51 protein-coding genes (2 of these 51 running past the window's edge) are annotated in these 57,006 nt (G+C 67.7%); 23 read left to right on the top strand and 28 right to left on the bottom strand.

Annotated features, from left to right (window positions below):
• Together VGK20_19540 and VGK20_19535 are read right to left on the bottom strand one after the other, a co-directional pair.
• On the bottom strand, positions 1 to 445 hold the start of the coding sequence (locus tag VGK20_19540; protein HEY2776244.1) for a PD-(D/E)XK nuclease family protein. The gene continues 2,273 nt to the left of window position 1, outside the view; the window shows 445 of its 2,718 coding nt (coding positions 1-445); the start codon lies at positions 443 to 445; its stop codon lies off the left edge, out of view.
• A 26-nt stretch (positions 446 to 471) separates the two neighbouring features.
• Positions 472 to 1,236, bottom strand: coding sequence for a DUF1499 domain-containing protein (locus VGK20_19535; GenBank protein HEY2776243.1), 765 nt, complete (start codon positions 1,234 to 1,236; stop codon positions 472 to 474).
• 65 nt (positions 1,237 to 1,301) lie between these two features.
• On the opposite strand from VGK20_19535, the gene VGK20_19530 reads away from it, so the two are divergent.
• Positions 1,302 to 2,111, top strand: a complete 810-nt coding sequence (locus VGK20_19530; protein HEY2776242.1) for an enoyl-CoA hydratase-related protein — start codon at positions 1,302 to 1,304, stop codon at positions 2,109 to 2,111.
• Positions 2,112 to 2,184: 73 nt separating this feature from the next.
• On the opposite strand, the gene VGK20_19525 is transcribed toward VGK20_19530, so the two are convergent.
• The gene (locus tag VGK20_19525; GenBank protein ID HEY2776241.1) at positions 2,185 to 2,571 is read right to left on the bottom strand and encodes a DoxX family protein; all 387 of its coding nucleotides are present in this window, start codon (positions 2,569 to 2,571) and stop codon (positions 2,185 to 2,187) included.
• Positions 2,572 to 2,782: 211 nt separating this feature from the next.
• Complete coding sequence (locus VGK20_19520) at positions 2,783 to 4,240, bottom strand: carotenoid oxygenase family protein (GenBank protein ID HEY2776240.1); 1,458 nt, start codon at positions 4,238 to 4,240, stop codon at positions 2,783 to 2,785.
• Between the two features lie 280 nt (positions 4,241 to 4,520).
• Here VGK20_19520 and pdxH point away from each other — a divergent pair, with 280 nt between their 5' ends.
• The 3 genes from pdxH to VGK20_19505 are packed head-to-tail and all read left to right on the top strand — an operon-like array spanning position 4,521 to position 6,699.
• Positions 4,521 to 5,189 carry a pyridoxamine 5'-phosphate oxidase gene (pdxH, locus tag VGK20_19515; GenBank protein ID HEY2776239.1) on the top strand — a complete coding sequence of 223 codons (669 nt, stop codon included), beginning with the start codon at positions 4,521 to 4,523 and terminating at the stop codon, positions 5,187 to 5,189.
• Positions 5,186 to 5,956 carry a hypothetical protein gene (locus VGK20_19510; protein ID HEY2776238.1) on the top strand — a complete coding sequence of 257 codons (771 nt, stop codon included), beginning with the start codon at positions 5,186 to 5,188 and terminating at the stop codon, positions 5,954 to 5,956. Before pdxH ends, VGK20_19510 begins: the two co-directional genes overlap by 4 nt.
• Positions 5,953 to 6,699 carry an ATP-binding cassette domain-containing protein gene (locus VGK20_19505; GenBank protein ID HEY2776237.1) on the top strand — a complete coding sequence of 249 codons (747 nt, stop codon included), beginning with the start codon at positions 5,953 to 5,955 and terminating at the stop codon, positions 6,697 to 6,699. Before VGK20_19510 ends, VGK20_19505 begins: the two co-directional genes overlap by 4 nt.
• A 62-nt stretch (positions 6,700 to 6,761) precedes the next feature.
• Here VGK20_19505 and VGK20_19500 read toward each other — a convergent pair whose 3' ends face one another.
• Positions 6,762 to 8,432, bottom strand: a complete 1,671-nt coding sequence (locus VGK20_19500) for a class I adenylate-forming enzyme family protein (protein ID HEY2776236.1) — start codon at positions 8,430 to 8,432, stop codon at positions 6,762 to 6,764.
• Between the two features lie 160 nt (positions 8,433 to 8,592).
• Here VGK20_19500 and VGK20_19495 point away from each other — a divergent pair, with 160 nt between their 5' ends.
• A complete protein-coding gene (locus VGK20_19495; GenBank protein HEY2776235.1) occupies positions 8,593 to 8,973 on the top strand; it encodes a DoxX family membrane protein in 381 nt (126 codons plus the stop codon).
• A gap of 332 nt (positions 8,974 to 9,305) precedes the next feature.
• Here VGK20_19495 and VGK20_19490 read toward each other — a convergent pair whose 3' ends face one another.
• From VGK20_19490 to VGK20_19480, 3 genes are read right to left on the bottom strand one after another with little or no spacing between them, the layout of a single operon-like run.
• A complete protein-coding gene (locus VGK20_19490; GenBank protein HEY2776234.1) occupies positions 9,306 to 9,647 on the bottom strand; it encodes a hypothetical protein in 342 nt (113 codons plus the stop codon).
• 52 nt (positions 9,648 to 9,699) lie between these two features.
• Positions 9,700 to 9,852, bottom strand: a complete 153-nt coding sequence (locus VGK20_19485; protein ID HEY2776233.1) for a hypothetical protein — start codon at positions 9,850 to 9,852, stop codon at positions 9,700 to 9,702.
• The gene (locus tag VGK20_19480) at positions 9,849 to 10,589 is read right to left on the bottom strand and encodes a TetR/AcrR family transcriptional regulator (GenBank protein HEY2776232.1); all 741 of its coding nucleotides are present in this window, start codon (positions 10,587 to 10,589) and stop codon (positions 9,849 to 9,851) included. Before VGK20_19480 ends, VGK20_19485 begins: the two co-directional genes overlap by 4 nt.
• Before the next feature lie 241 nt (positions 10,590 to 10,830).
• Between VGK20_19480 and VGK20_19475 the strand changes: the two genes are divergently transcribed.
• A complete protein-coding gene (locus VGK20_19475) occupies positions 10,831 to 12,270 on the top strand; it encodes a sigma-54 dependent transcriptional regulator (GenBank protein HEY2776231.1) in 1,440 nt (479 codons plus the stop codon).
• A gap of 117 nt (positions 12,271 to 12,387) precedes the next feature.
• On the opposite strand, the gene VGK20_19470 is transcribed toward VGK20_19475, so the two are convergent.
• Genes VGK20_19470 through VGK20_19450 form a run of 5 tightly spaced genes read right to left on the bottom strand, consistent with a single transcriptional unit; the run spans position 12,388 to position 16,997 of the window.
• The gene (locus tag VGK20_19470) at positions 12,388 to 12,840 is read right to left on the bottom strand and encodes a hypothetical protein (protein HEY2776230.1); all 453 of its coding nucleotides are present in this window, start codon (positions 12,838 to 12,840) and stop codon (positions 12,388 to 12,390) included.
• Between the two features lie 57 nt (positions 12,841 to 12,897).
• Positions 12,898 to 14,985 (bottom strand): hypothetical protein, encoded by a 2,088-nt coding sequence (locus tag VGK20_19465; protein ID HEY2776229.1) that lies wholly within the window; start codon positions 14,983 to 14,985, stop codon positions 12,898 to 12,900.
• On the bottom strand, positions 14,982 to 15,878 hold the full coding sequence (locus VGK20_19460) for a class I SAM-dependent methyltransferase (protein HEY2776228.1): 897 nt from the start codon (positions 15,876 to 15,878) through the stop codon (positions 14,982 to 14,984). The genes VGK20_19465 and VGK20_19460 overlap by 4 nt, the downstream gene beginning before the upstream one ends.
• Complete coding sequence (locus VGK20_19455) at positions 15,865 to 16,254, bottom strand: DUF2304 domain-containing protein (protein HEY2776227.1); 390 nt, start codon at positions 16,252 to 16,254, stop codon at positions 15,865 to 15,867. The genes VGK20_19460 and VGK20_19455 overlap by 14 nt, the downstream gene beginning before the upstream one ends.
• Complete coding sequence (locus VGK20_19450) at positions 16,251 to 16,997, bottom strand: glycosyltransferase family 2 protein (protein ID HEY2776226.1); 747 nt, start codon at positions 16,995 to 16,997, stop codon at positions 16,251 to 16,253. Before VGK20_19450 ends, VGK20_19455 begins: the two co-directional genes overlap by 4 nt.
• A gap of 254 nt (positions 16,998 to 17,251) precedes the next feature.
• Between VGK20_19450 and VGK20_19445 the strand changes: the two genes are divergently transcribed.
• The gene (locus VGK20_19445; GenBank protein HEY2776225.1) at positions 17,252 to 18,706 is read left to right on the top strand and encodes a sulfatase; all 1,455 of its coding nucleotides are present in this window, start codon (positions 17,252 to 17,254) and stop codon (positions 18,704 to 18,706) included.
• Between the two features lies 1 nt (position 18,707).
• Positions 18,708 to 20,843 (top strand): hypothetical protein, encoded by a 2,136-nt coding sequence (locus VGK20_19440; protein HEY2776224.1) that lies wholly within the window; start codon positions 18,708 to 18,710, stop codon positions 20,841 to 20,843.
• On the opposite strand, the gene VGK20_19435 is transcribed toward VGK20_19440, so the two are convergent.
• The 3 genes from VGK20_19435 to VGK20_19425 form a co-directional block, all read right to left on the bottom strand.
• Complete coding sequence (locus tag VGK20_19435; protein HEY2776223.1) at positions 20,818 to 23,331, bottom strand: ATP-binding protein; 2,514 nt, start codon at positions 23,329 to 23,331, stop codon at positions 20,818 to 20,820. The genes VGK20_19440 and VGK20_19435 overlap by 26 nt on opposite strands.
• Before the next feature lie 95 nt (positions 23,332 to 23,426).
• A complete protein-coding gene (locus VGK20_19430) occupies positions 23,427 to 25,541 on the bottom strand; it encodes a hypothetical protein (protein ID HEY2776222.1) in 2,115 nt (704 codons plus the stop codon).
• A complete protein-coding gene (locus VGK20_19425) occupies positions 25,538 to 26,086 on the bottom strand; it encodes a hypothetical protein (protein ID HEY2776221.1) in 549 nt (182 codons plus the stop codon). Before VGK20_19425 ends, VGK20_19430 begins: the two co-directional genes overlap by 4 nt.
• A 284-nt stretch (positions 26,087 to 26,370) precedes the next feature.
• On the opposite strand from VGK20_19425, the gene VGK20_19420 reads away from it, so the two are divergent.
• Together VGK20_19420 and arsS are read left to right on the top strand one after the other, a co-directional pair.
• Positions 26,371 to 26,934 carry an FxLYD domain-containing protein gene (locus VGK20_19420; protein ID HEY2776220.1) on the top strand — a complete coding sequence of 188 codons (564 nt, stop codon included), beginning with the start codon at positions 26,371 to 26,373 and terminating at the stop codon, positions 26,932 to 26,934.
• Positions 26,931 to 27,962, top strand: coding sequence for an arsenosugar biosynthesis radical SAM (seleno)protein ArsS (gene arsS, locus VGK20_19415; protein HEY2776219.1), 1,032 nt, complete (start codon positions 26,931 to 26,933; stop codon positions 27,960 to 27,962). Before VGK20_19420 ends, arsS begins: the two co-directional genes overlap by 4 nt.
• A gap of 63 nt (positions 27,963 to 28,025) precedes the next feature.
• Here the strand turns inward: arsS and VGK20_19410 are convergent, their stop codons facing one another.
• Both VGK20_19410 and VGK20_19405 read right to left on the bottom strand, forming a co-directional pair.
• Entirely contained in the window at positions 28,026 to 29,990 is a 1,965-nt protein-coding gene (locus VGK20_19410; protein ID HEY2776218.1) for a DUF255 domain-containing protein, read from the bottom strand.
• A gap of 71 nt (positions 29,991 to 30,061) precedes the next feature.
• Positions 30,062 to 30,502: a CBS domain-containing protein gene (locus VGK20_19405; protein HEY2776217.1), complete on the bottom strand. Its 441-nt coding sequence runs from the start codon at positions 30,500 to 30,502 to the stop codon at positions 30,062 to 30,064.
• A gap of 268 nt (positions 30,503 to 30,770) precedes the next feature.
• Between VGK20_19405 and hemE the strand changes: the two genes are divergently transcribed.
• Positions 30,771 to 32,768, top strand: a complete 1,998-nt coding sequence (gene hemE, locus VGK20_19400; protein ID HEY2776216.1) for a uroporphyrinogen decarboxylase — start codon at positions 30,771 to 30,773, stop codon at positions 32,766 to 32,768.
• 77 nt (positions 32,769 to 32,845) lie between these two features.
• The gene (gene hemG / locus VGK20_19395; GenBank protein ID HEY2776215.1) at positions 32,846 to 34,294 is read left to right on the top strand and encodes a protoporphyrinogen oxidase; all 1,449 of its coding nucleotides are present in this window, start codon (positions 32,846 to 32,848) and stop codon (positions 34,292 to 34,294) included.
• Positions 34,295 to 34,415: 121 nt separating this feature from the next.
• Here hemG and VGK20_19390 read toward each other — a convergent pair whose 3' ends face one another.
• Complete coding sequence (locus tag VGK20_19390) at positions 34,416 to 35,384, bottom strand: LLM class F420-dependent oxidoreductase (GenBank protein HEY2776214.1); 969 nt, start codon at positions 35,382 to 35,384, stop codon at positions 34,416 to 34,418.
• A gap of 285 nt (positions 35,385 to 35,669) precedes the next feature.
• On the opposite strand from VGK20_19390, the gene VGK20_19385 reads away from it, so the two are divergent.
• Together VGK20_19385 and VGK20_19380 are read left to right on the top strand one after the other, a co-directional pair.
• A complete protein-coding gene (locus tag VGK20_19385; protein ID HEY2776213.1) occupies positions 35,670 to 36,227 on the top strand; it encodes a YqgE/AlgH family protein in 558 nt (185 codons plus the stop codon).
• A gap of 197 nt (positions 36,228 to 36,424) precedes the next feature.
• The gene (locus VGK20_19380) at positions 36,425 to 39,064 is read left to right on the top strand and encodes a PAS domain S-box protein (GenBank protein HEY2776212.1); all 2,640 of its coding nucleotides are present in this window, start codon (positions 36,425 to 36,427) and stop codon (positions 39,062 to 39,064) included.
• Here VGK20_19380 and VGK20_19375 read toward each other — a convergent pair.
• The 6 genes from VGK20_19375 to VGK20_19350 all read right to left on the bottom strand — a co-directional run bounded on the left by VGK20_19375 (position 39,050) and on the right by VGK20_19350 (position 43,183).
• Entirely contained in the window at positions 39,050 to 39,601 is a 552-nt protein-coding gene (locus VGK20_19375) for a DUF488 domain-containing protein (GenBank protein HEY2776211.1), read from the bottom strand. The genes VGK20_19380 and VGK20_19375 overlap by 15 nt on opposite strands.
• Complete coding sequence (folP, locus tag VGK20_19370) at positions 39,598 to 40,413, bottom strand: dihydropteroate synthase (GenBank protein HEY2776210.1); 816 nt, start codon at positions 40,411 to 40,413, stop codon at positions 39,598 to 39,600. The genes VGK20_19375 and folP overlap by 4 nt, the downstream gene beginning before the upstream one ends.
• Before the next feature lie 55 nt (positions 40,414 to 40,468).
• Positions 40,469 to 41,536 carry a DMT family transporter gene (locus tag VGK20_19365; GenBank protein ID HEY2776209.1) on the bottom strand — a complete coding sequence of 356 codons (1,068 nt, stop codon included), beginning with the start codon at positions 41,534 to 41,536 and terminating at the stop codon, positions 40,469 to 40,471.
• A 16-nt stretch (positions 41,537 to 41,552) separates the two neighbouring features.
• Complete coding sequence (locus tag VGK20_19360; GenBank protein ID HEY2776208.1) at positions 41,553 to 41,765, bottom strand: DUF2905 domain-containing protein; 213 nt, start codon at positions 41,763 to 41,765, stop codon at positions 41,553 to 41,555.
• Positions 41,762 to 42,655 carry a PhzF family phenazine biosynthesis protein gene (locus VGK20_19355; GenBank protein HEY2776207.1) on the bottom strand — a complete coding sequence of 298 codons (894 nt, stop codon included), beginning with the start codon at positions 42,653 to 42,655 and terminating at the stop codon, positions 41,762 to 41,764. Before VGK20_19355 ends, VGK20_19360 begins: the two co-directional genes overlap by 4 nt.
• Before the next feature lie 159 nt (positions 42,656 to 42,814).
• Positions 42,815 to 43,183: a DUF4345 family protein gene (locus tag VGK20_19350; GenBank protein ID HEY2776206.1), complete on the bottom strand. Its 369-nt coding sequence runs from the start codon at positions 43,181 to 43,183 to the stop codon at positions 42,815 to 42,817.
• A gap of 456 nt (positions 43,184 to 43,639) precedes the next feature.
• Here VGK20_19350 and VGK20_19345 point away from each other — a divergent pair, with 456 nt between their 5' ends.
• From VGK20_19345 to VGK20_19325, 5 genes are all read left to right on the top strand, one after another.
• Positions 43,640 to 45,187: a wax ester/triacylglycerol synthase family O-acyltransferase gene (locus VGK20_19345; protein ID HEY2776205.1), complete on the top strand. Its 1,548-nt coding sequence runs from the start codon at positions 43,640 to 43,642 to the stop codon at positions 45,185 to 45,187.
• Positions 45,188 to 45,272: 85 nt separating this feature from the next.
• Positions 45,273 to 46,553 (top strand): serine hydrolase domain-containing protein, encoded by a 1,281-nt coding sequence (locus VGK20_19340; GenBank protein ID HEY2776204.1) that lies wholly within the window; start codon positions 45,273 to 45,275, stop codon positions 46,551 to 46,553.
• 11 nt (positions 46,554 to 46,564) lie between these two features.
• Complete coding sequence (locus tag VGK20_19335) at positions 46,565 to 48,016, top strand: tetratricopeptide repeat protein (GenBank protein HEY2776203.1); 1,452 nt, start codon at positions 46,565 to 46,567, stop codon at positions 48,014 to 48,016.
• A gap of 10 nt (positions 48,017 to 48,026) precedes the next feature.
• Positions 48,027 to 48,533: a PaaI family thioesterase gene (locus tag VGK20_19330; GenBank protein ID HEY2776202.1), complete on the top strand. Its 507-nt coding sequence runs from the start codon at positions 48,027 to 48,029 to the stop codon at positions 48,531 to 48,533.
• Position 48,534: 1 nt separating this feature from the next.
• Positions 48,535 to 48,957, top strand: coding sequence for an ester cyclase (locus tag VGK20_19325; GenBank protein ID HEY2776201.1), 423 nt, complete (start codon positions 48,535 to 48,537; stop codon positions 48,955 to 48,957).
• Here VGK20_19325 and VGK20_19320 read toward each other — a convergent pair.
• Positions 48,947 to 49,876, bottom strand: coding sequence for a class I SAM-dependent methyltransferase (locus VGK20_19320; GenBank protein ID HEY2776200.1), 930 nt, complete (start codon positions 49,874 to 49,876; stop codon positions 48,947 to 48,949). The two genes, VGK20_19325 and VGK20_19320, sit on opposite strands and share 11 nt — an antisense overlap.
• A gap of 17 nt (positions 49,877 to 49,893) precedes the next feature.
• Here VGK20_19320 and VGK20_19315 point away from each other — a divergent pair, with 17 nt between their 5' ends.
• Positions 49,894 to 51,474: an MFS transporter gene (locus VGK20_19315; GenBank protein HEY2776199.1), complete on the top strand. Its 1,581-nt coding sequence runs from the start codon at positions 49,894 to 49,896 to the stop codon at positions 51,472 to 51,474.
• A 247-nt stretch (positions 51,475 to 51,721) separates the two neighbouring features.
• On the opposite strand, the gene VGK20_19310 is transcribed toward VGK20_19315, so the two are convergent.
• Entirely contained in the window at positions 51,722 to 52,072 is a 351-nt protein-coding gene (locus VGK20_19310) for a helix-turn-helix transcriptional regulator (GenBank protein HEY2776198.1), read from the bottom strand.
• A complete protein-coding gene (locus tag VGK20_19305) occupies positions 52,053 to 52,268 on the bottom strand; it encodes a hypothetical protein (GenBank protein ID HEY2776197.1) in 216 nt (71 codons plus the stop codon). The genes VGK20_19310 and VGK20_19305 overlap by 20 nt, the downstream gene beginning before the upstream one ends.
• 2,334 nt (positions 52,269 to 54,602) lie before the next feature.
• On the opposite strand from VGK20_19305, the gene VGK20_19300 reads away from it, so the two are divergent.
• The 3 genes in view from VGK20_19300 to VGK20_19290 are tightly spaced (at most 57 nt apart) and all read left to right on the top strand, a layout consistent with a single transcriptional unit that may run on beyond the window.
• A complete protein-coding gene (locus VGK20_19300) occupies positions 54,603 to 55,415 on the top strand; it encodes an SDR family NAD(P)-dependent oxidoreductase (protein ID HEY2776196.1) in 813 nt (270 codons plus the stop codon).
• Between the two features lie 57 nt (positions 55,416 to 55,472).
• Entirely contained in the window at positions 55,473 to 56,036 is a 564-nt protein-coding gene (locus tag VGK20_19295) for a carboxymuconolactone decarboxylase family protein (GenBank protein ID HEY2776195.1), read from the top strand.
• 14 nt (positions 56,037 to 56,050) lie between these two features.
• Positions 56,051 to 57,006, top strand: partial view of a cytochrome P450 gene (locus VGK20_19290; protein ID HEY2776194.1) — the 5' portion only. It continues 265 nt past the right edge of the window; only the first 956 of its 1,221 coding nucleotides appear in the window; it begins with the start codon at positions 56,051 to 56,053; its stop codon lies beyond the right edge, outside the window.

The following is a 57,006-nucleotide window of genomic DNA, read 5'->3' as shown; positions in this document are numbered from 1 at the left end:
CGAACTTCGGCAGCCACGCGCGGAAGGCGTCGACGTCCTCGGTCACGAACTCGTCGTTACCAGGCCGTTCCCATACGCGGACGCGACGCCACGCCTCGGCGGCCGTCGCCGCAAGCGCCGACGCGTCGAGCAGCTCGCGCGGCAGCTTGCCCGGATTCGCGACGATCACCCTCTCCCACAGCAGCTGCTCGGCAGCGCGCGTCAGCAGCAAGCGTCCCGCTGCGCCGCCCGCGTGCTCGGCGGCGAGCACTTTCGGCCCGTTTTCAAGGAGCCAGGCATCGAACGTGTGGATCGGGGGCGTTACGGCGACGCCTTCGCCGCGAAGCTCGGCGACGCGCAGCCGCAGTGCGCGAGCCAGGCGCCGCGTCCGCGTGAAGACGAGCGGGCGCCGGCCGGGTTCGAGGAGCGCGAGCAGTGCCTCGTCGCGCAGGCCCGGCTTCAACACGGAGTCCCCCCGCGCGGCGTCAAGCTTCAATCACCGGGCGGCGGGCTGTCGTTGCGAAGCCGCGCAAGGATCGTGCGGATGCGCGCCGCGTTTACGCCGAGGTCTCCCTGGCCGTCGCGCGACTTGGAGCGAATATCGACGCGGCTGCCGCCGCCGTCGTTCGGACGGATGCGAACGACCACGTCGTCGGAGAAATGGAAGATCCGCGACGTTTCGGTCGCCTCGATGCGACCGTCGGTGCGGTCTTCACCGGTGATCTGCGTGCGCGGCAGCGACGAGAGCACCGAATGCACGTGCTCGAACGCAGCGCCCGGACTGTCATGGGTGACCAGCGTGGCCAGGTCCGGATACGCCTGGTGCTGCTGGAACGCGAAGCTCGCGCCCGGGTAGTTCATGTCGCGGTCCTGGTTGGGCGGAGCCTTGGTCGCCGTGACGAAGACCGGCGGATCGTCGACGTTGGTCGTGATGTCGTTGATGCGCGGCAGGCCCTGGCCCTTCGAAGCCGCCACCATCACCACGACGAGCACGGCGATCGAGAGCGCGAGCCCGCGAAGCGCAAGCCTGCGTCCCTCACGCCGTTTGCCAGGCGCAGTGGCGACGACACCGACGATGGACGTGACGATACCGATCAGCGCCAGCCCGAGGCCGAATACCATCATGAGGAACCCGCCGAAGGCCGGCAGGATCTGCATCGTGGCGGCGCCGACCCCGATGACGAGGAGAGCCGCGGCGGCCATCCCGAGGGAGGCGCCGAAATTGGCTGCGGCGGACGGTCTGTTCGAGTCTGCCATGGGGGGCGATCCTAACGCAGTAGCGGGGCCTGCGGCAACGTCGGCCCCGGTGCTATCGTGGCGGCATGCGGATACGCACAGAGCGGCCCCCCGAGCACCCTCACGTCGCACTGGTCACGATCGACCGGCCCGATCGCGCCAATTCCCTCGACCCCATCGCCCTGCGCGAGCTGGCGCAAGCCTGGCGAGCCCTGGCCGCGGACGACGAAGTGCGCGCAGTCGTGCTGACCGGTGCCGGCGACCGGGTGTTCTGCAGCGGCATGGATCTGCGCGAGACGATTCCGGCGGCTCAGGCGCTCGCGCGCGGCGAGAAGATCGACGACGCAGCGTTCGAAGGCCTGCGCTCGGCAGGAACCGCGACGCTCGCGGCGTTCGATCTCGGCAAGCCGCTCGTCGTTGCCGTCAATGGACACTGCCGCGGAGGCGGCTTCGACCTGATGCTCGCGAGCGAGATGCGCGTGGCGGTGCCGGAAGCGACGTTCGCGCTCGAAGAAGTCGCGCTCGGCCTTTTCCCGACCGGCCACGCGGCGGTGATGCTGCCGCGCCAGATCGCGTGGGTGCACGCGCAGGAGATCATGCTCGGCGCGCGGCCTTTCTCGGCGCAGCGTGCTCTGGAAATCGGAATCCTCAATCGAGTGGTTTCGAGCGAGAAGCTTCTCGACTCCGCGTTCGAGCTTGCCGACCGCGTCGCATCGAACGCGCCGCTGGCCGTGCGCGCGACGCGCGCCGGAGTTCGCGAGATGCTGCACCTGTCGCTCGAAGAAGCTTACCGGCGCCAGGAAGAGCTCGGGCGGCCGCTGCGTCGAACCGAGGATGCGCGCGAGGCGCAGCGGGCTTTCGTCGAGAAGCGCGCGCCCGTCTGGAAAGGCCGCTGACTGCGGGGCGAGGCGTGTATGGCGAGCGCGGCGTGTATGGCGAGCGCGGCCCGAAGCGCGAGGCGCGGTCGAATCAGAGCCCGCGGTCGAGACTGAACTTTCCCGCTCCGCGCGTCGCGATGAACAGGAAGACGAAGCAGTAGAGCGCCGCCATTTCGCCTTCGTTGATCGCGGGGAACACCTTCGCGCCGCCCTCGAATTTCCAGTGGAACTGGAAATACGCCACTGCCATCTCGCCGCTGCAGAGGAACGCCGCCAGGCGAGTCTGGAATCCGACGAGCACGGCCAGGCCGCCGAGGAGCTCGATCAGCCCTCCGAACCAGATCTGGCTTCCGAGAGGCGGCGAGAATGTCGCAAGCACGCCGAAGATCTTCTGCAGGCCGTGGAATGCGAACATGAAGCCGGTCACGATGCGCAGCAGCGCGTAGGCTTCCCCCTGGTAACGATCGAGCCATCGCATCAAGCGCTTCTCCCGTGCGGCGGACGGCGCCGCACGGCAGCGACACTAGCGTGCCGCACGGGCTCGGAGCAAGCGCACCCTCAGGCGGGACCGATCGAGCGGCGGCATCGGACTGGCGCCCGCCGCGACAAATTTTGCAGCAGCGGGTTCGGCGGTGAGGAGCCGCGCTGCGCGACGCCGGGTGGCGTCGCGCAGCGCTCATGAGACCCGATCAGACGATCCCGCCGGCGAAGCTGCCGTGGAACCCCATCGGCACGCGGTGCTCGAGATGGCAGACGGCCAGGGGCTTGGCGCCGACATCGGCGGCATCGAGAATTGCAACGAAGCTCGTGTCGTTCACTCCGTCGTAGACGGTGCACAGCACGAAGCCGTCGTCCTCGGCCGAAGTCGCGCTTCGCGGCACGAAGACCGGCTCGCTCGGCCAGTGCCAGCGACCGAAGTCCTGCACCTGGTTCGCGCCGCCCTGGCGATCGTAACGCACGATGGTCGCCCACGTGTCTTCGAGATTTCCGATGCTGCGGTCGAGCGCCGCGTAGCCGTAGCGGTTGCGGTAACCGACGAGGCGGTCGTCCAGGCGCGGGAACTCTGCGCCGCGCTCGTCGAGCTGGCGCTCGCTGCAGACTCCCGTCGCAAGGTCGAGCTCGTAGAGGAACGGGACTCCCGCAAAACCGGGAGTGGCCCTGCCGTCGCGTGCATTGCGCAGCGAATCGAGCAGCGCATCGCCGTCGCGGTAGGTCACCGCATCCATCATGATCCTGCCGTTGTCTTCGTATGCGTTGCCGGGATGGAAAATGAAGCCGGGCGTCGGCGCCGTGAACCACTGGGTCTTCGCCCCGGCTTCGCGGCGGCGTACGCCGAAGCGCAGCCCCAGCTCGGGCTTCCACGAGATCGCTTCGTTGAAACCGCCGGCGTTCATCAGTGCCATCCCATCGAAGTGGACCGCGCCCCAGATGAAGATCGCGTAATGCTCGGTGATCGCGATGTCGTGCGCCATCACTGCGTACGGGGCGTCCACCGCTTCGGCCAGCGAGCAGGAGCCGTCGGGCTCGACGACGTAGTACTGAAGGTAAGGCTCGAACGGCTGGTAGCCGTGGATGATCATCTGGCCGGTGCGCGCGTCGATCTTCGGGTGCGCCGTCGTGCTCATGCCGAGCATCTTGCCCTGGAAATCGTTGACCCCGATCGGAGCGAGCGTGCGGCGGTCGATCTCGAACGGGAATGCGTTCTCGACGAGCGCCATCAGCTTGCCGCCGTGGAAAACGACGTTCGTATTCGGCTGGATGCGGAACGGATCGACCGGATCGGCGACCTGGACACCGATCGCGTTCATGCAGAAGCGTCCCTCGTCGCGCTCGCGCAGCGTGCACGGATGCTCGACGACGCGGCCGGTGTAATCGAGGCGCCCGTCGTCGAAACGGAACGCGTGCACCAGGCCGTCCCCGTCGAACAAGTGCAGCGCTCGGTAGCCTTCGGCCGGCAGCACCTGCTGGGAAGGACCGTTGCGGTACAACGTCCCGTGGAGCTCGCGCGGGATTTCGCCGTCGATGCGCGTCACCCGGTAGCTGCGCTGCACGGTCGAAGGCCGCCAGGCGTTGATCCAGTACTGGCGCGCGTCGAGCGCGGTTTGGCGGGAAGCAGTGGCCTCGGCCCCAGTCTCGAGTCCGTTCATGGGTCGGCTCCTTCCCCGGCAGGGGAGTCAGGTTTTGTCCCGGGATCCTTTTTCTGCCTTCGTGCCGGAAAAGGCACGAAAAATGCGGAAAACCCGGCCCCAGGCAACCGCTGCAAGCGGTACGGGCGCGGAAGTTAGCACCGCTAACACCGGAGCGTCAACGGCTTTCGCCGCTTCGGCCCGGGGCTGTTTCGCGCAATTGTGGGTTTTGACCGCCGTTTCCCTCAACCCTAGAAGAACGCTCGATTCCCCACTCGAATCCTTGCCCGGAGACGAACGCATGACCGACCCCATCGCCCGCTTTCGCGCCTGGTTCCGGGCCGCCTCCAAGGCGGGGGCCCCGATTGCGGAGGCCATGGTGCTGGCCACCGCCGATCGCCGCGGGCGTCCGTCGTCGCGCTACGTGCTCCTGAAGGAGGCGAGCGAGCGCGGCTTCGTGTTCTACACCAACGCCGCCAGCCGCAAGGGGCGCGAGATGGCGGGCAACCCGTACGTCTCGCTCGTGTTCTACTGGCACGTTACCGGGCGGCAGGTGCGCATCGACGGCAAGGTTCGCGTGCTCAGCGCCTGCGAAGCCGACGAGTACTGGCAGGAACGCCCCGTCGGCAGCCGCTACGCGTCCGCGGCATCCGACCAGAGTCGCCCGATCGCGTCGCGCCGCGAGCTGCTGCGTCGCTACTCGAAGTTGCAGCAGCAGTATCCCGACGGCGAGATCCCGCGCCCCGCGCATTGGAAGGGCTACCTCGTGGTGCCCGATACGATCGAATTCTGGACTCGCGCCGAGCCGCGCCTTCACCGGCGCGAGCGGTTCACGCGAGTTCGCACGGCGGGGTCCGCATCGCCCACCACAGGTTCCAAAACGCGCACCGCGGGCTCCAGTTCGCGCACCGCGTGGTCCAAGTCGCGCAGCGCGCGCTCGAGATGGGAAAGCGAGATCCTGCAGCCGTGACCGGCGCGGCCGCACGCACCCGCGAGATCCTTTTCTACCAGGCCTACTGCCAGCTTCGCCTGGAGTCCGAGCGCCTCTACATCGGTTACCTCTGGTGGCCGCTGGAGACGCTGCTCGAGATGGCCGTGCTCTACGTCGTGTTCGGCCGCATCCTCGGCGTTCCCGTCGAGCACTATGTCTCCTTCCTGCTGTGCGGCCTGGTGTCGTGGCGCTGGCTGGCGCAGAGCATCACGCGCGCGGCGCCGACGATCCTCGTCAACCAGCCGCTGGCGATGCAGGTGTTCGTTCCGAAGCTGGTTTTCCCTGCAGCGATGTTGATCGTCGATGCCGCCAAGTTCGGCATCGGCCTGTTCGTGCTTTTCGTCTTTCTCGCGGCCGACGGCCTGTTGCGGGCGCCGGCGCTGGTGACGTTTCCTCTCGTGCTTCTCGTGCAGTTCCTGCTGATCGCGGCGCTGGCGCTGTGGACGGCGGCGCTGGTGCCGTTTCTTCGCAGCATTCTCGTCGGGCTCGACGTCGCGCTGCGTTTCGGGATGTTCGTCTCGGGCGTGTTCTTCGAGCTTTCGCGGGTGCCCGATCCGCTGCGGGCCTGGCTTTCGCTCAACCCGATGGCGGTGGTGCTCGGCGCGTGGCGCGACGTGCTGATGCATGGGCGCCTTCCGGACCTCGCTGCACTGGCGGCGGTCGCTGCCGTCTCGCTCGTCGCCATCGCGGCAGCTCGCGCCTTCGTGCGAAAGCGCGAGCTTCTCTATCCGAGATTGCCGGCGTGAAGAACGCTCCTGCACTTCTGCGAGTGCGCGACGTTGCCGTGCGCTACATCGTGCGCGGACGCATCTTCACGCGCGGCCGCAGCGACCGCTGGGCACTGCGCGGCGTCGATTTCGACGTGCATGCCGGCGAGACCCTCGGCATCGTCGGACGAAACGGCGCGGGCAAGACGACCTTGCTGAGGCTTCTCGCGGGAATTCTCGGACCGGATCGCGGCGTAATCGAACGAGCGCCGGGAATCCGCGCGTCGCTGCTCGGACTCCAGGTCGGATTCCTGCCTCAGCTCACCGGCCTCGAGAACGCGACACTGTCGGGAATGCTGCTCGGACTTCGCCGCGCCGAAGTGGACGCCAAGATGGATTCGATCATCGCCTTCGCCGGGCTCGCAGCGGTGATCGACGACCCGATCTCGACGTGGTCGGACGGCATGAGGGCACGTCTCGGCTTCTCGGTCGCGTGGCACGCGGACCCGGAGCTGCTGTTGCTCGACGAAGCGCTCGGCACCGGCGACGCGGCCTTCCACGAGAAATCGGCGGCCGCGATGCGCGAGCGAATCCGTTCCGACCGCACCTGCGTGCTCGTTTCCCACGACGCCGCGACGATTGCCGAGCTGTGCGACCGCTGCCTGTGGATCGAGGACGGGCTGGTGGCAGCGGCGGGCGATCCTGCCGATGTGCTGGACGCTTACGGTCGCGCGATGCACGCGCCGCCGGCCTGCGCCCTGCGCACTTTTTCCGCAGCCTGAAACTACACCCCCGAAGCGGCCCAACCGACGCGGTATGAGCCAGGAAGGTAGCTTCATTCTGCTCACGTCGTCTTTCGAAGCTCGTTCTTCAGGATCTTCCCCGCCGGATTTCGCGGCAGCGGCTCGTTCGTGAACTCGACGAACTCCGGCACCTTGAACGCCGCCATGCGCGAGGCGACGTGGCGGCGCACCGCTTCGGCATCGATCGTCGAGCCGGCGACACGGCGTACGATCGCCTTGACGCGCTCTCCCATCTCGGCGTCGGGCACGCCGACGATTGCGGCTTCGTCGATCTCCGGGTGCTCGGCGAGGAGGTTCTCGATCTCGACGCAGTACACGTTCTCGCCTCCGCGCAGGATCATGTCCTTGACGCGGTCGACGATGTAGAGAAATCCCTCTTCGTCGAGGTAGCCGAGGTCCCCGGTATGCAGCCAGCCGTCGCGCACCGTCTCGGCGGTCGCGTCGGGACGGTTCCAGTAGCCGGGCGTGATCGTCGGCCCGTAAAACAGCACTTCGCCGAGCGAGCCTGCGGCGACTTCGCGACCGTCGCTGTCGACGATCCTGCAGTCGAGCATCGGCGCGACGCGGCCGGCCGAGGTCTTGCGGCCGAGCAGCGCCTTTCCGGCGTTCACCGTCGCGACGCCGTGGGTTTCGGTAAGGCCGTACGCGTTCGAAAAACTCGGCTCCACCGGCAGCACTGCGCGCGCCCTGTCGATGGTCTCCGGCGCCGTGGGCGCGCCGCCGAACGAGACGCTGAGAAGGCTCGACAGGTCGTAGTCGGCGATGTTCGGCGAGTGCACGACGCGGTGGAGCATCGTCGGGATCGCCGGCCACATCGTGATTTTTTCCTTCTCGATCATCTGCATTACGCGGTCGGGATCGAACTTGCCCTCGAGCAGCACGATCTTGATGCCGGCCGTGATCTGCGTGCAGATGCCCGAATGCAGTCCGCCGACGTGGAACAGCGGCGAAGTGACGAGCGCCGAAGGCTCGCCGCCCGAAGGAATCAGCTCGCTGCCCGACAGGATCGAGCCTGCAATGCCCGCGAACAGGATGCCGAGCACCTGAGCGATCGTTCCGCGATGCGTGGTGATGCAACCTTTGGAGCGCCCCGTCGTACCCGACGTGTAGAGGATCATGAACGGATCGTCTTCGTCGATGGGCTGCGTGGGCACCGTGTCGGTCGGCTGCATCAGTGACGAGAACGGAGTCGTGCCGGCCGGCGCGTGCTCTCCGACGTAGAAGACTTTCTCGAGCGTCGGGATGCGGCCGAGCACGGGCGCGACGCGGGCGAAAAGCCGGTCGTCGACGACGAGGAAGCGAGAGCCGGAGTCGCGGAGGCCGTACTCGAGCTCGTCGGTCTGCCACCAGCCGTTGAGCGCGACGCCGATGCCGGCAACCGACGTTGCGCCAAACGCAGCCAGCAGCCACTCGGGCCGGTTGACCGCGAGCACGGCGACGCGGTCACCTTTTTGCAGCCCGTGGTCGGCGACCAGGCGCTCGCCGACGCCGAAGACGAGGCGCGCGAAATCGCGATCGCTGTAGCGGCGGTCCCCGTAGACCAGGAGGGTCTGCCCGTCCCGCGCCGAGGCGGCAACGATTTTTTCGCGGATCGAGCGCTCGCGCGCGACGAAATTCTTCATCGGCCTGCCGCCGACCATCTCGACGGCGATCTCGAAAGGGCCCCCGGGACCCGTCATCTGCTGAAGAATGTCCTCGTATTTGATCTGCACGGCGGGAAACTAGCGGCATGGCACCCGCTCGGCAAGACGAGCGGGTCGCGTTGCCCGGCGCGAGCGCCGAATCGACAAGCGCAGCGCCGGCGTCCAATATGGAGCAGGTCATTTCGAGTTTTCCCGCAACCACTGAGGCGCCCAGCGCAAAGGACCAAAGATGGAAAGCATGCTCACCAAGGTGATTCGCATCCTTCTCGGACTGCTGCTCGTGTTCGCCGGCCTCAATAAATTTTTCGGATTCGCGCCCAATCCCCAGCACAACGCGGAAGCCTCGGCCTTCCTCGGCGCTCTCGTCGCCACCGGCTACCTGCTCCGGCTCGTCGCGATCGTCGAGATCGCGACCGGCCTTGCTTTCCTCGCCGGGCGTTACGTCGCGCTTGCAACCGTCGTGCTGGCGCCGCTGGCGCTCAACATCGTGCTGTTCCACGTCATGCTCGATCTCAGCGGAGCGGGACCGGGACTGTTCGTCGGCGCAGCGACGCTCTACCTGCTCGTCGCGAACCTGCCGAAGTACCAGGACATGCTCGCGCCGCGCTGAGCAACGGCAAGACGCAGCAGACTGGACGCGACAAGAAAGAAGGGCCGGGCAACCGCGAAGTTGCCCGGCCCTGTCGCGACCGGAGAGGTGGCGATCGAATCAACGCCCCCGTGTCGAACGCCCTCTCGCGGCCGCGTGCCTCTCCCCCGGATCCCGGGGATTTCGGGAATCCGCGGTGCCCCGCGCTTCCCCTGCGCAGGACACCGCGTCCCCGTCGCCGTCCCCAAACGGCGTTTCCCCCGACCCGAGGCCCGACGTTTCCGCTGACAGCCTCCCTCGTCGCGCGCCCTTATTTTTTCCGTCAGCGCTGCGCGCTTCCTCGTGCTTCTCCTTCAGCGCTGCCGCGGCTGCGCTGCATTCTCCCGCTGCGCGAGCACGCTCCACTGGCGCGCGCTCGAGAGGAACAGCACGCCGGCAACCGAGAGGAAGATCACGACCGCCGCGCAGCGCAGCACGGTGTCGCTCACCAGCACGTCCAGTCCCGGCGCGGACGCCGAAAGACTCGCGTGGGCAGCGACCGGCGTGAGCGAAGCGACGACGAGCAGCGCGAGCAGCCCGAGAACTCCCACGCCGAAGCCGATTGCTGCCAGCAAGGTCGTGCCGCTGGCAGCGCTGCTTGCTGTGGTCGTCGCGGACCTCCCGTCCGCAGCGCCCTTTTCTCTTCCGGTCGTCATGCCGTCTCCCCCGATATCCTTCTCGACCGTTCGCTCGACCGCAGATCGACCGTCAGATCGTGCCGCTGGCGACATAGCGCACGGCCGTCATCACGAGAATCGTCAGCGCGGGTACTCCGCCGAGCAGCATCGCCACCGGCGGCAGCGTCTCGTGCAGCGAAACGAACGCGGCCACACCCTGGTTCATCGCGGCCTGGTCGCTCATCGCAGTGAAGCCTCCGAAACCGTCATCGTCGCCGCGCGAAGCGCAGCGAGCATCGGGCGCTCGCGCCGCGGCGCAATGAGCAGGCCCTCGAAGCAGAGTCCGACGACCTGGTCGGCGTAGTCGTCGATCCAGTGCTCACGCTCGTCGCTTGCGCCGAAAAGATGGGCAGCCAGTGCCCGCGACTCGAGGTAGCAGGAGATCGCACCGAGGATCATGAAGAACGTCGTCTCGAACGGCGCCGCGCGCATTGCGCCTTCCTGGATCGCGCGGTTGTAGACGTTCTCGATGCGGCGGATCACGGGGTTCAGGTTGCGCGTCGCGAACCACTCGTCGTGACCGGAATCGACGCCGCCTTCGTCACGCATGAGCCGGTAGGCGGCGCGGTTGGCAGCGAAGAAGTGCACGAGGCGGCGCACGATCAGGCGCAGCGCATCGCGGCCCTCGAGCTCGTTGCCCTGGGCGATGGCCTCGTTGACGGTGGCCGCAAAGCTGGCGCAGAAGACTTCGAGGGCCTCGCGCCACAGGTTGGCCTTGGATCCGAAGTGATAGAGCACCAGCGGCGCGGTGACGCCGAGGCGCCGTGCGATGGCGGCCAGCGAGGCCTCCTGGAACCCCTTCTCGGCGAACTCGACGAGGGCTGCCTCCAGGATCTGGTTGCGAACGCCGGGGCGGACAGCTCCGGACGGTCGGCCCGACTGGGCCTGCTGGGCGCGCTCTGCGAGGCGTGTGGAAGTCATGCTCCCACCTGAGCAACCGTCGTGCCAAATCCTTCTTTGAGCTTTTCCCGCGGGTTAGCCTGAGCGTATCGTCAGGCGGGCGGGTGAGAAGCCCGCCCGGTGGGCATTTGCCCACCCGCCGCCGTTTGGCTCGGGGGTGGGGTCAGGTACCGGCCCGTGGTCCGGCGCGAGCGCGCATCGAATCGACGCGGGTGCCAAGATGATGCGCTCCGGCGCCGGATCCCCGGCAAGGAGGGGGACCATGGCCGATATCGTTCTGGTCGAAGACGAGGATGTCCTGCGGCGCTATCTCGCCGGCACCCTGCAAAGGCTCGAGCACACCGTCCGGGCGGCCGAGACCGCCGAGGACGGACTGCGCCTGATCGAAGAAGGAGAGCCGGACATCCTGCTGAGCGACTTCCGGTTGCCGGGCATGACCGGCTACGAACTTCTCCAATCCGTCAAGGAATCGTTTCCGTCGGTCTCGGTGGTGCTGCTGACCGCGCACGGAACGGTCGAAGATGCCGTGGCCGCGATGCGCGCCGGCGCCAGCGACTATCTCACCAAGCCGGTCAACCTCCAGGAGCTCGGCCTGATCATCGATCGCTGCCTGGCGAGCAAGGGCCTGCGCAACGAGCTCGACTACTACCGCAAGCGCGATCTCGCGCCCGGCTCGGCGCACGACGATGCGGAGCCCGATACCGTCGGGCTCGTCGGCGAAGCTGCCTCCGTGCGAGCGCTTCGCGAATTGCTGCTGCGCCTTGCCGCACACCAGAAGCGCGGCGGCGGCGGGCCGACCGTCCTCATCACCGGAGAAACTGGAACCGGCAAGGGCTTGATCGCGCGCGCGCTCCACCGCGCAGCTCCGCGCCACGACGCGCCGTTCATCGAGGTGAACTGCGCCGCGCTCCCCGACCATCTTCTCGAAGCCGAGCTGATGGGCTACGAGCGCGGCGCTTTCACCGGTGCGATTCGTTCCAAGCCGGGCCTTTTCGAAGCGGCCGAAGGCGGAACGATCTTCCTCGACGAGATCGGCCGCATGAGCCTCGACCTGCAGGCCAAGATCCTGAAGGTCATCGACGAAAGGGTGCTGCGAAGGCTCGGCAGCACGCGCGACCGCGTGCTGCGCTGCTCGGTCGTCACGGCCTCGCACCTGGATCTGGAGGCTGCGGTGCAGCGCGGCAGCTTCCTGCCCGACCTCTACCACCGCATCAACGTGTTCCGCATCCAGTCACCGCCGCTTCGCGAACGCGGAGACGACATCGTGCTGCTCGCAGACCATTTCCTGACACGCCACGCGGCAGAGTACGGCCTTACTCCCCCGCAGCTCACCGAGCGCGCGAGGGCGGCGCTGGCCGCCTATTCGTGGCCGGGCAACGTGCGCGAGCTGGCGCACGCGATGGAGCGCGCCGTCGTGCTGAGCCAGCGCGACGTGATTGACGCGGAAGACATCAGCCTGTTCTCGATCGGCGACGCCAGGCCGGCCGCCGGCGACGGATCGACCGCTCCGCGCTCGATCCGCTCTCCCGGAGAATTTCGCCTCGATTTTTCGTCGGGACCGATCTCGCTGGAGGAGATCGAGCAGCTTGCGCTGCGCCAGGCCTTCGAGCACGCCGACGGAAACCGCACGGTGGCCGCAAAGCTTCTGGACATGTCGAAAGACACGCTGCGCTACCGCCTGGAGAAATTCCAGATCGGCTGACGCCGACAACGTGGCCGGGGACAGGCACCAGCGCGCATCGAGCGGGCAACATCGCCCAGTTGATGCGCGCTGGTGCCTGTCCCCACGCGCTGGTGCCTGCCCCCCAATTCGGCCGGATCAGCGGTTGTCGGAGCTGCGCGGCAGGCGCGTCACCCGCCAGCCTTCCCTTTCGTGCACCAGCTCGATTTGGCCGGGTTGGCCGAAGGCCGAGGCGTCGCCGCTCGCGTACTCGAAAAGCGTCACCGGAAACGAGCACGAGCTTTCGTCTGCGCACTGGCCCGGATGCAGCTCGTAGGCCTGGTGGCGCGGGCTGCTCTCGCCGGTCATGTAGAGACTGAGCCACGAGGAGTACGCCGCGGCATCGACGCCGCCGGGAGGATCGAGCAGCGACGAAGCCATCAGGCCGCGCCCCGCGGCAGCGTCGCGGACCAGCCACGCGTGGAGAAAGGCATCGGCCGTCTGCAGGGCCTTCGAATAACTGGCGGGAACCGCGCCGGCGGCAGCGGCCGGACCGGCCATCGCAAGGACGCCAGCCAGCGCAAGCGGAGAGACTCTCAGCATGGCCTTCATCTGTTCACGAGAGCAGGTCCATCACCAGCGAGCGCACTTCGTGCGCTGTTGGACCAGTCAGCGCTCTTCGTCCGTCCATCGAAAATCCGGGGCGACGCTGATCTGCGGCAAGCCTTCGATCCGCACAGTCGCTTTCCAGCTGCCGGCGGCCGGGGCCTCCGGCATCACCAGCGGAAATCGCGTCGTCGCCCCGCCGGCAAGGGCGAGCGGAAGTACCCCACGGGCCTGGGAATGGAACTCGGCGCCGCCTTCGCCGTGCATCTCGACGTCGGCAACCACCGGCGCGACCGGCTGCGGCAAAGCCCACACGGCATCGCTGCGGTTGGTCACCTCGACGTCGAGCTCGAACGGAGGATCGGGTGCAAACGCTGTGCTTCGCGTCGAGCCGCCGGTCACGACGAGCGCGAGCTTCGACGGATCGCGGTGCACCAGGATCGGCTGGGGCAGGCCCCAGATCGCCATTCCTTCCTCGAACGTCAGAAGTCGCGCGGGCGCGGGAAACGACATCGGCGAAAGCGCGGCCGCCGAGTGCAGTGCCCTTTCGATCACGAAGCCGAAGCCTGCGGCGGCCAGCTCGTCGACGCCTTCGCGGCTGTGGCTGCGGTCGGCGAGCGCGTAGACCTGGCGCATCACCGGAGGAATCAGGGAATTGTAGCAGGCCGACGTCGCATGGCCGTGGTACGCGGCGTCGAGCAGGGCAACGGGGGCCTTGACCATGCGACCGGTCGGCAGGTCGAGCACGGGTCTTGGATCGAGTGAGCTCGTCAGCACGGCGGCCATTGCATCGATGCGGCTGCGCTCGGGTGCCACTTCGCGAAGCTGCACCGGTGCGCCGCTGCCGAGGACGACGCTCGCGAACGCCGGCGGACGGATCTCGAGGCAGGTGATCGCGACCAGAATGGCGGCGAGCGCCGCGACACTGCGCCCCTGCATTCTCTCGAAGCAGCGGCTCCAGCCGATCGCTCCGAGCGCCTGGATCCCGAAGCAGACGGCCAGCGCGGCCTTGCCCGGCGCGCGGACGAAATCGAGAAGCGGCACGACGCGCGCGAGCGATTCGTAGACGCTCACCGGCTGCCCGCCGAGCTCGACGCGGGTCGCAATCAAGGCCGCGGCCAGCGTCGCGGCGATGAGGCCCGCAATGGCACGTCCGCCCGCGCCGCGCCAAAGCGCTGCCAGCAGGGTGACGCCCGCCAGCGCCGCCAGTCCCGGCGACATCAGTCCGCCCGGCAGGTAATCCGGCAGATCGACGAAGAATTTCGGCGCGGCGATCGGCGGCAGCATCCACTCGCGCTGGACGGCGGCGTAGCGCAGCAGCAGCGCGCCGGTCAGCACGAATGCCGGCAATGCGGCGACGACGCATTCGACGATGGTTCGAAGCGCGAGACGGCCGCGATACCAGCGCACGCCGATGTCCACGGTTCCGTAGGCACCGCCGACGATGCCGATCGCGACCAGCGGATAGGATCCGACGAGCATCGCCAGCGCGAGCGTGATTCCCATCAGCACCAGCGCAGGGCCGCGATGCTTTCCGTCGAGCGCGGCGTCGAAAGCCCACAGTACCCACGGAATCCACTCGGTGCCGACGACGGCCGGATGATACGGAAGGTCGGAGATTCGCGGCACCGCCAGCGCGAATGCGACGGCGCCGACGATCGCCGCCGCCGTGCTCGCCGTGTGGCGCTCGACGAACAGGAACATTCCGCTGGCGGCAACCAGCAGCGCCGTCAGCAGCGCGAGATTGTAGGTGGCCACCGGATCGTGCGTCAGGACCCACCACGGCGCGGCCAGCACGCCGAGCTCGAACATGTGCTCGCCGAGCATCGTCGAGTCGGGCGTCGGGTAGCACTGACCCTGGGTGAGCAAGGTGCCAAGGTCTGCGTGCAGCAGCGCCCGCGCATTGGCCGACGCTCCCCACAGCGAAAGGTTCTGGTCGTTGGCCAGGATGAGGTCCCAGTCGGCGTGGGACAGGCTCGCGGCATCGAGGGCCGGCGCGGCAGGCTCACGCACCAGCGTGTGGGTCTTCAGGTGGAGAGCCAGCGGCCACGACCACCACACCGGCACCGCGACGACCAGAGCGCATGCCACCAGCAGCGCGCGCCCGCGGCGGCGCGGCCCGGGCGGCTGTACCGCAATCTCTTCGATCATGCGCCCACGCAGAACAGGAGCTGGCGATAGCAGCGCCGCAGCGGCACCGACAGCGCATCGAGAATTGCACCTCCGGCGACGACGGCGGCCGGCGCGGGCTCGCTCAGCCAGCGGCCGAGGTGCGCGCGATGGCTTCGACTCTGCTCGACGCGAAACCCGTGGCGGCCGAGCAGCACCGAAAGGCTCGCCCCGGTGAAGTAATGGTTGTGCCTCTTGTCGTAGAGCAGCTCGAGCGGAGACTTGACCAGATGCGCGCTCGCGCGCCAGGCGAGGTCGGCGACGACGTTGAAGAGGCTGGCGGCATCGATGGTCAGCACGACGAGAACGCCGCGGTCGGCGAGCAGTGCGCGGGCGCGATCGAGCACCCGGCCCGGGTCGATCGTATGCTCGAGCACGTCCCACATCGTGATCGCGTCGTAGCTCGAAGACGGAAGCGCAGCGGTCTCGAAATCGCCGCAGACGACAACGGCGGCGCTGGTTGCCGCGGCCCTTGCCGCGAGCTCCGGCGAAAGCTCGACGCCCTGGGCATCCCAGCTTCTGTGCATGGCCATACGCAGGAAGGCTCCCGATCCCGCTCCGACATCCAGAAGACGGCCCGTCGGCGCAAGCTGCAAGGAGGTCCTGCGCGTCGCGAGCGCACCGAGAGTCTCCGAGAAGATCCGCGCCTCGACTCCGCCGTCATCGACGTCGAAGTAACTGCCGTCGATGTAACGGGGATCGCTGTAATACCCGGCCATTTCCGCGGGCCCGGGAAGAGGGTCCCGCTGCAGCCCGCCGCAGCGCGGGCACTCGACGACGTCGAACGCGGAGAGCGCGTAGCGCGTGCGGCGTTGCCCGGGATCGCCGCACAGCGGGCATGGAACAGTGGCCGCGGCAGCGTCAGTCGCCGTCATCGCGCAGCCTTGCGCGCAGCATGGCGATTTCCTGGGTCAGCCGCGTCACCTGGCGGCCGAGCCGGGTGAGCACGACACCGTACGACAGCGCGATCGCGAGCAGGAACAGCAGCGCGAAGAAAAATACCGTCGAGCTCGGCGTCCACGCTCCGATGAGGCCCGTCATCCTCTCGAGCAGCTTGAGGTCGATGGCGAGCACGAGCACGGCCAGGGCGCAGGTAAGCCAGATCGGCGTCAGGCTTTCGGAAAGACGACGGCGCCGCACCGCTTCGAAGACGGCGGCGAAAAGCGCGAGCGCCACCATCAGTGCAACCACGCGCACGGCCGTCGTGTCGGACTCGGCAAGCAGCAGGTTGCGAAGCTGTTCCTCGGTCATGCCGCCTCTGCGCGGCCGGCCGCATCCCGCGTGTCGCGGCGCCGGACCGTCACCGGGCGAATCGCGTTCATGACGACCGACAGCGTCATCTTGTAGACGTAGTACAGCACGCCGATGCCCGCGTGCATCGACGGCGAGCCCGCTGCCGAGCGCATGTTGGCCGGCACGTCGACTATGCGAAAGCCGCTGCGCGCAGCGAGCACGAGCACGTCGGCGTCCGGATAGTCGAGGGGAAAGGAATCGGTGGCGTAGAGCTCGAGGACTCCGCGCGACAGGGCCTGGAGGCCGGAGGTCGGATCACTCAGCTCGAGTCCGACGAGGGTCCGCACGAGGGTACGGAACCACGCGCTGCCGAGTCTTCGAAGAGGCGGCATTTCATAAGTCGACGCTGCGTGGAAACGCGATCCGACGACGAGGTCGGCCGTGCCGGCAAGAATGGGCGCGGCCAGCACCGACGCGTCGGCCGGGTCGTGCTGTCCGTCGGCGTCGATCTGCACGACGAGGTCGTAGCCGTGGCGCAGGGCGTAGAGGTAGCCGGTCTGCAGCGCGGCGCCGTAGCGGATATTGAACGGATGCGAGACGACGGCCGCACCGGCGCTTGCCGCCAGCGACGCGGTAGCGTCGCCGGAGCCGTCGTCGATCACGAGAACGTCGAAGCCACCCGCCTCGCGGCGGCAGCGCGCGACGACGTCGGCGATCGAGCGGGCCTCGTTCCACGCCGGGATGATGATGAGCTTGCGCATGGCTTCGTCGTTGCCGGAGTGGCGGTCTCGCCGGCAGTCGCGGCGTCACGACCGGCGCTGGCCGGAGCCGGGCGAGCCGCCTTGCCCGTAACCGGCTTACGATACCATCGCAGCGGTCGCTTTGCCCACCGCATCCGCAGAGCGCTCAAGCGGGCTGCCGCAGCGCCGCGCAAACGGCCCGCGCAGGCGAACGTGCGCCGCGAACCCCGACCGCTGCAATCGCGCACCGGCGACGGGGACCGTATACTCGCGCGATGGCCGGAAGCCCGATCTGCTCCTGGCGGCTGCTCCGCCGCGCGCCGCGATCGTCGTGTGGCCGCCTGGTCGCAGCGACACGGCGCGTCGCCCTCGTTGTCGCGGCGGCGGTCTTCGCGTGCTCCTGCCACCCGGCACAGACGAAAAGCGTCGTCCTCGTCACGATCGACACTCTTCGCGCCGACCACGTCGGTCTCTACGGCTACGGGCGCGCGACCACGCCGAACATCGACCGCTGGTTCGCGAAGGGTCGTCTGTACACGCACTGCTGGTCGGCCGAGGCATCGACGACTCCGAGCGTCGTCAGCCTGCTGACGGGCCTGCTTCCGCAGCAGCACGGCGTGCGACAGCTCATCCAGCTCCTGCCCCAGGGTCAGAAGATCCTGCCGGAGCTGATGCCTCCCGCATGGCAGAGCGCGGGTTTCGTCTCGAACATGATGCTGACGACCGAAACCAGCGGCATCGGCTCGCGCTTCGGCTACTACGACGACTTCGTCGACGAGAAAGAGAAGTATCGCGGCAACACCTACGAGCGCGATGCCGCACGCACTACCGACGCCGTCCTGGCGTGGCTCGACAAACCGAGGGACCCGTCGCGCCCGCTGCTGCTGTGGGTGCACTACATGGACCCGCACGGTCCCTACCACCCGCCCGACGACTGGCCGCGGCGCTTCCATCACGATTCCCCGCTCCCGATCGACGTTTCGCGCATCCTCCCGTACGAGCGCGAGCCGGACGTCGACGACGGGCTCGCTTACGTCGACGCGTACGACGAGGAGATCGCGTACGTGGATTCGCAGGTCGGCCGTCTTCTCGAGGGCGTCGACCAGCGACTCGGCGGCGATTCGACGCTGACGATCCTGACGGCAGATCACGGCGAAAGCCTGATGGACCACGAGGACTGGTTCCGGCACGCGGTGCAGGTTTACGACACGATGACCAGGGTACCGCTGATGCTGCGCGGGCCCGGCGTCCAAAGCGGTCGCAGCGACCTGCCGACGAGCGGCCTCGACGTCGCGCCGACGATCCTCGCGGCTGCGGGGGCGCCGCCGCTGCCGTCGACGCCCGACGTGGACCTTCGCAGCGGACGCGGCCTCGATGCTTCGCGCATCATCTATACCGAGGCCTCGTTTCCTGCCCGCGACGGCGGCGACCAGTGGCGCGCCGCGATCCAGAACAACCGGAAATGGGCGATCGGCGTGCGTCCGGGCGACTGCCGCGCCGAGCTTCGCCGTTACGACCTCGCCGCGGATCCCGACGAGCTGACGATCAAGGTCTGGAACGAAGACGGCGAGGCGCCGCGCTCGCTGCTTCGCCTCTGCCAGCAGGATCCCGATCCGGCCGGCGTACCGAAGACGTGGGCGTTCGGCGCCACGCTCAAAGGTCCGAAGACGGCGACCAACGCGGACGCCGAAAAGCTGAGCGGCCTGAAAGCCCTCGGGTACGCCGACTGAAATGAAAGCGACCGCTTCGAGCGTTGCCGCCGCATTCGCGCTCCTCGCATGCGTCGGGGTCGTGTACCAGCCGTCGCTCGTCGGAACGCTGTCGCTTACCGCTCACCACGACAACCTCGACGGCGCGGCCCCGCTGCGCATCGAGGCCGCGCGCCAGTGGAAGACCGGTCACTTTCCGCTGTGGAATCCGTTCAAACGGGCGGGCATGCCGCTGCTCGCCGACACGACGGCAGGCGCCGCGTATCCGTTCAATCTCGCGTACGTTCTCGCCGCGGCACCGGCGAGAACCGCGGACGGAAGCCCCGCGCAGGCGCCGGCGACATCCGCGCTTCGCGTCATGGATATCGTCGCGGCCGTTCACGCGGCGCTCGGTGCCGTGTTCATGTTCGTGTTGCTGCGCGGGCTTCACGTCGATGTCGCTGCCGCGCTGTTCGGAGGCCTGCTGTTCGGATGCAGCGGCACGATGCAGTGGCTGGCGGCGTTCTACATCCAGATGCAGAACGCCGCCGTCTGGCTTCCGCTGGTGCTCGCCTGCGTCCAGCGTGCCGCCACCGACGATCCGCGACGCCGCGCGTGGATCTCCGCAGGCGCGCTGGCCGTGGCCCTGCAGTGGCTGGCGGGGTATCCGGAGATCAGTCTCTACACGGCAATCCTCGCCGTGCTCTTCGCGCTGGCTCTCGCGCGTCGCGGCCGCATGCTCGCAGCGCTCGGCACCGTCGCGGCGATCTACGCCGGCGGCCTCGCGCTTGCCGCCGTGCAGCTCATCCCGGCGCTCGAGTTGCAATCGCTGTCGCGGCGGCCGGGCTCCTTGTCCCTCGAGGTCTTCCAGTCGCTTCCCGCCTCGGCCTGGATGTTCACGTCGTGGGTGATGCCGGCCCCCGGCAGCGGCATGGAGTTTCCTCCACTGCCGGCGTACCGCTTCGGCGCCATTGCCATCCTTGCGGCCGTTGCCGGCATCGGGAGATCGCGCCGCTCCCTGTTTTTCTGCGCCGTGCTCGGCACCGGCTACCTGCTCGCGATCGGCAACGCGACGCCGGTGAGCGGCTGGGCCTGGCATCTTCCGGTGGCCAGTGCGTTTCGCCACCCGTTCAAGCACCTCGTCGAAGTCTCGTTCGCGATCGCAGCGCTGGCAGCGCTCGGCATGCAGCGCCTGCTCGACCGTGCAGGACGCGGCGCACGCTGGCCACTGGCGGTCGTTGGCGTAGCCGTCGTGGCGACGACACTGACGCTGTGGTCCGGCCACGTCCTGCTCGCGATCGGCAATCCGCCGGGCGTCGATACTTCCGGCGCGACGCCGCAAACAGCAGGTGCGATCGACCCGGAATCCCGGGTGCTGACGACACGCTCGTTCTTCGAGAAGCGCGATCCTTCCTTTCTTCTCGGCGACTATCCGAGCCAGTTCGAAGTGCCCGCGGTGCACGGCGCCGGGCCTTATCTCTGGTCCGCGCTGGCCGAGGCGACGGGCCTCGTCGAAGAAGAGACGACGCTGCGACGCGGGCTGCTCGACGCGGGCGACAAGACTCTGCCGGTTCTTTCGTGCGGCTATGTCGTGCAGGCCAGGCGTGACGGCGCCTTCGCCCCGCCCGTCGATCTCGCCTTCTACCGAACCGTGCTCGAGACGGACGACGTGCGCGTTCTGCGCAGGCCCGACGCCCTCCCGCGCTACCGGCTGGCGGCAGATGCGCAATGCGGCACCGCCGCGCAGATCGAGCGCAGCCTGCACCGCGCAGATCCGGATCCGGCCGAAGTCGCGCTCGTCTCCTGCGGCGATGGCGAAGAAGCTCCGACGGCCAGCGCGCCCGACTCTTCGTCGAACGTCGATGTGCTCGAAGCGGTTCCAGGCCGGATCGTGCTTCGGACCACCGTCGCCGATCGCTCCCTCGTCGTCCTCAGCCAGAGCGACCTGCCGGGGTGGAAAGCCCGCGTCGGGGGTGCGCCGGCCAGGATCTGGCGCGTCGACGGCCTCGTGCAGGGCGTCGAGGTTCCCGAGGGCCGCTCGATCGTCGAGCTCGTCTACGAGCCGGCGTCGTTCGCGATCGGCGCGATGATCAGCGTCGCCGCCGCACTGTTCCTCGCATTGCTCGGCCTGCGTCGAGGCGCGCCGGCGCCGCTCAGGCGCGAGGCACGTGGATCGTGAAGCGCGTGCCGCCGCCGTCGGCGCTGTCGACTTCGATCCTGCCACGGTGACGGTCGACGATTTTCTTGACGGTGGCCAGACCGAAGCCCGTACCGGCTTTTTTCGTCGTGAAGAACAGCTCGAAGATGCGGGGTTTTTTCTCTTCGGCGATGCCCGAGCCGTGATCGGTCACCGAGAACCACGCACTGCCGTTGGCCGACGCACCGCCCCCTCCGGTGACCACTTCGACGCGGGCACGCTCGGGTGATGCGTCGATCGCGTTGGCGAGAAGCTCGACGACGACCTGCTCGAACAACGCTCCATCGACGTGCACGCCGACGGGCTCGCCATCCAGCGCGAGCTGGATGCCTTTTTGCGCAGCCCTGCCTCGCGAAACGTCGACGGCGCGCGAAACCAGCGCGTGAAGGTCGAGCCGCTCGGGCCTCGGCTCGAACGGCCGCGAGAAATCGAGCAGGTCGCGAATGCGTTTTTCGAGACGGCCGGCTTCCGAGCTGATGTCGCGGAAATTCTCGCCGGCCGCCTGCTCGCTGAACTCCATGCTGCCGAAATCGGCCGCCATCTTGATCGCGGCCAGCGGGTTGCGCATCGCGTGGGCGACGGCTCCCGAAAGCTCGCCGATGGCGGCAAGGCGCTCGGCGCGGATCAGCTGGTCCTGGGCGTCGCGCAGCTCGCGGTTGGCTTCCTCGAGAGCCGCAGCTTTCGCTCCGAGATCGACGTTGAGGCGCCCGATCGTGTCGTAGGCCTGCGCATTCTCGAGCGCGACGGCGAGCTGGTCCGAAATGGTGCGCAAAAGCTCGGCATCGTCTCCGGTGTGATAGCCGCCGGCGCGCTTTCGACCGACGACGAGGAAACCCGTCTCGCGCCCTTCCAGGTGCATGCCCGTCGCGAGCACGCGCTCGACCGCTCCGTCACGCCCGCTGCCGGGTGCGATGGAGCCGGCGAAGAAATCGGCGCTGCGCAGCTCGTCGACGACGGCCGCGAGCTCCGGGACGGCAGCGTCGGCGACCACGATCGTCCCCGGCGACCCGGGACCTTCGCGATACAGCAGCGCGCCGCGCCGCACCGGCACGCCGTCGCTTGCGACGGTGACGAGCTCGGCCGACAGCGGCTGCACCGTCTCGTCGATCAGCTCGAGCGAGCTTCGAACCAGCGCTTCGAAGTCCAGGATGGAGCTGAAGCGCCTCGAAGCGTTGCGCACGACGTCGCGGTACTCGTAGCGACGGCGGTCGTAGAGGCGGTCGACGAGGGCCTGCAGGCGGTCGCGGCTCGGATTGAGCAGCGTCAGCAGCACGAGCACGATCAGGCCGGACGTCAGGCGCTGCGCGGCGCCGGTCATGTTCTCGAACAGGGCCTCCAGCAGCGAGATCACCAGGCCGTAGCTGACGATCACCGCGGCGCTCAGCAGCAGGTACGCCATCGCGCGCTTGATCAGGCGGTCGACGTCGAAGAGGTCGTGCTGCGCGATCGCGTAACCGATGCCCGCAGGGAACGCGACGAAGAACACCGTCAGCACGTTGAACGGGATGTCGACAAAACCGGCGTACACGGCCACGAGCGCAAGCACGGGCAGGAAAGCACCCAGGCTCGACAACAGCACGACCTTGGTCCTTTGCCGCACGTTCTGGTCGCGCGTCGTCGCGAAGTTCCACGAGAAGAACAGCATCGAGCCGAGGATCGCCGAGGCCAGGTAGACGTGGAACAGGCGGTCGAGAAGCAGCAGCGCGTCGCGGTTTCCGAAAAACGTCGCGTTCGAGGCGACTCCGAACGCGACCGACAGCACCGCGAGCAGCGCAAGCACCGGCGTCTCCCACGCGCGGCGCTGCCTGCGGATGGGAAAAAAGCTGAGCACGACGAACGCCGTCGTCGGTGCGGCGGCCGCAAAGAAAAAATACGCGCGCCGGAAAAGATAAGGGCCGAACAGATCGATCGCCGTCGCCAGGAACAGGGCCAGCGCCGTCGCGAATGCAGACAGCGATGCCGAGTCGGCACCGACCGGCTTCAGGTAGAGCATCACGACCGCCAGCGTCATCAACGCGAGCGCGTCGAAGAGGAAGATCCCGGTGCTCTCGACGTAATGGCGAAGCGTGAACGTCTCGACCGGCACGTTGACGATCGTCCTCTGGCCGTTCTTCTGCACTTCGTAGCGGACGATGTCGCCGACACGCTTGTCGTGCAGCACGCCTTCGAGGTCGGCGGCCGTGCGAACGTCGCGGCCGTCCGCAGTCAGCACCCACGACTGGTAAGGAAGCCCCGAGCGCACGCCGCTCCACGAGGAGGCACCGATGGCCGGAACGAACAGGTTCTCCCAGACGAAGAATCCGGGGAACGGGCGGCCGAGCCCGCGCACCGAGTCGAAGCCGCAGACGGAGACCACGACCAGCGCCGCCGCCAAGGCGGCGACGCGAACGTAGCCGGGCGCGAACAGCCGCCTGCCTGCGGTGCGGGAGGCGGGGCCGGTCGGACTGCTCGCGTCGGCGCTCTGGGTCATCGCAAGGCGCAACTATACACGGGGCCGAAGCATCGACGCACGCGGGCAGCGTCGCCGGCCGCCCGGCGCATGTCGTGGGCGAACGCGGCGGGCCGTCAGTTCGTGCTCTTGCAGCGCACCGCCTGCAGCGAGGACGAGCACTTGACGTGCCGGGTGAAGGTGTCGTCCCCGATGGTGACGGCGACGACGAGGCCGTTCGGCAGCGCCTGCGCCGGCTGGGTCGTGACGAGGTTCAGCTGGCGCGCAAGGAAGCTCGCCTTGACGCCGTCCTTCGTCGTCTTCAGCTCGGCCTTGAGGATGCCGGCAAAGCTGCCGGACGTGTCCTCGAAGCTCCATGACGGCGCACCGTTTACCAGGTGGAACACTCCCGGCAGCTGCGCGAAGTAGTGGAGCTGGTCGCCTTCGGCCACGGCGATCTCCACCTGCTCGATGTCGGGCGAGATCGTCTCGCCATTCTGCAGCATCAGCGTGGTTCTCAGGCGGAACCCGTCGGGCTTGATGCCGGCGCGAGGCTGGATCGTCATGCGCGCACGCGTCGTGATCCCCTGGAACCGCGACGCCGACTGCGGACATTCGCTGCAGCCGGCTTCGGAGTCGTTGAGCACGCAGGTACCGTCGCAGCAGTTGCCCTGCCCGTCGCCGTCGCTGTCGTTCTGCGAGGGATTGACGACGGTCGGGCAGTTGTCGTCGCACGGCGTGTGGCTGAGGATCTTGGCGGCAGTGCACGGATGATCGCCGATGATGCCGTCGCCGTCGCCGTCGTCGGGAACCCCGTCGTCGTCCGCGTCGACGTTGCCGCTCGGAGTCACGAACACGAGCGCCTGGTCGAGGCCCGTCGGCACGGCCGGCGGAGGATCGAACAGCGTCACGCGCGCGCGACCGACGACGCCGTCGGTACCGATCACGACGGTCGTGCCGCGCGCCGAATCGATGTTGAGAGTCTCGGCGTAAGGATCGCCGTCGGCATCCGGCGAAAGGATGCGCAGCCCGCCTTCGGCGCGCAGCCTGGCGGGTACACCAGAAGGATCCGGATCAGCGATGTTTCCGAGGGAATCGACCGGCAGCAGCCGCAGCTGCACCGTGTTTCCCGATGGAACGGCGATTTCTCCTGCCGCTTGCACCAGGCGCCGGTCGGGACCGGTGACGGCGGGTGCCGGGCGAACGATGGTGCGCGACGACGGCGTGAACGTGGCCGGATTGACGTCGCGGAACATCTGCACGCCGACGGCCGGCCCGCTGATCGAAACGAACTGGTCGGTGGACGGGTTGCTACCGTCGGCGTGAACCGCGAACGCTTCGACGAGACCGGGCTCGGAAGGATCGGTCAGCAGGAACTCCGACGGCTGGTAGAACAGGATGTTCGGACCGTTCGGATCCGGCGGGTTGGCCTCGGCAAGAAAAGCGACCTGCAGCGGATCGAGCGGCGGGAAGAACGGCCAGCTCGTGAAGATCGGCGTGCGGTCGGACCAGAGCTGGTTCGGATCGTCGCCGGTGTACATGCCGGCGACGAGCACGACGCGCAGCCCGCCGATGCTCGCCGGCGCTCCGAGGCGCACCGCAAGCTGGCTCGAGAAACGGTCGGTGGAAATCTGGCCGACCTGGCGCCCGACGTGTCCCACCGCTTCCTGCGCCTCGACCTGGTTGTCGAGGGTGCCGTCGGCGTCGGTGGGGCCGATGACGCCGTCGCCGTCGAGGTCGGCGTACGCGAACACCGCGACCGGCCTCTGGTCCAGTCCCGCCAGAGGCGCGCCGTACGGAAAGGTTCCCGGCCCGTCGGTGACGAACGTCGTGAACGTGACGGCGTTGCCCTGGCTGTTGCCTCCGCCGCCGGCAGTGTTCTGGAGCAGCGTCGGATTGTCGGTGCTTCCGGCCGGAGGCGGAATCTGCGTCACCGTCGGGAAAGATCCGATGCGCACCGCGAGATCGACGTCGCCGGTAAAGCCTGTCGAGATCGTCGGCGGGCCGTCGGACCAGCGTCCCGACGGACCCTTGATCGGCAGCACCAGCGGAAGGCCGGGCAGCATCGGATAAGGGCCGTTGGCCGGATCGCAGGGATCGCCGTCGAACACCGGTGGAAGCGACGCGCAAAGATCGCCCGCGCGGGCGCGTCCCGGGCTGGCACCGACGCAGAGCGCCGCCGTGGCAAGCGCAATACACGAGACGAGCGCGACACGCGTCGCGCGGCCACGACGTGTCGCTTGGCCGCTCATCGCGTCGTCACCGTGCCACCCGGATCGCCGCCCTGGTTCGGATCGATCACCGGCAATTCGATCGGGCGCGTGATCGTGTTGCTGATGATCGGCGACATGTAATCGCCGTCGAGGACGATGTAGGCGACGATGCTGATCGGTCCGTCGCCCGAAAGAACCGGGCTCGTCAGCTTCATGCGCTCGGCCTCGAGCGTCACCCAGCGCGCCGCCGGCTCGGTCGCTCCCGCAGACTCGACGCTGAGGATCTCCTTGCCGTCGATGCCGGCGTCGATCGAAGAGGCGAGCCCTGCGAGCTCTCCCGAGAACGTCTGGTCCGGGTAGCGGTAGCGTACGAAATTGTCGCCTCGCACCAGCAGCACGTTGAACGCAAGGCCGGTGGCGACCTGGATGATGTTGTCGAATTCCCAGTTCCCCGAGACCCGCAGCGACATTCCGGCCGGAGACGGCTCGATGTCGACGGAGCCGAGCGCGACGAGCACGCGGCAGGATCCGGCTCGCGCGGCAGCGACCCCGATGGCGGCCGCAGCGGCCACGGCGATCACCACGACGGCGAAGCGGGTCCGCCGCGCCGCTCGCGAGACCCCGCGCCCGACGCTATGTTCCGGGCCTGAAAATGAGCTGGCCAATGACACCCCCTGACCGCTGCATTCATGGCACCCGACTGGGCGCAAGACAACCTGCTCCGGCAGCGCCGTCATTGTCAATGATCGCGCTGCAACGCGCCAAAAAGGCTGAATTGTCGTTCAGTCCGATGCAGGCCGACCGATGTTCGGATTCGATGAAAATGCACGCAGGTCGGCGCGCAACCCGGCCGCGGAGCGTTCGCCCGTTGCGCGCACTGGCCGCCGCGCTGGTGATGACGGGCGTCGTCGCGCTGCCGTCGCGCTGCGGCGCGGGCGAGAACTCCTCGCCGGCGCCATCGGCACCCAAGCCTGCGGCCGGGGCCGCTGCTGCAAAGACCGACGCGAAGCCTGCTGCCGCAAAAGCGGGTGCGGCCGATCCGTCGCAGATCGAGATCACGTCGACCAAATCTTCGTGGGACAACCTGTCCGAGCTTTTCCTCAGCAGCGCTCCGGCGCCGGCGTTCTCCGAGGGCAGCGTGTTCGTGATGAGCGGCGAGCTTCGCAACAAGAGCAGGAGGCCGGTGCGCTACGTGGTGCTGCGCTACGAGCTGCTCGACGAAAACGGCAAGATTCTCCAGGACGTCGAAGGCTACAATCGCAGCGCCGAAGGCATGAGGCCGGACGAAGAAGGCAACACGCATCCGGAAGAAGTGAAGGCGATTCCCGCAGGCGGCACCGACAGCTACCGCATGGTCTTCTTCCACGACGAAGTTCCGAAGTTCAAGAACCAGAGGGTGCGCGTTACCGAGGTGCACGAGGACGGGAAGTGAGCGAAGGCCCGACTGCGACTCTTGCCGCGACTCCCGCCGCGGATCGCGACGTGCAGTCGGAGCCCGATTTCGCCGCGACGCTTGCCCGAAGCGGCCTGTGGCCGCTGGTGCGCACGTCGCTTTCGACGGTGCAGGTCAACGTAGGCAAGCTCTGCAACCAGGCCTGCCACCACTGCCACGTCGAAGCGGGTCCGAAACGCACGGAAATCATGACCGAGGCCACCGCACGGCGCGTGCTCGAGCTCGTCGCGGCCTCGAGCGGCGTCCGTACCGTCGACCTCACCGGCGGCGCACCGGAGCTTTGTCCCTCGTTCCAGAGGCTCGTCGAGGGCTCACGCGCGCTCGGCAAGCGCGTGCTCGTGCGCTGCAATCTCACCGTGCTGTTCGAGCCCGGGATGGAGGATCTGCCTCGCATTTACAGCGACAACCAGGTGGGCCTGGTGTGCTCGCTTCCGTGCTACACCGCCGAGAACGTCGACCAGCAAAGAGGCCGAGGCGTCTTCGACAAAAGCATCGCGGCGCTGCGGCTGCTCAACTCTGTCGGGTTCGGGCAGCCCGGCTCGCCTCTCACGCTCGATCTCATCTACAACCCCCTCGGCGCTTTCCTTCCGCCGGAGCAGTCGACGCTGGAATCGAAGTACCACGAGGAGCTCGACCGTCTCTTCGGCGTGCGCTTCCACCGCCTGCTGACGCTCGCGAACCTCCCGCTCAAGCGCTTCGCCGAGATGCTTGCGCGAAGCGGCGATGACGCGCGCTACATGAGCCTGCTCGTCGCGCACTTCAATGCGGCGACGGTCGCGGGGCTGATGTGCCGCGACATGGTGAGCGTCGCGTACAACGGCAGCCTTCACGACTGCGACTTCCACCAGATGGACGAAATCCCGCTGCTGCGCGAAAAACGGCCCCAGACCCTGTGGTCGATCGACTCGTTCGACGAGCTGGCCTGCACGTCGATCCAGACGGCGCGGCACTGCTACGGATGCACCGCGGGCGCGGGATCGAGCTGCGGCGGCGCGCTGGCCGGCTGAAGATCCGATCTCGGATTCAGGCAACCGGCTCGCGACTCGCGGGCTTTTGTTGACCTGCGCCGCTCATTTCGCATCGTTCGCGCGCCGCGGCGCGGCGCCTGCGTTTTCCAGGTTCTCCAGCGCCAGCGCCAGCTGCGGAAGCTCGAGCGGGCGCAACGTGAGCACGACCGACAGTCCCCCGATCGTGCGGCGCGCAGTGTCGGCGTATGCGGCGTCGCCCGTGACCTGCGCGAGCCTCGTGTAGAGCAGGGCCGCCGCCGAGTTCCCGCTGGCAACGGCGCCGTCGAAAGCCGGAACGAGGCGAAGCGGAAGCTGCTCGGCGTCGGCCGCCGTCTGGAAGAAGCCTCCGCTGCCGGAGTGCTCGAAATCGCGGGGAAGCGCATCGGCAATCGCCCGTGCAGCCTGGAGCCACTTGCCGTTGTCCCTGGACGCAGCGTCGAGGTCGACGAACGCGAGCGCGACCAGTGCCTGGTCGGCAAGATACCCCGCTGCGCACGAGCGGCCGTCGCCGTGGATGCAGTGCTTCACGCGGCCGCCGGCGCGCAGCTTCGCGTCGAGGAAAGAGGCTGCAGCCTTCGCGGCGTCCAGGTAGCGAGGCTGGGCGAGCACCGCTGCGCCGCGCACGAGCGCCGAGATCGCCAGTGCGTTCGCATCGGCAAGCACGACATCGTTGCGCGCGGGAGCGGCGACCGAGGCACGTTTCTGTCTGTCTTTCTCGCGTGCGTCCGGGGAGGCGAGCGCCGCAGCGCGCTCGTCGTCGAGTCCGGCGTAGTAGCAGCCGTCGCAGGGCTCTCCCGCCGCGTCGCGGCTTCGCGCGTCGATGGATGCGGCAAAAGCTCCGCCATCGGTGCGCAGGTCCTGGAGCAGGAAATCGAGAATCGACGCAGCCGCCGCGCGCAAATCCTCGCGGCCGGTGGCGGCGGCCGCTTCGAGGTAAGCGCTCGCGAGCGCAGCATTGTCGGCGAGCAGCTTCTCGTGCGACGGTTCCTGCCACCCGGCTTTGCGGGCGTAGCGGAAAAAGCCGCCTCCGACCGCGTCGTCGAGCGCGCTGACGCGCAGCCCGGCAAGAACGGCTTCGGCCGCCGTGCGGCCACCGTCGGCTGCTTCGCCCGCGGCCGAGCGCAGCAGGAAATCCAGCAGCGGGGCGCGTGGGAACAGCGGCGGCGGCGGAAAACTCGCCGATGCCGCGTCCAGCGACTTCGCGACGTAGCCGCGCAGCGCGGTCGCCACCTCTGCCGCCGCCGGAACCGGTCCCGTCGTATCGAGAGCCGCGCGCCGCGCGAGCTTTTCCATCGTGCCTTCGGCGCGGTCGGCGATGACGCCGCCGCCGAGCTCGATGCGGCGCACCACCTCGACCGCGAAGCGCGACAACTTCTTTTCGCTGGTGGCCGCCGCACCCCACGACAGCGCGTCGAACGGTTTCGCGTCACTCTGCAGGAACACGGCGGCAGGCCAGCCCGCCTGGCCGGTGACCACTTCGGTCGCGAGCATCAGGTACGCGTCCACGTCCGGCCGCTCGTCGCGGTCGACGAGCACGGGAACGAAATGCGCGTTGATCGCGGTGACCACGCGGGAATCGAAGAGAGACGGATCGTCGGCGAAGCCGCACGCCGCGCACGCCGCAAAACCGGTTACGACGAGCAGCGGCCTCTTGAGCGAAGCGGCCTCCGCGAGGGTTTCGGGCGACCAGGACCGCCAGTCGATCGCGTCCAGGGCGTGCTGGCGCGCAAATGCGCCCGGCTCCAGCGCGAGGCGATTGCAGGCGGCGTGGTCTCCGGGCGCTGCGTCATCGGATGCCGGCGCCGCGGTACCAGGCACTGGCGCCGCCTCCTCTGGCACCGGCGTCGAGTCGAGCGCCGAGCGGACGGAATCGGGAAACGGCACCGAGCCCGGCAGCGCCGCGGGAGCCTTGCACAGGCGCGCCGGCGGCGCGGGAGCGTGCGACTGGCACGCCGGCAGCAGCAGCGCCGCTGCAGCGACGATGCGCGCCGCGCACGGAGCTCGTCTCGTTGCCTGGTCGTGCAGCATCGCGGGGACGCCGCACCGTCGGCGGCGCGGCGTCATCCAGCGATCTAGCTCACGCCCGGTGTGGTTTCACCTCAGGCCAGCGCGCCCTGCATGTAGTCGCGCAGATAGCGGATCTCGGTGTCCTTCTCGTCGTGCTGGGCCTTGACGACATCCCCGATCGAGACGATCGCAACGAGGTTGTGGTCCTCGAGCACCGGCAAGTGACGCACTCGCCTTTCGGTCATTACGCGCATCACGTACTCGACACTGTCGTCGGGCACCGCGACGACCACCTCGCGCGTCATCACGTCGCGAACCCGCGTCGAAAGCATCGCCGGGCCGTCGTCGCGGCAGCACAGCCGCAGGACGTCGCGCTCGGAGATGATGCCGACCAGCGAGCCCTCGATGTCGAGGACCGGCAGCGCACCGATGTTGAAGCGGCACAGGACCTCGACGGCTTCGCGAACGGTGTGGTCCGGAGTGACGGTCTGGAGGGGGACGGAAGAGCTTTTTCGAATGTCACGAACCTTCATCGGATTCGCTCCTTGTGCCTGGCTGCGGCGCTGTGGTTCCGGATGTTGTTCGACGACTCCTGTCGGGCGGGATTCGAGCGAATTCGAGTAAGGCACTCCGAACGGGACCGGTCAACAGCGCGGACGAGAGGACATTTCGCCCGGTTGCCGCCGCCCCGTGAACTTGAAACATTGCGCTACCGCCCGATCGCGCCGCGGCGCGCAGTTCCCGGTACGGCGCAACGCGTCAGGCTGTGCGAATGCCGGCGAGACGAGGCAACTTCGCGAAATGACGCACAGCGAGCCACATCCCCACGACGGCAACCAGGAGAAGGACAAAACCGGCCGCGGTTTCGGAGGACTTCGCGTCGTCACGTTCGAAAGCCGCATGGCCGCCGAGACCGCCAGGCTTGTGCACAACGCGGGGGGCGTGGCGATTTCCGCGCCGTCGATGAAGGAGGTGCCGCTGGCAGCCAATGATGCCGCGCTCGCTTTTGCCGATTCCCTTCTCGCGGCGAAGATCGACATCGTCGTCTTCCTTACCGGTGTCGGCGCGCGCGCCCTGCTCGATGCGTGGCAGGCCCGCGGCGACCGCGACCAGGTGCTGGCTGCGCTTGCGCGCACGACGATCGTCGCGCGCGGACCGAAACCCGTGCAGGCGCTTCGCGAAGTGGGCCTGCCGGTCACGATCACGGTCGCGGAGCCGAACACGTGGCGCGAGATTCTCGCGACGCTCGACGAGGCCGCCGAGTCGGTGGACCTGGCCGGCGCCCGCGTCGCGATCCAGGAATACGGAATACCGAGCGACGAGCTCGCGCGCGGCCTGGAGGCGCGCGGCGCCGTCGTGACGCGCGTCGAGGTGTATCGCTGGGCGCTTCCCGACGATCTCGCGCCGTTGCAAGACGCAATCCGCCAGGTGCTGGCGCGCACGGCCGATGTCCTGCTGTTCACCAGCTCGACGCAGGTCCTTCACTTGTTCGAGGTCGCTCGCCGCCTCGGCGTCGAGGACGGGCTTCGCAGCGCCGTGGCCGAAGTGGTCATCGGCTCGGTTGGCCCCGTCTGCAGCGAGACGCTCGCGGAGCAGGGCCTGAGCGTCGACTTCGAGCCGTCGCATCCGAAGCTCGGAACGTTGATCAAGGAAGCCTCCGCGCTCGCCCCCGCGCTCATCGTGGAACGGCGGGCCCGCATGCGCACATCGCGGGTTTCGCCCGCGACGGTACGAGCCGCGGCAACGCACGACGGCAGCGCTGCCGCCGCGCTGCAGGGCAGCGTGTTCCTCAAGGCCTGCCGACGCGAGCCGGTGCCGCACACGCCGGTATGGCTGATGCGCCAGGCCGGCCGCTACATGCAGGAATACCGCGAGCTTCGGGCGCGCGCTTCGTTCATCGAGCTGTGCAAGACGCCCGAGCTCGCGGCCCAGGCCGCCGTCGAGGCCCAGCAGCGCATCGGCGCCGATGCCGCGATCCTTTTCTCCGACATCCTGCTGATCCTCGAGCCGATGGGCCTCGGCCTCGAGTACGTCCACGGCGACGGACCGAGCCTGTCGCGCCTGGTGCGCGGCCCCGGCGACGTCGACCGTCTTCGCGAAATCGATCCTGCCGCCGAGCTTTCGTTCGTCATGGATGCGCTCCGGCGCACACGCGCCGAGCTGGCGCCGTCGGTGCCGCTGATCGGCTTCAGCGGCGCTCCGTTCACGCTGGCGTCCTACGTCATCGAAGGCGGCGGGTCGCGAAACTACATCCAGACCAAGCGCTTCATGTACGCCGACAAGGGCGCGTGGGACGCGATGATGGACCGCCTGGCGCGCGCTGTCGGCGCCTACCTTCGCGCGCAGATCGATGCCGGCGCCCAGGCCGTGCAGCTTTTCGACAGCTGGGTCGGATGCCTGTCCCCGTCCGATTACGCGACTTACGTCGCACCGCACATGAAAACGATTGCCGCGTGCATCGGCGCTTCGGTCCCGCTGATCAGCTTCGGCACTGACACCGCGACGTTGCTCGACCAGCAGGTCGAAGCCGGCTGCTCGGTGATCGGCATCGATCATCGCGTGGCAATCGCACCGGTGTTCGACCGCTTCGCCGGCGTCGCCGTGCAGGGCAACCTGGATCCCGTGCTGCTGTTCGCCGATCGCGACACGATCCGCCGCCAGTGCGCTCGCGTGCTCGACGAGGTCGGCGGCCGCGCCGGGCACATCTTCAATCTCGGCCACGGGATCCTGCCGGGTACGCCGGTCGACAACGTCATCGCTCTCGTCGACGCCGTGCACGAGCTGTCGCAGCGGAACTGAGCGGTGGTACGCAACTTCGAGCCGACCGCTGCGGTCTTGGGCTCCGGCGAGATCCGCCGGCACCAGGGACCTCCGCGATGAAGCGACGCATCGTCGTCGTCGGAGCCGGCATCGCCGGGCTGTCGGCGGCCTACCGCGCGCATCGGCTGGCGCAAGAGGCCGGCCTCGACGTCGAAGTTTCGGTGCTCGAAGCCGGTGCCCGCGCCGGCGGCGTGATCGAGACCGCCGAGCAGAGCGGCTGCACGATGGAGCTCGGACCGGATTCCATCGTCACCGAGAAACCGTGGGCGCGCGCGCTCTGCGAGGAGATCGGGCTCGAAGAGCGGATCATCGGGACGCGCGGGGAGTTCCGCAAGAGCTTCGTCGCGCTCGGCCGCACACTGCACCCGATCCCCGAAGGCTTCTTCATGATGGCACCGACGCGGCTGGCGCCGTTCGTCGGGACACGGTTGTTCACGTGGCCTGCCAAGCTTCGCATGGCGGCCGATCTCGTGCTGCCGCGGCGCAGCGACGGCGCCGACGAAAGCCTCGCGTCCTTTGTGCGGCGACGGCTCGGCAGCCAGGCCCTCGAACGGGCGGCGCAGCCGATGGTAGGCGGCGTCTACACGGCCGATCCCGAGAAGCTCAGCCTTCGCGCAACGATGCCGCGCTTCATTGAGATGGAGCGAAAGCACCGCAGCCTGATCCTCGGGCTGATGGAATCGCAGCGGGGCGGGGCGCGCGCGGCGGCGCGCGCCGAAGGCGTGGCCTCCGGGCCCCGCTACTCGCTGTTCATCTCGCTGGACCGGGGCCTTTCGGTGCTGCCCCGGCGCCTGGTCGAGATCCTGCCCGCCGCCTCGATCCGCACGAACACGATCGTCGAGAGAATCGAGCACGACGACGGGCGCTGGAAGGTCTACACGCTGGACGAATGCATCGACGCCGACGCGGTGTGCATCGCGACGCCTGCGTACGCGGCCTCGCGCCTGGTCGAGGGAATCGCGCCGGAGCTCGCGCGCTCGCTGAATCTCGTCGAGTACGCATCCGCCGCAACCGTCAACCTCGTCTACCGTCGCGACGACGTGCCGCATCCCCTCGACGGATTCGGCTTCGTCGTGCCGGCGGTCGAGAAGCGCTCGCTGCTGGCGTGCACGTTCAGCAGCGTCAAGTACCAGCAGCGGGCGGCGGCAGGCACGGTGCTGCTGCGCGCGTTCGTTGGCGGCGCACTGTTTCCCGACGCCTATGACCAGGCCGACGACAAGATGCTGGGCGGCGTCACGCGCGACCTCGGCGAGCTGCTCGGCATCAAGGTCGCACCTCGCGACGTGCGCATCGCCAGGTGGCCGCGCTCGATGCCGCAGTACAACGTCGGGCACCTCGAGCGCGTCGCCCGCATCGAGGAGGAGGCCGGCCGCTACGCGACGCTCGCGCTGGCCGGATCGGCCTATCGCGGCGTGGGCATTCCCGACTGCGTCCGCTCCGGAGAAGCCGCCGCCGAGCGCCTGGTGGGCGCGATCAAGCGGTGGGGTCAGGCACCAGCCGAATAAGCCCGAGGACGTCGCCCGTTCGATGCGCGCTGGTGCCTCGCGCTGGTGCCTGACCCCATTCCTGTGGTGCCTGACCCCATTCCGCTGGTGCCTGACCCTATTCCGCTGGTGCCTGACCCCATTACAACAATGGAAATACGTCTCGCTGGAACTTTTCGGCTTGGGAGCGGCCGGAGCCGAAGCTGGCGATGTCGTTGAAGTAGAAGACGACGCCCGAGACGCCGAGCTTGCCGTAGCCGTCGAGGAACTCGGCACACTCCTCGCGCGATCCCTTGCACGAGACGAAGCCGAACAGCCGCTCGGCGGGCAGCTTCTGCGCCGCAATGCTCTCGAGGAAGGCTTCCTTTTCCTGCTCGCTGTCGTAGCAGATTCCGCCGGCCATCGCGGTAATGCGGATCTCGTCGAAGTCGCGGCCGACGACGCGGCAGTGCTCCTTCAGGATGTCGCGATAGCGCGCGAACTCGTCACGGTTGCCATTGTAGTTCCAGACGTCGGCGAAGCGCGCAACAAGGCGCAGCAGCACTTTCTCGCCGCGTCCCCCGATGACGATCGGCGGGTGCGGCTTCTGCAGCGGCTGCGGCTGGCAGACGGCATCCTTCAGGCGGAAGTGCCGGCCCTCGTAGCTGGCTTTTTCGTTGCTCCACATCGCGCGAATCACTTCCAGCGATTCGCGCAGCCGGCCGAGCCTTTCGCCGATCGGACGGAACTCGTAGCCGTACGCGTCGAATTCCTCCTGATACCAGCCGGCGCCGAGGCCGAGCTCGAGGCGACCGCCGCTCATCACGTCGACGCAGGCTGCGATCTTCGCGAGATGCGCCGGGTGCCGGTACTCGTTGCAGGTGACGAGCTGACCGATGCGGGCGCGACTGGTCGCGCTCGCCAGGTGCGTCATCAGCGTCCACGCTTCGAACGTAGCCTCGATCTCCTTGCGAGGAACCGTGTGGAAATGATCGTAGACCCACAGCGACTCCCATCCCGCGGCATCGAGGCCCCGGGCGACGCGGTCGCAGGTCTCCCATTTGTTTCGATCGCCGGTGACGCCCATCAGGTCGAGGCGCCATCCCTGCGGAACCAGGCATCCGAACTGCATCGACGTTCTCCCTTTCATCGGCTCTTCGAGCCTTGGTTCATCGGCTCTTCGAGCCTTGGTTCAATCGGCTCTTCGAGCCGGTGTTCATCGGCTCTTCGAGCCGCGATTCGATCGGCTCTTCGACCCGCGCATCGACCGGCTCGGCTCGATCGCTCGATCGACCAGAGCGCCCCGCTCAATTGGCGGTGCCGGGCCGGAGCTATGCTTGCGCCAGTGCGGCGAATCAAAAGGTTCCGCCCAATCCCCCTCTTGCCCGCAGGCGAAAGCGTGTGTAGAGAGTCAGTCATGCTCGGCGAGTTGCACGTCGCTCCGGGTCTGCTGATCGCGATGCCCCAGCTTCGCGATCCCAACTTCGATCGCTCGGTGGTGCTGATGATCGAGCACCGCACGGAGGGTTCCTTCGGGCTGGTCATCAACCGGCCGACGCGCACTCCGGTCGGAGACCTTCTCAAATCCATCGACGTCGACTGGCGGGGCGCCGGTGACGTCGCGTGGTCCGGCGGTCCCGTGCAACCCGAGACGGGCTGGATTCTTCACGAGAGAGTCGAAGGCCTCGACGGCCTGGGCACCCGCGAGCTGATTCCGGGGCTTTTCATTACGTCGGCGCCCGATGCCCTGCGCGAGCTGGCCAGGCATCCTCCGCGCCGCGTCCGATTCCTGCTCGGTTATTCGGGATGGGGTCCGGCCCAGCTCGAGCGCGAGCTGACCGAAACGGCGTGGGTCAACAGCGACGTAGACGCCGACTTCCTGTTCGAGACCCCGCCCGAGAAAATGTGGGAGGCGGCCCTGCTCCGCCTGAACGTTGCGCCGATCACGCTGGCGCCGTCCCACGGCATTCATTGACGTCGCCGCGCGCGAGGCTCAACTGCGGCCTCTCCGCAGTCGTTCGGGTGGACTCGCCCGGATACCGGTTCCATCGTCCCGCCTGACGTCATAGAGTCAGGGCTTCTTGCGTCTCGCCGCCGGTCGCGCCGCGGTGCGCCCTCACCGCGAAGTCGCCGGGACGTGCGTGTTTGGCCGCCGCGGGTCATGCCGAATCGATGAAAGCGCAACGCAATGCCGAAGAGATCCTTTTCGCCGTCGGCGTGACCGCCTTCGCAGTCCTGCTGCGATGGCTGATCGATCCATGGCTGGGCAGTGACCTGCCGTACTCCACGGTCTTCGGCGCCGTCGCGTTCGCCGTCTATTTCGGCGGGATCCGCGGAGGGCTGCTTTCGGCCGTCCTCGGCTTCGCGGCCTGCAGCTACCTGTTCTTTGCGCAGCGCGGTGCAGTGCGCGTCGCGACGCCCGGCCAGGTGGTAGGGCTCGCGATTTTCGTTGCCACCAATGCGGTCATCATCGGGCTCGGTCACGCGATGCGCAGCGCGCGCCGGCGCGCCCAGCACGAAGGCGACCGGACGCGGACGATCCTGGCGAGCATCGGGGACGCGGTGATCGTCACCGATGCGGAGGGGCGCATCACGTTCCTCAACGGAGTCGCCGAAGAGCTCAGCGGCTGGCGCAGCGCGGAGGCGGTGGGCAGGCCGCACGTGGAGGTATTCCGGATCCTTCACGAGCACACCCGCCGGGAGGTGGAGGATCCGGTGGCCAGGGCGCTGCACGAAGGAAAGCCCATCGGTCTTGCGAATCATACGCTGCTGGTGCGCAAGGACGGCAGCGAATGTCCCGTCGACGACAGCGCTGCGCCGATCCGCGATCACGAGGGCTCGATCTTCGGCGTCATCCTCGTGTTCCGCGACGTCACCGAGCAGCGCCGCGTGCAGTACGACCGCGAAAGGCTCGCGACCATCGTCCGCGATTCGGGGGACGCGTTCATCACGAAGGATCTCGACGGCATCATCCAGACCTGGAACGTCAGCGCCGAGGCCCTGTTCGGCTACACCGCCGAGGAGATCGTCGGCCGCTCGGTCGCGACACTGGTCCCTGCGGGGCGCCTGGACGAGGAGGCGCGGATCCTCGCGAGCCTGCGCAATGGGCAACCGATCGAACGCGTCGAGACCGAACGGATGACCAGCGACGGCCGGCTGATTCCCGTCGCCGTCAGCGTCTCGCCGCTGCGCAACGCCGAAGGCGAGTTGATCGGAGCATCGAAGATTCTCCACGACATCACCGAGCGGATCGCCGCGCGAAGGGATCTCGAGCGTGAGAAGGAACTGCTCGCGACGACGCTGGCCAGCATCGGCGACGGCGTCATGACGACGGACAGGCGCGGCAGAGTAATGTCGATCAACGCCGTGGCCGAGCAGCTCACCGGCTGGACGGCACAGGATGCGGTGGGGCGAAGCCTGGACGAGGTGTTCCGGATCGTCAACGAGCAGACACGCCGCACGGTCGAGAGTCCGGCGGCCCGCGCACTGCGCGAAGGCGTGATCGTCGGCCTGGCCAACCATACCATCCTGATCCGAAAGGACGCCCGCGAGATTCCGATCGACGACAGCGCGGCGCCGATTCGCCTGCCCGAAGATCCTCTGGCGGGCTGTGTGCTGGTGTTCCGCGACGTTACCGAGAGGCGCCGCAGCGAGCGCGAGATCGCCGACTCGCGCGCAAGCCTGCAACTAGCCGACCGCCGCAAGAACGAGTTTCTCGCCACGCTGGCCCACGAGCTTCGCAACCCGCTGGCGCCGATGCGCAACTCCCTGCAGATCCTGAGAATGACAACCGCCGACGACGAGACCACCGACAGAGCCATCGGCACGATGGAGCGCCAGGTCGAGCAGATGGTTCACCTGGTCGATGATCTCCTCGACGTCGCGCGCATCAGCCGCGGCAAGATCGAGCTTCGCAACGAACGCGTCGAGCTCGGCGCGATCGTGCAGCAGGCCATGGAGATCTGCCGGCCGCTGGCCGAATGCCTTCACCACGAAGTACACGTCTCGCTTCCCGACGAGCCCGTCTACCTCCAGGCGGACCGCGTCCGCCTGGCGCAAGTGCTGAGCAACCTGATCAACAACGCGTGCAAGTACACGCAGCCCGGCGGGCGCATCGACCTGGTGGCCGAGCGCCGCGGCGGCACCGTGGAAGTGCGCGTCAAGGACACCGGGGTCGGCATTCCCGCGGAAATGCTCGAGACGGTGTTCGAAATGTTCGCCCAGGTCGACCGCTCGCTCGAGAGGTCGCAGGGTGGCCTCGGCATCGGCCTGACGCTCGCCAAGGAGCTGGTCGAGATGCATTCGGGAACCATCCAGGCGACGAGCGCCGGGCCGGGCCTCGGCACCGAGGTCGCCGTCCGGTTGCCCGTGCTCGATCGCGGAGCGGAAGACGCCGCGCGGCCGGCTTCGAACGACCACGAGCGCGGCGAAGCCCGCCGCGTCCTCGTCGTCGACGACAACGTCGACAGTGCGGACTCCCTGTCGATGCTGCTGCGCATGAGGGGCCACCAGACGAAGATCGCGCGCGACGGCGTCGAAGCGGTCGAGGCCGCGCGCACGTTCCGCCCGGAGATCGTCCTGCTCGACATCGGGCTCCCGCGCATGAACGGCCTCGACGTCTGCCGCCGCATCCGTGCCCAGGAATGGGGATCGGCGATGCGCATCGTCGCGCTGACCGGCTGGGGGCAGGAAGAAGACCGGCTTCGCTCGCTGGAGGCCGGCTTCGATCACCACCTGGTGAAACCGGTGAACATCGCCGAGCTGACGACACTCATCGCGCAGCTGCCGCCGAACGATTCAGACCGGCAATAAGTCCGGCTGCTCCGGCGGGTACGTCACCGTCGTGCCGTCGACCAGCGCGAATTTCGTCAGCGAATGGGCCGCGGCTTTCGTCTGGCTCATGATGTCCAGCACGCGCCAGCCGCGCACGACGAGCGCATCGCTGATCAGCGAGCGGTGGCACCTCCACGGAACCGCCTCCGCGCACATCGTCGCGGTCGGTTTTTCGCGCGCGATCGACGTCAGCTCCTCCAGCGCTTCGATGAATGCATCGGTCTGCATGAAGTCGGCATAACCGCGAAAGCTGTCGTTGCGCCACGCACCGTTGATCGAATCCGGCCGCGGGCGCCGCAGCCCTCCGAGGGAGCGCAGCGAAAGGTACTCGATGCCGTGCTCCGGCAGAGCGATCGCGAGGGAATCCGCGCAAAAATGCGGGTGGCGCCGCGAGCGAGGCACCGTCCGCACGTCGGCCACGGCGGTTACGCCGTGCGCGCGCAGCAGGGCGACGAGCTCGTCCAGCGAACGCGTGGAGTGGCCTACCGTGTGGATCGTCGGCGCGCCGGGCGTCACACCAGCGGCCTCTCGAGCGCCTCGCGCGCCACGAGCGCGTCACGAAGCAGCCGCGGCTCGTGCGTGCGAATGAACGTGGCGCCGCGTTCGACCGCGAACAGCTCGGTCGCCAGCGACGAAGCGTCGCGCGGCGACCGCGGCCGGCCCGAAAGTCGCCCGACCAGCGATTTGCGCGAAACGCTGATCATCAGCGGAACAGCGTAGCGATCGCGAAGCTCGCCGAGGCGCTGCAGCACGAGCACCGACGGCTCAGGATCGGCGCCGAGGAACAGGCCCATGCCGGGATCGAGGACGAGGCGCTCGCGCGCGATGCCTGCGGCTTGCAGGGCCGCGATGCGGGCGTCGAAAAACTCGACGATGCCGTCCAACACCGCAGCGGGCTGCGTGTGCTCGCGGGTGGCACGCTCTGCGCGGGCGATCGAGTGCATCACGACCAGTGCAGCGCCCGACGCCGCAAGGTGCGGATACATTGCCTGGTCGGGAAAACCGCGGATGTCGTTGATCCACGAAGCACCGGCGGCAAGCGCGAAGCGCTGAACCTGCGGCTGCGTCGAGTCGACGCTGACTGCGATGCCGCTTGCCACGAGCGCTCCGATCACCGGCTCCAGGCGCCGGATCTCCTCGGCGACCGTTACAACTTCCGCCTCGGGGTGGCTCGAAGCCGCGCCGACGTCGATCACGTCGGCGCCGTCGTCCACCAGGCTTCGCGCGTGTTCGATCGCAGCTCGAGGCTCGAGGAAGCGACCGCCGTCCGAGAACGAATCGCGAGTGACGTTGACGATGCCGAAGATCGTGACAGCGGCGGCCGGCATGGATGCAGTCGGCCGCAAGTGCCGCGAAGACTCAAGCTGCGGGAAACCAGCCCCGTCAGGCGGCGCGAAAAGGTCCGGATGCGCGCGGCTGGTCGCGCACTCGCGTGATGCCGAGCAGGAAGGCGCCGCTGACGACGAGCATGGCACCGACCATGGAGCGGTGGTCGGGAATTTCGCCGAAAAAGACAGCACCCCACGTCGTCGCGAACACCACCTGGAGGTACGTCAGCGCGGTCGCGCGGGTCGCAGAAAGGTGCTGCAGCCCCTGCGTCAGGAAGACCTGTCCTGCCTGCGTCGCGATGCCGACACCCACCAGCGCGAGCGCCTCGGCCGGCGTCGGCATCAGCGCCGAATGCAGGAGCGCGGGGAGCGTCGCCGGGAACGTCACGAGCGGGAAATAGAAGACGATCACCAGCGGATGCTCGAGCGCGGTCAGGTGCTTGACGCCGACGTAAGCAAACGCGGTGAGCAGCGCGCCGCAGACGGCAATGGTGACGTCGACGAGGTTCAGCGCAGCGGCATCGGAGCCGAACAGGAACGACGGCCTGGCCACGAGCAGGATACCAGCGAGGCTGGCCGCGCCGGCAATGACGACGCGTGCGTTCGGCCTTTCGCCGAGGATCGCAGTAGCGAGAATCGCCGTGAAAAGCGGGTACAGGTACTGGAGCACCGTCGCGTCGGCCAGCGGCATCGTCGCAACGGCGTGGAAGACGCACGAAAGCGCCAGGTAGCCGAGGAAACCGCGAAGCAGCAACAGGCGGCGGTGCGTGCCCCATGGCGACAGGCCGGCGCGGCGCACGAGGATCCAGCTGAGAAGCAGGCTCACGGCGCCCCTGGCAGCGACCACTTCCTGGCTCGGCAGCCTGTGGCCTGCGATCTTGACGAACGACGTCATCACGCTGAACGCCAGTGCGCTCGCGACGACGTACCAGACGCCCGGCCCTACCTCCCACTTCGAGCGCGAGGTGCGGACCCGGCAGGCGCTGCGGACGCGGTCTTGCGTCCCGTGTATCTGTCCCCGATTCGCCGGGGGCGCGGCAACTGCATCGACGCCGATGCCTTCGACCACCACCTCGGCCTCATCGGCGGCGGTGTCGCCTGCGGTCTCCGGGTGCTCGAGCATCGTCGTCCCTGCTGCGTCAGCGGCCGCCGAACAGCCGCACGAGCAGCCACAGCAGCACGTTGACGATGACGAGCGTCGTCAGCGGAAAGTAGAAGCGGAAGTGCTCGCGCTCGATGGCGATGTCGCCTGGCAGCCGCCCGAGCCCGAGACGGCCGAGCAGAGGCCACGCAAGGCCGACCACCACGAGAACGAGCCCGGCGATGATCAGGATGCGCGGCGCCGGGCTCAAGAAACCTCCCCTCGTGCCACCAGCACGACCTTGCCGGCCACCTCCACCGTGGTCGAATCGCCCGATCTCTCCGCCCCGATGTACAGGCACGAAGGACGTCCGATTTGGTAGCCCTGCTGGAGACGCGCGCGCACGCGGTCGCTGCCGAACCAGCGCTCGGCGCTGAGATACGCAGCAAGGCACGCGGCGGCCGAGCCGGTGGCCGGATCTTCGCGCACGCCCAAAGCCTCGAAGAACATCCGCACGGCGAAATCACCGCCCGGCTCGTACGTCTCGGGGCAGAATGCGAGCACGCCGAGCGTCGTGCCCGGCTCGCCGGCCGGAAGTGTTTTCGGCGCAGCGGCGCGCAGCGACGCGAGGTTCCTGAGCGGCACCAGCGCAAACTGGATGCCGATGTCGGCGCGGCGGCACGGGTGGCGCGGATCGATATCGGACGGATCGATGCCAAGGTGGCTCGCAAGCGTCGGCCCGTCCATCGTCTCGCAGAGCTTCGGCGCCCGCGGCCGCATGCGGACCAGCTCGCCCGACTCCGTCTCGTCGAATTCGACCGGCACGACGCCGATTCCGAGCCGCAGCGCCACCGACGCCGGCAGCGACGCGTGGAAGAAGTGCCGCAGTACCCACGCGGTGCCGAGAGTCGGATGCCCGGCAAACGGAAGCTCCGCCGACGGCGTGAAGATGCGCACGTCGAACGCACCGTCCACCGCAGTCGGCGACGCGAACGTCGTCTCGGAGAAATTCATTTCGCGCGCGAACGCCTGCATGCGCGAGGCCGGCCAGTCGTCGGCGCGGGCTCCGACGACCACCGCGAGCTGGTTGCCCGCGTACGGCTTCTCGGCGAACACGTCGACGACGAGCAGCGAAGGTCTGGAAGATGCGGCTGCGCTCATGCCCGCATAGTGGCGAACCTTCGCGACGCGTAAAGCGCGGGGCGCCCCGTTCCGGGAGCCGGAACGGCGCGAGCATTGCCGGGCGGCAGGCCCGGCCGCTCAGGGGGAGTCGGGGTCGGCGCCGTCGATGAGGCCGTCCGCTCGGGGCGAGTGCGCTCGTCAGGTGCCGAAAAAGCTGTCCCACGGCACGAGCATCGACATGCCGACGATGAGCTCGACGACGATCGCGCCCAGGTTGGCTCCCGAGCGGCTGTTGTCGCGCACGTAGGAGAACGCGCGCGCCGCTCCCGCACCGATCCATCCGATCGCCACGCAGCGGAAGATGTCGTGCGTCTGCGCGATCGTCGCGAAGATGCCGAGAGCGAGGAAAAGTCCGCCGTACGTCGCGCGGATCTCCGAGACTCCCTTCTCGTCGACGGGAGAAATGCCGACCAGCTTTGCGGCCCCGAGCGGCCAGAACAGGCCGTAGACTCCGAGACCGGCGGTGACGAGGGAGCCGAGAGTGTTGACGCTGACCGGAAGATTCATCGCTTGCCTCTTCTGCTGAACGCGCCGGCCGTGCGGCGGCGCGACCCGTCCCGTGCCGCGACGGCCCGGGGAAAGCCCGTGTATCGGGGACGCGAGCGCGAGGCCAAGCCCGCAACCCGGCAGCAAGTCGCTGGCCATCGAACGAAGACGCAACTGTGCAGTCGCCAGGCTCCGCAAGTTGCCGAAACTCCCCCGATTCTTCGTCCGGAGCGGTGCCGGCCCCCGCCGGACCTGCTTGTAGCGGGCGCAAAACCGCGCGATAGCATGGATCAGCGGCCCCACGGGACCGCTGTTTCGACAGCAGCGGGCCCCAGGGACGCGGTTAAACGAGCAGCAGCCCGCAGGGCGCGGTTAGAGCAGCAGCGGCCCGCAGGGCCGCGGTTATAGAGGCAACCGGCCGCGCGAGGCCCCGACCGGATCCGGCCCGGCACCCCGCGCAGTCCTCGAGGAAAATCCATGGCGCGATACTCCTACGACCGTCTGACCGCCCTCGACAACTCGTTCCTGATCCTCGAGAAGCCCAACGCCTACATGCACGTGGCCTCGACGATGATCTTCGAGGCCGGCCCGCTGGCCACGGCCGAAGGCGGCATCGACGCCGACGCGATCAAGCAGGTGTTCGCGTCTTCGCTGCACCTGATCCCGCGCTACCGCCAGAAGCTCGCGTACGTGCCGTTTACCAGCCAGCCGGTGTGGGTCGACGACGATCGCTTCAACCTCGACTTCCACATCCGCCACTCCGCGCTTCCGCGTCCCGGCTCCGACGTCCAGCTGAAGCGCCTGTCGGGCCGCATCATGCAGCAGCACCTCGACCGCCAGAGGCCGCTGTGGGAGCTGTGGATCATCGAGGGGCTCTCCGGCAATCGCTTCGCGCTCATCTCGAAAGTGCACCACTGCATGATCGACGGCATCTCGGGCGTCGACATGCTGAAGATCCTGCTCAGTCCCTACGAAACGCACGACGTCCAGGAGACGCCGCAGTTCATTCCGCGCCCCTCGCCGTCGGGGCTCGAGTTGATCCGCGACGAAGTGGGACACTGGGCACGCCTGCCGCTCGAGGCCGCGCGCGGAGTAGGAAGCCTCATCGCGGCGGCCGAGGACACCCAGCGCGACCTGCTCACGCGCGGTCGCGCCGTTGCCGAGACTCTCGGCGCGTCGTTCCGCACCGCGTCGGCCACTCCGCTCAACGGCGAGATCGGACCTCATCGCCGCTTCGACTGGCTGACGATGAACATCTCCGACATCAAGACGATCCGCCGAGGTCTCGGCGGCTCGCTCAACGACATCGTGCTGACGATCGTCACCGGCGCGGTGCGCCGCTTCCTGCAGCGGCGCCTGGTCGATCCGCGCCGCATCGATTTCCGCGTGATGACGCCGGTCAGCGTGCGCACCGAGGACGAGCGCGGCTCCTTCGGCAATCGCGTTTCGGCCTGGACTGTCGATCTGCCGGTCGGAGAGGAAGATCCGCGCCGCCAGCTCGACGCGATCCGGCGCACGACCGCCGACCTCAAGTCCTCCAAGCGCGCAGTCGGAGCCGAAGTGCTGACGCAGGTGGCCGAATGGACGCCGTCGACGCTGCTCTCGCTGGCAGGCCGCAACATCACGCGGCTGCTGCCGTTCAACATGGTCGTGACCAACGTGCCGGGCCCCCAGTTCCCGATGTACATGCTCGGCGCCAAGCTGCTCGAGACGTTCCCTCACGTGCCGCTCGTCGACAACCTCGGGCTCGGCATCGCGCTGCTCAGCTACGACGGCAAGCTCTGCTGGGGTTTCAACGCGGACTACGACCTCGTGCCCGACCTTTCCGCTTACGTGAAGGCGACCCGCGAGTCGTTCGAAGAGCTGCGCGAGATCGCCGCACGCTCCGCTGCCGCCGCGGGCAACCGCGCCGAGGATCCCGCACGTGGAGCAACGGCGAAGCCGGCCAAACCGGGCAGCCGCGCCGCGCAGGCGACTCCGTCGGTGGAGGTTCGCCCGAGCAATGGTGTCACCCACCACTCGTAAGGATGCGATGCATCGGGCGGGGGCCGTGCCATGGCGCCGGTCGATGATTATAGGTTGGGAGTAACCGCAGGGCGGTCGGAACCAGATGGCTTCGTTTTTCTCTTCGAATGATGCGGTAACCGGTGCGGCGCCGGTGCTGCGCCTGGCGTCCGGCTCGCGCAGCGCGAGCCAGGTCGAAGGCTACATTCACCCGGATTTCTGGTCGGTCGCGCGCCTGTTCAAGTCGCTGATCCCGTCGCCGGGACCCGGCGGAGCCGCGCTCTGCATCTTCCATCGCGGCCGCAAGGTCGTCGACCTCTGGGGAGGAACCATCGACGACCGGGGCACGCCGTGGACGGCGCAGACGGCGTCGATCTCGTACTCGACGACCAAGGGCGTCGCCTCGACGGTGCTTCACATCCTTGCCGACAAGGGCCTCGTCGACTACGACGAGCCGGTCGCGAAGCACTGGCCCGAGTTCGCGCACGGCGGCAAGCACAAGATCACGATCCGCCAGGTGATGTGCCACGAGGCGGGCCTCTACGACATCCGCGGGATGATCGATCACGCGCGCCGGATGCTCGACTGGGAATACATGGTGCACGCCCTGGAGGCGGCCCACCCCATTCACGAGCCCGGCAAGTACCACGGGTACCACGGCCTGACGTACGGCTACCTCGTCGGCGAGATCGTGCGCCGCGTGACGGGAAAACCGTTCGCGCAGGTGCTCGACGAGGAGATCACCCAGCCGCTCGGTCTCGAGGGATTCCACGTCGGCTGTCCGGAAGCCGCGCTGGTGCACAAGGCCCCGCTGATCCTCGGCGGCATGCAGGGGCAGAAAGGCGGCGCCGACCGCACGCGAAGCTACCTTGGAGTCGTCAATCGCTGGCTGCGCATGCTCGGGATCCCCGTGGACCTTCGCGAAGCCGAGCGCGCGCTGATCCCCCACGGCATCGACGAGCTCGATTTCAACTCGCCGGAGTTCGCCGCAGCGTGCATTCCGTCGGCCAACGGCTTGTTCACCGCCCGCGCGCTCGCGACGATGTATGCGACGCTTGCGGCAGGCGGGGAGAGCAACGGCGTGCGCCTGATGTCCGAGAAGACGCTGCACAAGGCATCGGCCGTCCAGAACCGCACGATCGACCGCGTCGTTCCGTTCCCGATGCAGTGGAGGCTCGGTTATCACCGCCCGTTCACGATGGGACTCGGCGTCGGCGTCGGGCGCGGCATCGGCCATTTCGGATTCGGAGGCTCGGGGGCCTGGGCCGACCTCGATCGCAACCTGGCAGTCGCGCTTACGCTCAACAGCGGGGTCGGAACTCCGTTCGGCGATCTGCGCATCGTGCGTGTCAGCACCGCAGCGGTGCGCTGCGCGGACCGGCGCTGAAGTCCCGCGTCGTGACCGCCTTTCGTCCAGTTTCCTCCAGCGTGTATTTCGTGCGCGCGGCTTCCTGCGCGGCCATGCTCTGCGTGGCCGCCGGCTGCGCTTCGATGCACAAGGTCGAGAGCGTCGAGGAAGGGCCGGCTGCTGCCCGTCATGCAGCCGAAGCGCAGGCACAGGCGCAGGCCAAGCCCGGTGCGGCGCCGCAAGGCAGCGTGGCGCCGGTGCCGTCGCTGGCTCCGGGCGAAGGACACGTGCAGTTGCAGGCAGGTCCGGCGCCGCCGGCCACTGCTCCTGCGCCCGACAAGTTCGACAACAACAATCCTGCCCATCTGCTGGCACGCTGCCGCGATCGCGCGGCCAGGAAAGAATGGTTCGACGCGGTCGGCGACTGCCGCCGCTCCTACGAGCTCGATCCCTCGTCGATCGAGCCCCAGGTCGAGCTGATGCGCCTTCTCGTGACGCTGCGCGATTTCGGCGACGCCGAGGAATCGGCGAACAAGGTACTGGCGGCGCGGCCGAACGATCCCGTCGCGCTCTACTATCTCGCGTGGTCGTACCGGGGCCGCCAGGAGTATCCGAGGGCGATCGCAACGCTGCAGCGCGCGATCGCACTCGACCCCAAGCGCGCCGAATTCGTGCAGGCCCTCGGCATCACGTACTGCCAGGCCGAGAACTACGGCAAAGGCATCGAGACTCTCGAGCGTGCGCTCGCGATGGAGCCCGCGAACGCGATGACGACCGACGCGCTCAACTCTGCGCGCGGCCTGCTCAAGGAAAACCTCGCTCCGTACCTCAAGCTCGTGCAGGAGAGGCCGGATTCCTACGACAACCAGGCAGCGCTCGGGTTCATTTTCCAGAGACACGGCCTGCCGCAGAAAGCGCTTGCGGCCTACGACATCGCGCTTTCGAAAATGCCCGGCCCGCTGCCGAAGCAGGACGCCGAGACGAAAAAGCTCGCCGCGCAGATCTACTACAACCGCGGCATCGTCTATCGCGAGCTGGGAAAACCGGCCGACGCAGAGCCTGCGCTGTGGCAGGCGATGCAGCTCGACCCGTCGCTGGCCGCGTTCGCGTGGTACTACATCGGCCTTTGCCGCTACGACCTCGGCACCATCGACTCGAGCATCGATGCGCTGCGCAAGTCGGTAGACCTGGCGCCCGACGTCGCCGACAACCGCCTGGCCCTGGCCGATTCCCTCGAAAAGGCCGGCAAGACCGCCGACGCGACGACGCAGCGCACGACGGCCCAGGCCATCCAGGCGCGCGACGATGCCCAGAAAGAAGCCAGGAAGAAAGCCGACGCGGACGCAGCGAAGCCGACCGAGTCGAAGGCTCCGTCGGCCGGCGCCGCTGCCCAGCAAGGCACGTTGACACCGGCGGGCGTTCCGTCTGCTGCTTCGCCATCGCAGCCAGCGCCTTCTGCCGGCTCCGAAGTGCCCGCCGGCGACGTGCCGGCGCAGAACTGACCAGGCGCCGATGCCGCCCACACCACCGACGACGGGAAAGGACCGCGGCGCTCATCCGCTCGAGGCCCTGGTGCGCAAATGGCACACGAGCGATCCGCGCCGGGTGATCGGGCACGGTCATCCGATCGGCGATTTCCTCGAAGCCTACGACTGGGACCTGCTCGAAGAGCGCGAAGGTTTCCTGCGCGTGGCCTGCCACCTGCCGGCCCAGGTGCGCAATCCCCGCGGCGATCTCTTCGGCGGCTTCACGCCGGTGTATGCCGACTTCATCGCGGTGTTCACCGGTCGTGCCGCGCATCGCGGCGAGCCACCGACGACCTGGCTCAACACCGCGAGCCTTTCGCTCGATTATTTCCGCCCGATCAAGGACCACTTCGTCTGCGAAGGCGAAGTGATCCATCGCACCGGGCGCACACGCCACATCCAGATCCGCTTCCTTGCCGGCGTCGGCGCAGAGCTGCTCGCGCTGGCCAAGGCGACGATCGTCGAGGCACCAAGGGCCGAACCGGAGACATGAAATGACGACGAGCGACCAGGAGCTGCGTGCCCACCGCGAGCGCACCGTGCGCGAGCACATGGAGTCCGAGAACGTCCACGAGTTCGAGCGTACGCTCGCCACGTTCCGGCATCCGCGCTACGAGCTGATCGCGACCGGGCAGGTGCACGACGGGGCCGCGGAGGTCTCGGAGTATTTCCGTACCAGCCGCGCGGCCTTTCCCGACCAGCGCAACGAGCTGATCGCGCTGCATCACTGCGACGACGCCGTGGTTGCGGAGTTCTGGCTGCTCGGCACCCACAACGGGCCGCTGGCGGGACTCGATCCGACCGGTCGCGAGTTCCGGTGCCGGATGGCCGCGTTCTTCGTGTTCGAGGACCGCGACCTGGTCTGCGAGCGCGTCTATTTCGACACGGCGACCATCCTGCGCCAGCTCACATCCTGACGGCGACGAGCCAGAATTCCTTGCGCAGGCCGAGCACGTCCACGAGCGCGCGAAACGGCGCGCGCAGCGGCGCCTGCGCTGCCTCGAGCAGCCGGCGCAGCGGGCCCGCTCTTCGGTGCCGCAGCAACGGGTGCACGCTGCAGACGACGAAACCCTCGCTTTCGAGCAGGCGCGCGAGCGTTGCCGGCGTGTAATAGACGAAGTGCGCACGGCCGGCCTCGCCGCGAAAGAACCGCGAGGTCTGCGGGCTTCGTGCTGCCTTGAAATAACCGAGGTTCGGCACGGCCAGGAACACCGCTCCGTCCTTGATGAGCACGCGCCTCAGCTCGCCGAGCGCGGCGCGCGGGGCCGGAGTGTGCTCGAAGACGTGCTTGAGCACTGCGACCGCGATGCTCCCGTCCTCGCACGGCAGCTGTTCCAACGTTCCGGCGCGGGCCTCGAGCCCGCGCCGCCGGCATTCTTCGACGGCAACGGCCGAGACATCGACACCGCAGGCCTCGAGCCCGAGGCTGCGTGCCGCCTCCATCGTGTAACCGAGCGAGCACCCCACATCGAGAAGACGGCCTTGCGGTGCGAACTCCAGCGCATCGAGGATCTGGCGCCGCGCCTTGCGAACGCGGCGGCGCCGGCGCCGCGCATAACGGCCGAAATAGCGCGAATCGTAGTGGCCCGCGTGCGCCGCGTCGCCGTCGCCGTGCGCGTCGACGGCGTCGATTGCTTCGCGGTGCTTGAAGACGAGCCCGCACTGGCAGCGAACCCACTCGGCTTCGGACGAGTCCTCGCCGTCGAGGGGACGCCCGCTCGTGCCTTCACCGCCGCGCGACCGCGAGGCCGCGCCACAATGCAACGACCACTTCGTCGCGCCGCACAAAGGACAGGCGTCGATGACGATGCGGCTGGCGTGAGGAGCGGCGTTCATGCAGGGTCCGCCTTAGCATGGCCGTACCGCCCGCTGCCAGTCCCGACGGCGAAACGCCCGGCAGCACGCGAGCAGGTGACGGCTGGTATCCGCACTACGCCCTGGGCGTTCTCGTCGTCGTCTACGTTCTCAACTTCCTGGATCGCCAGATCCTGTCGATCCTGAACGAGCGCATCCGCGCGGACCTCGGTCTTTCCGACTCGCAGATGGGTTTCCTGTTCGGCACGGCCTTCGCGGTGTTCTACGCGCTGTTCGGGATTCCGCTCGGGCGCCTTGCGGACGTGTGGACGCGGCGCTCGCTGATCGCCGTCGGACTGGCCTTCTGGAGCGCAATGACGGCGTGCTCCGGGTTCGCGCGCGGCTTCGGCACGCTCGCCGCCGCGCGGATCGGAGTCGGCGTCGGCGAGGCCAGCGCGTCCCCCGCGGCGTTTTCGCTGCTTTCGGACTGGTATCCGCCTGCACGGCGCGCGACGGTCTTCGCGATCTACTCGAGCGGCATCTACATCGGGGCGGGCCTCGGGCTGATGCTCGGGGGCCAGATCGTCGACCGCTGGGATGCGGCTTTTGTCGGCGCCGCCACGCCGTGGGGGCTTCGCGGATGGCAGGTCGCGTTTCTCGTCGTCGGGCTTCCCGGCCTGCTCGTCGCGGCGTGGACGCGATCGCTTCGCGAGCCGCTGCGCGAAGGCACCGCCAAAGCGGCACCGGTCTCGCCAGGCGCCGAGTTTTTCCGCGAGCTGCGGGCCGTGCTGCCTCCGCTGACGCTGTGGACGGCGGCAACCGAAGGCGGCCGCGGCGCGCTCGCACGCAACGTTGCCGCTGCGATCCCGATCGCGATCCCGGCGTGGCTGCTGGCGGCAGCAACCTCGGATGCAGCGCAATGGAGCGCCGTTGGCGTCGGCGTCTACGCAGCAACGTCGTGGGTGCAGGCGCTGTCGCGTCGCGATCCCGCTACGGCGCGCGAAATCCTTCATGTACGGACATTGCGTCGCGCGGCCGCCGGCTTCGGATTCCTTGCTTTCACCGGCTACTCGGTCGGCTACTGGGCTGCGCCGTGGTTCATGCGCGTGCGCGGCATTCCTGCCTCCGAGGTCGGATTCACGGTGGGCGGAATCGCTGCCGTGGCCGGATGGCTCGGCGTCAATGCAGGCGGCGCGCTCGCCGACGTGCTGCGCCAGCGTGACGTGCGCGGACGCCTGTGGACCGGCATGCTCGTCGCTTGCGCGACGCCGCCGCTGGTTGCCGCGGTACTCGCCTCTTCGTCGAACGCCGTCGCGTTTGTCATCGTCGCTCCGCTGATGTTCGTCTCGTCGGCCTGGATCGGAGCCGGCATCGCATGCGTGCACGACCTCGTGCCGCCGGCGCTGCGCGGCAGCGCGGGCGCGGTGTACCTGCTCGTGATCACGTTTATCGGGCTCGCGCTCGGACCGTACGTCGTCGGCAGGCTGTCGCAGGTGCTCGGCTCGCTCGGAAGTGCGCTGATGGCCGGTAGCCTGATCGGCGACGGCTTCGGCCTCGTCTTTCTTGCTGCCGCCTGCCTCAGTATCGGCGAGGACCAGCGCCGGGCCGATGCACGGTCGGCGCCGCTTCCCCCGCGCTGATCCTTTTGCATGGCGGACGCTTTCGGCGTCCGTGGTGCGCCAGCGGAGGCAGAAGTACTTTCCGAACGCGTCGGTGTTGTGATGCGAGTTAAACCATCCAAATCACTCCCGAGAGAGTGTCTAGCGACTGGCCGTAGGATCTGCCCGCGGAAGCGTCAGGCATTCGTTGCGCCCACTCGGTGAGGTCCGAATAGAGATGCAGCCCGTGGGCGATATAGCGTGTTGATCGGGACGCTGGGCTAGCCAGCTACGCAGCAATGACAGAGATGCGCGCCGGCTTCCGATTCGACCTTTTCTTCTTGATCACAATCTCCACATCCCGATCAAGAGACGTCAGGAAAAGCATCAACCGCTCGACCGAGAACCCGTCGAGCTTGTAGCGGGTCAATGCCGAGACTTTCGGCTGGTTGACACCCAGCACCTTTGCTGCGTCCGCCTGCACTAGATGCCGCTGCTCGAGGATCGCATTGATTGCGTGCGCGAGCCGCAGCTTTGTCTGTCGCTCTTCGGCATCCGCATAGCCGAGATCGGCAAACACATTGGTCGTACCACGCGTGATGGTCTCATCTCCGGCCTTCTTAGTTCTTGCGCTTGCCATATCGTGCCTCGTAGTCCTGCTGCGCGATTTTCAACCGGCGCTCGACCTGTTCGGCATCCCCGCGGGCAGTTCGAGTCCCGCTCGGCGACTTCTTCTGGAAGGCGTGCAGGACGTACTCCGGAAAGGCCAGAAAGTCGTTCTTCGAGGAACCGACCCAATCAAGCGGACGTTCACCTTTCGCCGGGGGCCGGGCCACGAGCCCTTATCCCATTTCTGGGATACGCACACAATAGTGCCCAAGGTTCCGGGGCGGAGCGGCGTTGCGCTCAGGCAGGAGGCCCACCAATCGGCCCAGCAAGAGGGGCCGGCCCGAGGGGGCGCTGAATCGAGGGGCATTCCCGGGACTTACCGCGTCAGTTTTCGAATTCCCCGGGAAAACAGCTGCAGCCCAGCCATATTGTCCTATCGGGCGGCGCGAATTTCCCCTGCCGCGGGATCCTAGCCGTACGGGATCATGACCGATTCTCTCGGCACCCCCGGTTTTTGGTGACAGAAATCTCTCTCCGCTGGCCGTCCCGAGTTCCTGAGCAACGCCTATCACGTACCCGCGACAGACCAGCGGACTGTCGCAGACCAGACCATCACGCTACCGTCTATGACGGTAGTCGATTTTCTCGCCGGTCATGCAACCGTCTGTGAGCTCGGCGGAACAGTCAGCATGCCGGCAGGCTCGTACACTGGCGCCTGGCGTATCAACACAGGCCAAGACGAGGCGCTGTATGAGTTTGTAGCGTACGTGGGCGGCCGCTGATCGAGATTTGGCGCCCGGCAGTCCGGGGTCCGGAGTGAGAGAAGGAATGGCTCGCAGACCTCTGATAAGCCGAGACGCGCTCGTCGCGAGCTCTCGATTGTCGTCGCGCTCCAAGGCGCGTGGGTCTGTTTTGCCGATGACCCCGATAAACCGTCCAGTAAGCGAGCGACCCCAGTCAACGACACCGTAGCCGAAGTGCAGCGAATCTTGACTGAGCCCGAGATCATCGCGCTCGGCAAGAAATATGCTGCGGACGTTGGAGCGGTGAATGTGTCGTCGCCAACCCTCAAAAGTCACGTGACGGACCGCGGAGACTCGTGGGATGTGGTCATCTGGGAATCGCGCCCCAAGGGTGCTTCTTATGGAATGCGCGGAGTCACGGTCCGACTCGAGAAGCCATCCGGTAAGTTTCGGGAGTTTATAGCGCAGCAGTAGTCTGCTCGTGCAGTCGTGACGTTGCGACGCTCTGACCTCTACGAGGTAAGCCGCGCACAACGGGAATTTACAGCATCGAGCCGGTCCAGACCCAAGTGATGGTCCTACGACCGACCGGTTACGGAATTCTGGCGACGAACTGCCGCGAGGTGTTCGCCGTGGTCGACGAAGCCGGAAACTCGCTCATTAGGCAAAGTCCATCCGAATCGATCAGTTGAACGATGACGGACGGAACCTGATTGAAATACGCTGCGTCTGAAGTGGGCAACGGGATCGGATCTTGCGGGAGCACGTTCAACGAGGCGGCGCTGATCGAAACAAAGGGACTGCCGTCAGTATACGCCACGAGGCCCATGCGCTCTCTGCCGTGAAAGGGTTGCCAGTTCTGAATCCAATGACCTGGCGGTTTCGTCGACCACTGCTGCCTCGGAAACGAGTACCAGTTGATGAGCGACGGAACTGTCGCCGATGTCTTGCGACGGCGGCCACGTTGGCGCCTTCCGCGCTCACGCGGACTCGAGTACTGCGCGGGTGTAACCTGGCCCTGCCTTTGCGTAAAAAAAGCCTGCCTCACGTTCCCGCGGGCAGGCTTTTCACAGTGTGAGCACATCGGCTCGAATGACTCCGGACCGAACCCGGAGCGTTCTACAGAAGATGACCTTTTCGAAAGGCGCCGCGGCAAGGTCACGCTGGGCGGCGCCGGTTCTGACCCGGTGGCGTGTCCATGTCTTACTCCTCGATCACCAGGAACAACCTCCTTTCGGAACTTGATCCGCGAAACGCATGGCGCTGTAGCGCCGGGTCGAGAAGTGCGCTTCTGCTTTCCCCGTGTCAATCCCTGCGACGCTGAGTTTCCCCCGAACTGGCGGTGCGGTGTTTAACAGTTCGCCGTTAAACAATCTCGCGAGTCTCTCCGAAAGAGCGCACTCAGAGAGCGAGAGTGGCACTGGAAAGTGCCGCCGTGGCCCGTCGGACCAGTCCGGCGTTTAACAGCCCCTTCAAGTTCAGTCGGCCGAACGTTGGCCGACGACACCGTCCGCGAAACGACCAGCGAAACCCGGAGCACCGCATCAAGGTCCTCAGGATCAGAACGCCAGGTGCGCGGCACGAGAGAGCGATTGCGGCACACCGCTGATGGTACACCCACCGAATGGAGTCCCCATTTTTCGGTCGCAATGCGTTTCGACACGTAACCCGACCAGTCCGAAGGCTTTCTCTGGCCGTCACGAGTCCGGACTCTCTTTTTTCACCAGATGCTCGTTCGCCCAGCCGGCCAGCTGCCGAGGACTCGCTAGCGGCGGCGTCATCTGGACGACGCCGCGCGCGACCGCTATCAGGGCCGCAATGGGAACTTCCAGCAGTGCCCGCTTTCACGGGCGCGTCGCGTTCGTCACCGGGGCGGCCAGCGGAATCGGCCGCGCAACGGTGCTGCGCCTGGCGCGGGAAGGGGCAGCCGTCGCGTGCGTCGACCGAAACGGCGCGGGCGCAGCAGCGGTGAGCGAAGAAGCCAGGGAGACCGGCGCTCACGCCGCCGCAATCGAGTGCAACGTCGCCGACAGCCGCAGCGTCGCCGATGCCGTTTCGGCCACCGAAAGCGCGCTCGGCCCGGTCGACATCCTCGCCAACGTCGCCGGCATCGGGGACACGGCAGGCATCGAAGGCATCGAGGGGCTCGACGACGATCGCTGGAACCTCATCCTTGCCGTCAACCTGAGCGGTCCTTTCCACACGTGCCGCGCCATTCTTCCCGGCATGGCCGCGCGCGGCCGCGGCGCCGTCGTCAACGTCTCGTCGCTGGCCGGCCGCAGCAAGAGCGCCAACGGCGGACTTGCGTACACGTCGAGCAAAGCCGGGCTGCTCGGGCTGACGCGCCACCTTGCGTTCGACTACGGCCCGCGCGGAGTGCGCGTCAACGCGATCTGCCCGGGCGGAGTCGACACGCCGATGATCCGCGCCGGCGGCGTGCGCCAGTCGCGCTCGGATGAAGAAGCGCAGGCGCGTGCCAGGCGGATTGCCGCCTACGAGTACTTCATGCCGATCCGCCGCCTGTCTTCGCCGCAGGAGCAGGCAGCCGCGATCGCATTCCTGGCATCCGACGATGCCTCGTACATCAACGGAGTTTCGCTGGACACCAACGGCGGCCTCTTCATGGCCTGAACGCGGGTTTCAGCCACAAAGTTGCCACAACTCTGCCGCAACGTGCAAGGAGCATTCATGCCGAGAATCGAACCGCTGAACATGGAATCCGCCCCCGAAGACCTGCAGGCGATCTTCCGCGCGCTGCCGGTCAAGCTGAACATCTTCCGCATGATGGCCCATGCGCAGACGAGCATGAGGCCGCTGATGTCGCTCGGCAGCTCGATCCTTTCGGCGCAGCAGCTCGACTCCGAGCTTCGCGAATACGCGATCCTGATGGCCGCGGCGTCCTACGGCGGCCGTTACGAGTGGATCCAGCACGTGCCGATCGCAGAGGCCTGCGGCGCCACCCGCGAGCAGATCGACGCGGTCGAGAAGGGAAATCTCACCGCCTCTTGCTTCGACGAAAAAGAAAAAGCCTTCCTCGCGTTCGTCGACGACAGTGCGAAGAACGTCCGCTGCAGCGACGCCGTTTTTGCCGCGATGAAGCGTCACTTCAGCGACCGCGAGATCGTCGAGACGATCCTGACGATCGGCTACTACCAGATGCTCGCACGGCTGACCGAGTGCACCGACACCGAGCTGGACGAGCCGGTCGGCACCCGCGTCGTCGACTCGCTCAAGGGGCGGCCCCAGCAGTGAGCACGGCGCAGCGAATGGCAGAGGATCCGGCGCGAGCCGACGCGGCCTTCCTCACTCTCGTCACCGATGCGGAGGTGCGCCGCGATCCTTACGCGACGCTTCACGACGTGCGAAGCGCCGCGCCGGTCTTCCGCTGCAGCCTCGGTATCTGGGTGCTGACGCGCTACGACGACTGCCATGCGGCACTGCGCGATTCGCGCGGCGGAAAGGACTGGCCGGGCGCGATGCAACGGCTCGGCTTCGACGACTGGAGGGACCATCTCTCGCTCGCCTACGGCGACAGCTCGCTGCTGTTCGCCAATCCGCCCCAGCACACGCGGCTGCGACGCCTGGTGGCCCGGGCCTTCACCCCGCGCACCGTCGAAAAGCTGATGCCGCGCATCGCCGCGACCGTCGACCGCCTTCTCGATCCGCTCGCCGAAGCCGGCGGCGGAGAGCTTCTCGATGCGCTCGCTTTCCCGCTTCCGGTCACGGTGATCGGCGACCTTCTCGGAGTACCCGAGGCCGATCGCGCGCCGTTTCGCGACGCCGTGCGCGCCAACACGCGCACGCTCGAGATGAATGTGACGCGCGAGGACGTCGAGGTCGCCGACGTCGCCGCGCGCTGGATGGTCGACTACTTCGAGGAGCTGCTGCGCGAAAAGAAAAAGCAGCCCTGCGACGACATGATGAGCCGCATGCTGCAGGCGGAGGAAGGAGGCGACCGCCTCTGCGACGACGAGATCGTGCAGATGAGCCTGTTGCTGTTCGGTGCAGGCTTCGAGACGACGACCAACCTGATCGGCAACGGCATGCACCACCTGCTGGCCAATCCCGACGAGCTCGCCCTTCTTCGCGAGGATCCGTCGCGAATCCCGAACGCGGTCGAAGAGCTGGCGCGTTTCGACGGCTCCATCCTGCTGAGCGGCCGTTCGGCGCTCGAGGACATGGAAATTGCCGGCCACCCGATTGCTGCCGGCGACGGCGTGCT

This window comes from Candidatus Binatia bacterium, assembly GCA_036493895.1.
In the GTDB taxonomy this organism is placed as follows: Bacteria; Desulfobacterota; Binatia; order UBA1149; family CAITLU01; genus DATNBU01.
Note: the sequence above shows the minus strand (reverse complement) of the source record. Positions and strands in the feature narration are given on the sequence as shown.

Coding starts and splice junctions, on each gene's coding strand:
- VGK20_19535 (HEY2776243.1), bottom strand. CDS start 1,236: ATGGCAGACTCGAACAGACCGTCCGCCGCAGCCAATTTCGGCGCCTCC.
- VGK20_19530 (HEY2776242.1), top strand. CDS start 1,302: ATGCGGATACGCACAGAGCGGCCCCCCGAGCACCCTCACGTCGCACTG.
- VGK20_19525 (HEY2776241.1), bottom strand. CDS start 2,571: ATGCGATGGCTCGATCGTTACCAGGGGGAAGCCTACGCGCTGCTGCGC.
- VGK20_19520 (HEY2776240.1), bottom strand. CDS start 4,240: ATGAACGGACTCGAGACTGGGGCCGAGGCCACTGCTTCCCGCCAAACC.
- pdxH (HEY2776239.1), top strand. CDS start 4,521: ATGACCGACCCCATCGCCCGCTTTCGCGCCTGGTTCCGGGCCGCCTCC.
- VGK20_19495 (HEY2776235.1), top strand. CDS start 8,593: ATGGAAAGCATGCTCACCAAGGTGATTCGCATCCTTCTCGGACTGCTG.
- VGK20_19490 (HEY2776234.1), bottom strand. CDS start 9,647: ATGACGACCGGAAGAGAAAAGGGCGCTGCGGACGGGAGGTCCGCGACG.
- VGK20_19485 (HEY2776233.1), bottom strand. CDS start 9,852: ATGAGCGACCAGGCCGCGATGAACCAGGGTGTGGCCGCGTTCGTTTCG.
- VGK20_19480 (HEY2776232.1), bottom strand. CDS start 10,589: ATGACTTCCACACGCCTCGCAGAGCGCGCCCAGCAGGCCCAGTCGGGC.
- VGK20_19475 (HEY2776231.1), top strand. CDS start 10,831: ATGGCCGATATCGTTCTGGTCGAAGACGAGGATGTCCTGCGGCGCTAT.
- VGK20_19470 (HEY2776230.1), bottom strand. CDS start 12,840: ATGAAGGCCATGCTGAGAGTCTCTCCGCTTGCGCTGGCTGGCGTCCTT.
- VGK20_19465 (HEY2776229.1), bottom strand. CDS start 14,985: ATGATCGAAGAGATTGCGGTACAGCCGCCCGGGCCGCGCCGCCGCGGG.
- VGK20_19460 (HEY2776228.1), bottom strand. CDS start 15,878: ATGACGGCGACTGACGCTGCCGCGGCCACTGTTCCATGCCCGCTGTGC.
- VGK20_19455 (HEY2776227.1), bottom strand. CDS start 16,254: ATGACCGAGGAACAGCTTCGCAACCTGCTGCTTGCCGAGTCCGACACG.
- VGK20_19450 (HEY2776226.1), bottom strand. CDS start 16,997: ATGCGCAAGCTCATCATCATCCCGGCGTGGAACGAGGCCCGCTCGATC.
- VGK20_19445 (HEY2776225.1), top strand. CDS start 17,252: ATGGCCGGAAGCCCGATCTGCTCCTGGCGGCTGCTCCGCCGCGCGCCG.
- VGK20_19440 (HEY2776224.1), top strand. CDS start 18,708: ATGAAAGCGACCGCTTCGAGCGTTGCCGCCGCATTCGCGCTCCTCGCA.
- VGK20_19435 (HEY2776223.1), bottom strand. CDS start 23,331: ATGACCCAGAGCGCCGACGCGAGCAGTCCGACCGGCCCCGCCTCCCGC.
- VGK20_19430 (HEY2776222.1), bottom strand. CDS start 25,541: ATGAGCGGCCAAGCGACACGTCGTGGCCGCGCGACGCGTGTCGCGCTC.
- VGK20_19410 (HEY2776218.1), bottom strand. CDS start 29,990: ATGCTGCACGACCAGGCAACGAGACGAGCTCCGTGCGCGGCGCGCATC.
- VGK20_19405 (HEY2776217.1), bottom strand. CDS start 30,502: ATGAAGGTTCGTGACATTCGAAAAAGCTCTTCCGTCCCCCTCCAGACC.
- hemE (HEY2776216.1), top strand. CDS start 30,771: ATGACGCACAGCGAGCCACATCCCCACGACGGCAACCAGGAGAAGGAC.
- hemG (HEY2776215.1), top strand. CDS start 32,846: ATGAAGCGACGCATCGTCGTCGTCGGAGCCGGCATCGCCGGGCTGTCG.
- VGK20_19390 (HEY2776214.1), bottom strand. CDS start 35,384: ATGCAGTTCGGATGCCTGGTTCCGCAGGGATGGCGCCTCGACCTGATG.
- VGK20_19385 (HEY2776213.1), top strand. CDS start 35,670: ATGCTCGGCGAGTTGCACGTCGCTCCGGGTCTGCTGATCGCGATGCCC.
- VGK20_19380 (HEY2776212.1), top strand. CDS start 36,425: ATGAAAGCGCAACGCAATGCCGAAGAGATCCTTTTCGCCGTCGGCGTG.
- folP (HEY2776210.1), bottom strand. CDS start 40,413: ATGCCGGCCGCCGCTGTCACGATCTTCGGCATCGTCAACGTCACTCGC.
- VGK20_19365 (HEY2776209.1), bottom strand. CDS start 41,536: ATGCTCGAGCACCCGGAGACCGCAGGCGACACCGCCGCCGATGAGGCC.
- VGK20_19355 (HEY2776207.1), bottom strand. CDS start 42,655: ATGAGCGCAGCCGCATCTTCCAGACCTTCGCTGCTCGTCGTCGACGTG.
- VGK20_19350 (HEY2776206.1), bottom strand. CDS start 43,183: ATGAATCTTCCGGTCAGCGTCAACACTCTCGGCTCCCTCGTCACCGCC.
- VGK20_19345 (HEY2776205.1), top strand. CDS start 43,640: ATGGCGCGATACTCCTACGACCGTCTGACCGCCCTCGACAACTCGTTC.
- VGK20_19340 (HEY2776204.1), top strand. CDS start 45,273: ATGGCTTCGTTTTTCTCTTCGAATGATGCGGTAACCGGTGCGGCGCCG.
- VGK20_19330 (HEY2776202.1), top strand. CDS start 48,027: ATGCCGCCCACACCACCGACGACGGGAAAGGACCGCGGCGCTCATCCG.
- VGK20_19325 (HEY2776201.1), top strand. CDS start 48,535: ATGACGACGAGCGACCAGGAGCTGCGTGCCCACCGCGAGCGCACCGTG.
- VGK20_19320 (HEY2776200.1), bottom strand. CDS start 49,876: ATGAACGCCGCTCCTCACGCCAGCCGCATCGTCATCGACGCCTGTCCT.
- VGK20_19315 (HEY2776199.1), top strand. CDS start 49,894: ATGGCCGTACCGCCCGCTGCCAGTCCCGACGGCGAAACGCCCGGCAGC.
- VGK20_19310 (HEY2776198.1), bottom strand. CDS start 52,072: ATGGCAAGCGCAAGAACTAAGAAGGCCGGAGATGAGACCATCACGCGT.
- VGK20_19300 (HEY2776196.1), top strand. CDS start 54,603: ATGGGAACTTCCAGCAGTGCCCGCTTTCACGGGCGCGTCGCGTTCGTC.
- VGK20_19295 (HEY2776195.1), top strand. CDS start 55,473: ATGCCGAGAATCGAACCGCTGAACATGGAATCCGCCCCCGAAGACCTG.